This window comes from Sphingosinicella rhizophila (genome assembly GCF_032378825.1).
GTDB classification, from domain to species: Bacteria; Pseudomonadota; Alphaproteobacteria; order Sphingomonadales; family Sphingomonadaceae; genus Allosphingosinicella; species Allosphingosinicella rhizophila.
The window spans coordinates 53,880-108,135 of the sequence record NZ_JAVUPU010000003.1; the positions used below are offsets into that span (position 1 = coordinate 53,880).

At 63.6% G+C, this 54,256-nt stretch carries 60 protein-coding genes, 2 tRNA genes and 2 pseudogenes (2 of these 64 only partly in view); 31 read left to right on the forward strand and 33 right to left on the reverse strand.

All coding sequences use genetic code 11. The features are described from left to right. The 3 genes in view from RQX22_RS06350 to lptF are tightly spaced (each overlapping or abutting the next) and all read right to left on the reverse strand, a layout consistent with a single transcriptional unit that may run on beyond the window. Positions 1-403: the 5' end (the start) of a lipopolysaccharide biosynthesis protein gene (locus RQX22_RS06350; protein ID WP_315724740.1), read on the reverse strand. It extends 1,127 nt beyond the left edge of the window; the window shows 403 of its 1,530 coding nt (coding positions 1-403); its start codon is at positions 401-403; the stop codon falls past the left edge of the window. After that, entirely contained in the window at positions 400-1,500 is a 1,101-nt protein-coding gene (lptG, locus tag RQX22_RS06355) for an LPS export ABC transporter permease LptG (RefSeq protein ID WP_315725534.1), read from the reverse strand. The genes RQX22_RS06350 and lptG overlap by 4 nt, the downstream gene beginning before the upstream one ends. Continuing rightward, positions 1,500-2,708 (reverse strand): LPS export ABC transporter permease LptF, encoded by a 1,209-nt coding sequence (gene lptF, locus RQX22_RS06360; RefSeq protein WP_315725536.1) that lies wholly within the window; start codon positions 2,706-2,708, stop codon positions 1,500-1,502. The genes lptG and lptF overlap by 1 nt, the downstream gene beginning before the upstream one ends. Before the next feature lie 129 nt (positions 2,709-2,837). Here lptF and RQX22_RS06365 point away from each other — a divergent pair, with 129 nt between their 5' ends. The 3 genes from RQX22_RS06365 to RQX22_RS06375 are packed head-to-tail and all read left to right on the forward strand — an operon-like array spanning position 2,838 to position 5,280. Beyond that, positions 2,838-3,338, forward strand: a complete 501-nt coding sequence (locus RQX22_RS06365) for a DUF2141 domain-containing protein (RefSeq protein WP_315724741.1) — start codon at positions 2,838-2,840, stop codon at positions 3,336-3,338. A gap of 2 nt (positions 3,339-3,340) precedes the next feature. Continuing rightward, on the forward strand, positions 3,341-4,315 hold the full coding sequence (locus RQX22_RS06370; RefSeq protein WP_315724743.1) for a diacylglycerol/lipid kinase family protein: 975 nt from the start codon (positions 3,341-3,343) through the stop codon (positions 4,313-4,315). A 35-nt stretch (positions 4,316-4,350) separates the two neighbouring features. Further along, positions 4,351-5,280 (forward strand): hypothetical protein, encoded by a 930-nt coding sequence (locus RQX22_RS06375; RefSeq protein ID WP_315724744.1) that lies wholly within the window; start codon positions 4,351-4,353, stop codon positions 5,278-5,280. On the opposite strand, the gene RQX22_RS06380 is transcribed toward RQX22_RS06375, so the two are convergent. The 3 genes from RQX22_RS06380 to RQX22_RS06390 form a co-directional block, all read right to left on the reverse strand. After that, positions 5,237-7,231: an ATP-binding protein gene (locus tag RQX22_RS06380; RefSeq protein WP_315724746.1), complete on the reverse strand. Its 1,995-nt coding sequence runs from the start codon at positions 7,229-7,231 to the stop codon at positions 5,237-5,239. The genes RQX22_RS06375 and RQX22_RS06380 overlap by 44 nt on opposite strands. Positions 7,232-7,326: 95 nt before the next feature. After that, entirely contained in the window at positions 7,327-8,529 is a 1,203-nt protein-coding gene (gene spt / locus RQX22_RS06385) for a serine palmitoyltransferase (RefSeq protein ID WP_315724749.1), read from the reverse strand. 49 nt (positions 8,530-8,578) lie between these two features. After that, a complete protein-coding gene (locus RQX22_RS06390; protein WP_315724751.1) occupies positions 8,579-8,830 on the reverse strand; it encodes an acyl carrier protein in 252 nt (83 codons plus the stop codon). Positions 8,831-8,914: 84 nt separating this feature from the next. Here RQX22_RS06390 and RQX22_RS06395 point away from each other — a divergent pair, with 84 nt between their 5' ends. After that, a complete protein-coding gene (locus RQX22_RS06395; RefSeq protein WP_315724753.1) occupies positions 8,915-9,502 on the forward strand; it encodes a Pycsar system effector family protein in 588 nt (195 codons plus the stop codon). Between the two features lie 148 nt (positions 9,503-9,650). Continuing rightward, positions 9,651-10,223, forward strand: a complete 573-nt coding sequence (locus tag RQX22_RS06400; protein ID WP_315724755.1) for a Pycsar system effector family protein — start codon at positions 9,651-9,653, stop codon at positions 10,221-10,223. A 20-nt stretch (positions 10,224-10,243) separates the two neighbouring features. On the opposite strand, the gene RQX22_RS06405 is transcribed toward RQX22_RS06400, so the two are convergent. From RQX22_RS06405 to RQX22_RS06420, 4 genes are all read right to left on the reverse strand, one after another. Next, a complete protein-coding gene (locus tag RQX22_RS06405) occupies positions 10,244-11,158 on the reverse strand; it encodes an NAD-dependent epimerase/dehydratase family protein (protein ID WP_315724757.1) in 915 nt (304 codons plus the stop codon). 14 nt (positions 11,159-11,172) lie between these two features. Then, positions 11,173-12,204 carry a GTPase ObgE gene (gene obgE / locus RQX22_RS06410; RefSeq protein ID WP_315724759.1) on the reverse strand — a complete coding sequence of 344 codons (1,032 nt, stop codon included), beginning with the start codon at positions 12,202-12,204 and terminating at the stop codon, positions 11,173-11,175. 15 nt (positions 12,205-12,219) lie between these two features. Beyond that, positions 12,220-12,311: transfer RNA gene (locus tag RQX22_RS06415), tRNA-OTHER, on the reverse strand. Then, the gene (locus tag RQX22_RS06420) at positions 12,272-12,853 is read right to left on the reverse strand and encodes a TetR family transcriptional regulator (RefSeq protein ID WP_315724761.1); all 582 of its coding nucleotides are present in this window, start codon (positions 12,851-12,853) and stop codon (positions 12,272-12,274) included. Before RQX22_RS06420 ends, RQX22_RS06415 begins: the two co-directional genes overlap by 40 nt. A 39-nt stretch (positions 12,854-12,892) precedes the next feature. Between RQX22_RS06420 and RQX22_RS06425 the strand changes: the two genes are divergently transcribed. Further along, a complete protein-coding gene (locus RQX22_RS06425; RefSeq protein ID WP_315724763.1) occupies positions 12,893-13,744 on the forward strand; it encodes a metal-dependent hydrolase in 852 nt (283 codons plus the stop codon). 53 nt (positions 13,745-13,797) lie between these two features. Here the strand turns inward: RQX22_RS06425 and RQX22_RS06430 are convergent, their stop codons facing one another. Beyond that, positions 13,798-14,121: a UrcA family protein gene (locus RQX22_RS06430; RefSeq protein ID WP_315724765.1), complete on the reverse strand. Its 324-nt coding sequence runs from the start codon at positions 14,119-14,121 to the stop codon at positions 13,798-13,800. A gap of 120 nt (positions 14,122-14,241) precedes the next feature. On the opposite strand from RQX22_RS06430, the gene RQX22_RS06435 reads away from it, so the two are divergent. Genes RQX22_RS06435 through RQX22_RS06445 form a run of 3 tightly spaced genes read left to right on the forward strand, consistent with a single transcriptional unit; the run spans position 14,242 to position 17,130 of the window. Continuing rightward, positions 14,242-15,162, forward strand: a complete 921-nt coding sequence (locus RQX22_RS06435) for a LysR family transcriptional regulator (protein ID WP_315724767.1) — start codon at positions 14,242-14,244, stop codon at positions 15,160-15,162. A 53-nt stretch (positions 15,163-15,215) separates the two neighbouring features. Continuing rightward, a complete protein-coding gene (locus RQX22_RS06440) occupies positions 15,216-16,232 on the forward strand; it encodes a polysaccharide deacetylase family protein (protein ID WP_315724769.1) in 1,017 nt (338 codons plus the stop codon). Beyond that, the gene (locus tag RQX22_RS06445) at positions 16,219-17,130 is read left to right on the forward strand and encodes a GNAT family N-acetyltransferase (protein ID WP_315724771.1); all 912 of its coding nucleotides are present in this window, start codon (positions 16,219-16,221) and stop codon (positions 17,128-17,130) included. The genes RQX22_RS06440 and RQX22_RS06445 overlap by 14 nt, the downstream gene beginning before the upstream one ends. Before the next feature lie 18 nt (positions 17,131-17,148). On the opposite strand, the gene RQX22_RS06450 is transcribed toward RQX22_RS06445, so the two are convergent. From RQX22_RS06450 to hspQ, 4 genes are all read right to left on the reverse strand, one after another. After that, positions 17,149-17,697, reverse strand: coding sequence for a GNAT family N-acetyltransferase (locus tag RQX22_RS06450; RefSeq protein ID WP_315724773.1), 549 nt, complete (start codon positions 17,695-17,697; stop codon positions 17,149-17,151). Between the two features lie 168 nt (positions 17,698-17,865). After that, the gene (gene rpmA / locus RQX22_RS06455) at positions 17,866-18,135 is read right to left on the reverse strand and encodes a 50S ribosomal protein L27 (RefSeq protein ID WP_315724775.1); all 270 of its coding nucleotides are present in this window, start codon (positions 18,133-18,135) and stop codon (positions 17,866-17,868) included. Positions 18,136-18,160: 25 nt separating this feature from the next. Next, a complete protein-coding gene (gene rplU, locus RQX22_RS06460; RefSeq protein ID WP_315724776.1) occupies positions 18,161-18,784 on the reverse strand; it encodes a 50S ribosomal protein L21 in 624 nt (207 codons plus the stop codon). 167 nt (positions 18,785-18,951) lie between these two features. Beyond that, entirely contained in the window at positions 18,952-19,329 is a 378-nt protein-coding gene (hspQ, locus tag RQX22_RS06465) for a heat shock protein HspQ (protein ID WP_315724777.1), read from the reverse strand. A gap of 127 nt (positions 19,330-19,456) precedes the next feature. Between hspQ and RQX22_RS06470 the strand changes: the two genes are divergently transcribed. Together RQX22_RS06470 and RQX22_RS06475 are read left to right on the forward strand one after the other, a co-directional pair. Beyond that, positions 19,457-19,546: transfer RNA gene (locus RQX22_RS06470), tRNA-Ser, on the forward strand. A gap of 184 nt (positions 19,547-19,730) precedes the next feature. Continuing rightward, positions 19,731-20,960 (forward strand): tyrosine-type recombinase/integrase, encoded by a 1,230-nt coding sequence (locus RQX22_RS06475; protein ID WP_315724778.1) that lies wholly within the window; start codon positions 19,731-19,733, stop codon positions 20,958-20,960. Here the strand turns inward: RQX22_RS06475 and RQX22_RS06480 are convergent. The 13 genes from RQX22_RS06480 to RQX22_RS06540 all read right to left on the reverse strand — a co-directional run bounded on the left by RQX22_RS06480 (position 20,878) and on the right by RQX22_RS06540 (position 33,077). Next, positions 20,878-21,162 (reverse strand): helix-turn-helix domain-containing protein, encoded by a 285-nt coding sequence (locus RQX22_RS06480; RefSeq protein ID WP_315724780.1) that lies wholly within the window; start codon positions 21,160-21,162, stop codon positions 20,878-20,880. The two genes, RQX22_RS06475 and RQX22_RS06480, sit on opposite strands and share 83 nt — an antisense overlap. Then, complete coding sequence (locus RQX22_RS06485) at positions 21,159-21,389, reverse strand: DUF2274 domain-containing protein (protein WP_315724782.1); 231 nt, start codon at positions 21,387-21,389, stop codon at positions 21,159-21,161. The genes RQX22_RS06480 and RQX22_RS06485 overlap by 4 nt, the downstream gene beginning before the upstream one ends. 2 nt (positions 21,390-21,391) lie before the next feature. Then, the gene (locus tag RQX22_RS06490) at positions 21,392-22,615 is read right to left on the reverse strand and encodes a TraB/TrbI/VirB10 family type IV secretion system protein (RefSeq protein ID WP_315724784.1); all 1,224 of its coding nucleotides are present in this window, start codon (positions 22,613-22,615) and stop codon (positions 21,392-21,394) included. Continuing rightward, entirely contained in the window at positions 22,612-23,601 is a 990-nt protein-coding gene (gene trbG / locus RQX22_RS06495) for a P-type conjugative transfer protein TrbG (RefSeq protein WP_315724786.1), read from the reverse strand. The genes RQX22_RS06490 and trbG overlap by 4 nt, the downstream gene beginning before the upstream one ends. Continuing rightward, positions 23,598-24,416, reverse strand: coding sequence for a conjugal transfer protein TrbF (trbF, locus tag RQX22_RS06500; RefSeq protein WP_315724788.1), 819 nt, complete (start codon positions 24,414-24,416; stop codon positions 23,598-23,600). Before trbF ends, trbG begins: the two co-directional genes overlap by 4 nt. A gap of 2 nt (positions 24,417-24,418) precedes the next feature. Continuing rightward, complete coding sequence (gene trbL, locus RQX22_RS06505; protein WP_315724790.1) at positions 24,419-25,711, reverse strand: P-type conjugative transfer protein TrbL; 1,293 nt, start codon at positions 25,709-25,711, stop codon at positions 24,419-24,421. Between the two features lie 137 nt (positions 25,712-25,848). Further along, positions 25,849-26,580, reverse strand: a complete 732-nt coding sequence (gene trbJ / locus RQX22_RS06510) for a P-type conjugative transfer protein TrbJ (RefSeq protein ID WP_315724793.1) — start codon at positions 26,578-26,580, stop codon at positions 25,849-25,851. A 1-nt stretch (position 26,581) separates the two neighbouring features. Next, the gene (gene trbE / locus RQX22_RS06515; RefSeq protein WP_315724795.1) at positions 26,582-29,026 is read right to left on the reverse strand and encodes a conjugal transfer protein TrbE; all 2,445 of its coding nucleotides are present in this window, start codon (positions 29,024-29,026) and stop codon (positions 26,582-26,584) included. Next, positions 29,020-29,292 carry a VirB3 family type IV secretion system protein gene (locus tag RQX22_RS06520; protein ID WP_315724796.1) on the reverse strand — a complete coding sequence of 91 codons (273 nt, stop codon included), beginning with the start codon at positions 29,290-29,292 and terminating at the stop codon, positions 29,020-29,022. The genes trbE and RQX22_RS06520 overlap by 7 nt, the downstream gene beginning before the upstream one ends. Further along, entirely contained in the window at positions 29,289-29,582 is a 294-nt protein-coding gene (locus tag RQX22_RS06525) for a TrbC/VirB2 family type IV secretion system protein (RefSeq protein ID WP_315724798.1), read from the reverse strand. The genes RQX22_RS06520 and RQX22_RS06525 overlap by 4 nt, the downstream gene beginning before the upstream one ends. 44 nt (positions 29,583-29,626) lie before the next feature. Then, positions 29,627-30,637: a P-type conjugative transfer ATPase TrbB gene (gene trbB, locus RQX22_RS06530; RefSeq protein WP_315724800.1), complete on the reverse strand. Its 1,011-nt coding sequence runs from the start codon at positions 30,635-30,637 to the stop codon at positions 29,627-29,629. After that, positions 30,634-31,038 carry a CopG family transcriptional regulator gene (locus RQX22_RS06535; protein ID WP_315724802.1) on the reverse strand — a complete coding sequence of 135 codons (405 nt, stop codon included), beginning with the start codon at positions 31,036-31,038 and terminating at the stop codon, positions 30,634-30,636. The genes trbB and RQX22_RS06535 overlap by 4 nt, the downstream gene beginning before the upstream one ends. 2 nt (positions 31,039-31,040) lie before the next feature. Beyond that, the gene (locus tag RQX22_RS06540) at positions 31,041-33,077 is read right to left on the reverse strand and encodes a conjugal transfer protein TraG (protein ID WP_315724804.1); all 2,037 of its coding nucleotides are present in this window, start codon (positions 33,075-33,077) and stop codon (positions 31,041-31,043) included. Positions 33,078-33,557: 480 nt separating this feature from the next. On the opposite strand from RQX22_RS06540, the gene RQX22_RS06545 reads away from it, so the two are divergent. The 10 genes from RQX22_RS06545 to RQX22_RS06590 all read left to right on the forward strand — a co-directional run bounded on the left by RQX22_RS06545 (position 33,558) and on the right by RQX22_RS06590 (position 44,845). Further along, positions 33,558-34,184, forward strand: coding sequence for a TetR/AcrR family transcriptional regulator (locus RQX22_RS06545; RefSeq protein ID WP_315724806.1), 627 nt, complete (start codon positions 33,558-33,560; stop codon positions 34,182-34,184). A gap of 381 nt (positions 34,185-34,565) precedes the next feature. Next, complete coding sequence (locus RQX22_RS06550; RefSeq protein WP_315724808.1) at positions 34,566-35,483, forward strand: serine hydrolase; 918 nt, start codon at positions 34,566-34,568, stop codon at positions 35,481-35,483. Further along, the gene (locus RQX22_RS06555) at positions 35,483-36,811 is read left to right on the forward strand and encodes an MFS transporter (protein WP_315724810.1); all 1,329 of its coding nucleotides are present in this window, start codon (positions 35,483-35,485) and stop codon (positions 36,809-36,811) included. Before RQX22_RS06550 ends, RQX22_RS06555 begins: the two co-directional genes overlap by 1 nt. 134 nt (positions 36,812-36,945) lie before the next feature. Next, the gene (locus RQX22_RS06560) at positions 36,946-37,827 is read left to right on the forward strand and encodes an ABC transporter ATP-binding protein (protein WP_315724812.1); all 882 of its coding nucleotides are present in this window, start codon (positions 36,946-36,948) and stop codon (positions 37,825-37,827) included. Positions 37,828-37,837: 10 nt separating this feature from the next. Then, on the forward strand, positions 37,838-41,413 hold the full coding sequence (locus RQX22_RS06565) for an ABC transporter permease/M1 family aminopeptidase (protein WP_315724814.1): 3,576 nt from the start codon (positions 37,838-37,840) through the stop codon (positions 41,411-41,413). Positions 41,414-41,796: 383 nt separating this feature from the next. Further along, the gene (locus RQX22_RS06570) at positions 41,797-42,606 is read left to right on the forward strand and encodes a LuxR family transcriptional regulator (protein ID WP_315724816.1); all 810 of its coding nucleotides are present in this window, start codon (positions 41,797-41,799) and stop codon (positions 42,604-42,606) included. Positions 42,607-42,659: 53 nt separating this feature from the next. Continuing rightward, positions 42,660-43,262 (forward strand): acyl-homoserine-lactone synthase, encoded by a 603-nt coding sequence (locus tag RQX22_RS06575; RefSeq protein WP_315724818.1) that lies wholly within the window; start codon positions 42,660-42,662, stop codon positions 43,260-43,262. Beyond that, positions 43,259-44,119, forward strand: a complete 861-nt coding sequence (locus tag RQX22_RS06580) for a phytanoyl-CoA dioxygenase family protein (RefSeq protein ID WP_315724820.1) — start codon at positions 43,259-43,261, stop codon at positions 44,117-44,119. Before RQX22_RS06575 ends, RQX22_RS06580 begins: the two co-directional genes overlap by 4 nt. Next, the gene (locus tag RQX22_RS06585) at positions 44,119-44,301 is read left to right on the forward strand and encodes a transcriptional regulator domain-containing protein (RefSeq protein ID WP_315724822.1); all 183 of its coding nucleotides are present in this window, start codon (positions 44,119-44,121) and stop codon (positions 44,299-44,301) included. Before RQX22_RS06580 ends, RQX22_RS06585 begins: the two co-directional genes overlap by 1 nt. Positions 44,302-44,332: 31 nt before the next feature. Then, positions 44,333-44,845 carry a DNA -binding domain-containing protein gene (locus RQX22_RS06590; protein WP_315724824.1) on the forward strand — a complete coding sequence of 171 codons (513 nt, stop codon included), beginning with the start codon at positions 44,333-44,335 and terminating at the stop codon, positions 44,843-44,845. Positions 44,846-44,847: 2 nt separating this feature from the next. On the opposite strand, the gene RQX22_RS06595 is transcribed toward RQX22_RS06590, so the two are convergent. Continuing rightward, entirely contained in the window at positions 44,848-45,084 is a 237-nt protein-coding gene (locus RQX22_RS06595; protein ID WP_315724825.1) for a helix-turn-helix domain-containing protein, read from the reverse strand. A gap of 80 nt (positions 45,085-45,164) precedes the next feature. Between RQX22_RS06595 and RQX22_RS06600 the strand changes: the two genes are divergently transcribed. Together RQX22_RS06600 and RQX22_RS06605 are read left to right on the forward strand one after the other, a co-directional pair. Next, positions 45,165-45,479, forward strand: coding sequence for a hypothetical protein (locus tag RQX22_RS06600; RefSeq protein WP_315724827.1), 315 nt, complete (start codon positions 45,165-45,167; stop codon positions 45,477-45,479). 359 nt (positions 45,480-45,838) lie between these two features. Then, positions 45,839-46,507 (forward strand): annotated as a pseudogene (locus RQX22_RS06605) (ArdC family protein); the annotation flags it as partial. 82 nt (positions 46,508-46,589) lie between these two features. On the opposite strand, the gene RQX22_RS06610 reads toward RQX22_RS06605, so the two are convergent. Genes RQX22_RS06610 through RQX22_RS06620 form a run of 3 tightly spaced genes read right to left on the reverse strand, consistent with a single transcriptional unit; the run spans position 46,590 to position 49,236 of the window. Then, a complete protein-coding gene (locus tag RQX22_RS06610; RefSeq protein ID WP_315724829.1) occupies positions 46,590-47,579 on the reverse strand; it encodes a tyrosine-type recombinase/integrase in 990 nt (329 codons plus the stop codon). After that, positions 47,576-48,517 carry a tyrosine-type recombinase/integrase gene (locus tag RQX22_RS06615; protein WP_315724831.1) on the reverse strand — a complete coding sequence of 314 codons (942 nt, stop codon included), beginning with the start codon at positions 48,515-48,517 and terminating at the stop codon, positions 47,576-47,578. The genes RQX22_RS06610 and RQX22_RS06615 overlap by 4 nt, the downstream gene beginning before the upstream one ends. Then, positions 48,514-49,236, reverse strand: a complete 723-nt coding sequence (locus RQX22_RS06620; RefSeq protein WP_315724833.1) for a tyrosine-type recombinase/integrase — start codon at positions 49,234-49,236, stop codon at positions 48,514-48,516. Before RQX22_RS06620 ends, RQX22_RS06615 begins: the two co-directional genes overlap by 4 nt. A 354-nt stretch (positions 49,237-49,590) precedes the next feature. Between RQX22_RS06620 and RQX22_RS06625 the strand changes: the two are divergent. Continuing rightward, positions 49,591-49,890 (forward strand): annotated as a pseudogene (locus tag RQX22_RS06625) (zincin-like metallopeptidase domain-containing protein); the annotation flags it as partial. Further along, entirely contained in the window at positions 49,887-50,303 is a 417-nt protein-coding gene (locus tag RQX22_RS06630; RefSeq protein ID WP_315724835.1) for a DUF2958 domain-containing protein, read from the forward strand. The pseudogene RQX22_RS06625 and the gene RQX22_RS06630, both read left to right, overlap by 4 nt. Before the next feature lie 38 nt (positions 50,304-50,341). Here the strand turns inward: RQX22_RS06630 and RQX22_RS06635 are convergent, their stop codons facing one another. Then, the gene (locus RQX22_RS06635) at positions 50,342-50,557 is read right to left on the reverse strand and encodes a hypothetical protein (protein ID WP_315724838.1); all 216 of its coding nucleotides are present in this window, start codon (positions 50,555-50,557) and stop codon (positions 50,342-50,344) included. A gap of 372 nt (positions 50,558-50,929) precedes the next feature. On the opposite strand from RQX22_RS06635, the gene RQX22_RS06640 reads away from it, so the two are divergent. From RQX22_RS06640 to rlxS, 6 genes are all read left to right on the forward strand, one after another. Next, entirely contained in the window at positions 50,930-51,229 is a 300-nt protein-coding gene (locus RQX22_RS06640) for a DUF736 domain-containing protein (protein WP_315724840.1), read from the forward strand. A gap of 125 nt (positions 51,230-51,354) precedes the next feature. After that, positions 51,355-51,582 carry a helix-turn-helix domain-containing protein gene (locus tag RQX22_RS06645; protein ID WP_315724842.1) on the forward strand — a complete coding sequence of 76 codons (228 nt, stop codon included), beginning with the start codon at positions 51,355-51,357 and terminating at the stop codon, positions 51,580-51,582. Beyond that, positions 51,582-52,163 carry a S26 family signal peptidase gene (locus tag RQX22_RS06650; RefSeq protein ID WP_410001610.1) on the forward strand — a complete coding sequence of 194 codons (582 nt, stop codon included), beginning with the start codon at positions 51,582-51,584 and terminating at the stop codon, positions 52,161-52,163. Before RQX22_RS06645 ends, RQX22_RS06650 begins: the two co-directional genes overlap by 1 nt. Beyond that, positions 52,151-52,717 carry a lytic transglycosylase domain-containing protein gene (locus RQX22_RS06655; protein WP_315724844.1) on the forward strand — a complete coding sequence of 189 codons (567 nt, stop codon included), beginning with the start codon at positions 52,151-52,153 and terminating at the stop codon, positions 52,715-52,717. The genes RQX22_RS06650 and RQX22_RS06655 overlap by 13 nt, the downstream gene beginning before the upstream one ends. Positions 52,718-52,938: 221 nt before the next feature. Beyond that, a complete protein-coding gene (locus tag RQX22_RS06660; RefSeq protein ID WP_315724846.1) occupies positions 52,939-53,268 on the forward strand; it encodes a hypothetical protein in 330 nt (109 codons plus the stop codon). 281 nt (positions 53,269-53,549) lie between these two features. Beyond that, on the forward strand, positions 53,550-54,256 hold the 5' end (the start) of the coding sequence (gene rlxS, locus RQX22_RS06665) for a relaxase/mobilization nuclease RlxS (protein WP_315724848.1). The gene runs 1,255 nt beyond the window's last position; only the first 707 of its 1,962 coding nucleotides appear in the window; the start codon lies at positions 53,550-53,552; its stop codon lies off the right edge, out of view.

Below are 54,256 nucleotides of genomic sequence, written 5' to 3' on the forward strand. Positions count from 1 at the left end.
GCGGCATCGCCGCCCGGTCCGCCGGCGCCGCCGAAAATATGCCGGCGACCGCCTCGGCGTTGAGCGTGACGATCAGCGCGATCGCGAAAGCGGGGATCAATGCAACGATCAAGGCGCCTTTGACGGCGCGATGCGCGCCTTCCTCCGCATCTTCGGTCGGCACGGTCCGCTGCAGCGCGCTGGTCATCGACAGGTCGACGATGTTGGCGAGGAGGTTCACGGCCCCCCAAAACACCACATAGAGACCATAGGCGGCGAGCCCGAACAGCCAGATGTAAAGCGGCTGCGCGACCGCCTCGATCAAGGCGCCCGAGCGGGCCAGACCGGCGAGGCCGGCGCCGCGCGCGACCTCGCCGCGGCTTATCCCGCCCGGCGGATCGACTCCTGCCTGTTCCCGATTCACTCCTCGGTCCGGATGAGCACGGTCTCGCCGATCAGCAGGAACAAGGCGAAGGGCGCCCAGGCGGCGAGCAATGGGGGATATGCGCCGAGATCCCCCATTGCGATGGCGAAATTGTCGGCGACGAAATACGCGAAGCCGAGCGCCATGCCGATCACGGCCCTGACCATGAGTTGGCCGGCCCGGGCAAGGCCGAAGGCGGCAACCGCCGCGAGCAGGGGCATCAGCACGGCCGAAAGCGGGCCGGACAGCTTGTGCCACAATCCTGTTTCCAGCGCAGTGGTCGGCCGGCCGGCGACCTTGAGCTGGCGGATCGAATCCCGCAGGGTCGCGAAATCCTGCTCCCCGGCGCTGACATCGGCCAAGGTGAATTGGGTCGGATCCAGCCCCTGCTGCGATGCCATTGCCGGGATGGCCGTCACGGTTCCAGCAGCGACATCGAAACGCGACGCATGTTCGAACCACCAGCCGTCGCCGCGCGGACGTCCGCTCTTGGCGTCGATGATCGAGACCAAGCTGGTCCCTTCCCTGGCGCGTTCGTAGATGGTCACGTCCCGAAGGCGCGTCGCGTTGCCGCTGCCGGTGACACGGCGGGCCAGAATCAAGTCGTCGCCATGCCTCACCCAGACATTGGGGATCATTCCCGTGTCGCGCGGGACGGGGCCATAATCCACCTTCTCCCATGCGCTCAGCGTCGCCGTCGCCCGGGTAACCACCCGCTCGTTGAAGGTGAAGCTCAAGGCCGCGATGGCGAGGCTCGCAAGAACGAGTGGCGCGATGATCTGATGGGCCGAAATGCCCGCCGCCTTCATGCTGACGATCTCGCTATGCTGATTGAGCGTCGCCAGGGTGATGAGCGTGCCGAGCAGCACCGAAAAAGGCAGGAACCGGGCAATGAGCTGCGGAATGCGAAGCGAGACGTAGCGCCACAATTCCGCGTCGCCATTGCCCGGCTGGGCGAGAATCTTGCCCGATTCGCCGAGCAGATCGAGCGTCATGAGTATCACCACCAGAGCCGCCAGAACCGCCAGGCTGCGGAGGACGAACAGCTTCGCCATGTAGAAGGCGAGCTGCCGCGAGGGGAAGAATTGAAGGTTCATCATTCGGCCGGCACCGCCGCACGGCGCCGGCCCAGGCGAAACAGGCGGCCGATCGACTTGCTGGTCTTGGCGAAGACCCGCTCCAGGGCTCCGATCGGCTGGCCACCTGGCTTGTGGGCAAGCGTCCAATACATCCAGACGATCAATGCGGCGAACAGGAGGAAGGGGGTCCATAAGGCGATGGCGGGATCGATCCTGCCCTGGGCGCCCATCTGCTCGGCATATTGATTGATCTTGTGGTAGGTGACGACCATCACGATCGACAGAAAGATGCCGAGGCCCGAAGTGCTCCTCTTGGGCGGTACTGCCAGTGCCACCGCCAGCAGCGGCATCAGCAGCATCATCACCACTTCGACCAGGCGGAAATGGAAATTGGCGCGTGCCTTGTCGCGAAGCGTCTCAGGCGCCCTGTCCGAACTGCCGAGGCGTACCAGTTCGGGAAGCGTCAGCTCGTCATTGCCGTCGCCGCGGCCCCGGAAACTAGCGATGGCGGGAAGGTCGATCGGCAGATCGTGGGTGGTGAAGCTCAACACCCGCGGTGCCTTGTAGTTCGGCGCATTGTGGACGAGCCGTCCATCGGTGAGGCGCAGGAGAATCGTGTCCGGATCGTCGGTGGCAAGGAATGTACCATGACCGGCGCTGACCGCCAGCGTCTTGCCGCCCTTGCTTTCGGCTCGCACGAACACACCGTGGACGATGCGGCCCTTATCTTCGCTGCGGTCGACCCGCAGGGTCATCCTCTTGCCGAGATTGGTGAACTCGCCGACCTTGATGGAGGCGCCAAGGGCTCCCGACTGAAGCTCGAAACGCAATTCCTCATAGGCATAGCGCGCCTTGGGCTGGATGAAGCCGACGATCGCGAGATTGATGGCCATCAGCGCCAGCGTATAGGCATAGGGCACGCGCATCAGGCGGCCAAAGCCGAGGCCGACGGCGCGCAGCGAATCCAGTTCCGACGATAATGCGAGGCGCCGAAAGGCGATCAAAATGCCAAGCAACAGGCCGATGGGGATGCCGAGGCCCATATATTCGGGCACAAGATTGGCGAGCATTTTCCACACGACGTCGACCGGCCCGCCTTCGCTGACGACGAAATCGAACAGGCGCAGCATCTTTTCGAGCAGCAGCAGCATTGCCGCCAGGACCAACGTTCCGACCAGCGGGACGAAGATCAGTTTGGCGAGGTAGCGATCGGTTAGCGTGGCGATGCTCAACTTTTAGACGCCCCATGACCATATTTTGGCCGCAAGATTAGCGGAACTTGCACGGATGGGGGTTTGGTGACAACCGGCCATGTCCGCTGCGGCATGGCTATAGCTCCCAGGAGTAAGCTGGTCATGTTCAAACTGTTGTCCTCGCTCGCGGCGGTTGCCTTGACGGTTCTGCCTTTGGTGCCGGCCGGGGCGGGGCTCGGACCGGACGCAGCACGATGCGATGCGGGCAAGGAGCATCCTGCCTTCCTGGTCAACGTTTCCGGGTTCAAGAATCGCAATGGGCGTCTCCGCGTTCAGGTTTATGGCAGCAATCCGGCCGATTTTCTCGCCAGGGGCAAGGGACTGCGCAGGATCGACCTCCCAGTCACCTCATCGTCTATGGGAATATGCGTCGCGGTGCCGCGACCGGGAACCTATGCGATCGCCGTCCGTCACGACACCGATGGCAACGGCCGGTCCGGGTGGAATGACGGGGGCGGATTTTCCCGCAATCCGAAAATATCGCTGGCTCGGCTCAAACCCCGACACCGCGAGGTCGCGGTCGCGGTGGGCGAAGGCGTCAAGCCGGTCGAGGTCGTCCTCAATTATCGGAAGGGCCTGTCGATCGGGCCGGTCGGTCGCTGATCATGGCACGGGTCGCCCTTCTTTCCAATCCGCGGTCGACGGGTAACAGGGCGCTTCTCCCCGGCGTCAGGAATTTCTGCGCCAAGCATAAGGACATCTTCCATTACGAGGTGGAGCATGTCGACCAGATCGGGACCGCGCTCAAGACCATCGCCCTCGTCAATCCCAAGGTGCTGGTAATCAATGGCGGTGACGGTACCGTGCAGGCGGCGCTGACCGAGATTTTCAACGGTCGCCATTTCGGCGATCATCCTCCTCCGGTCGCGGTTCTTCCCAACGGCAAGACCAATCTCATCGCTTTCGATCTCGGTGCGGGCGACGATCCGCTGGCGGCTCTCGAGCGGGTATTGGAGCTCGCGCGAACGGACATGGTGCCCAATATCGTCTCGCGCGAACTGATCGCGCTCACGGACGGCACCGTCGGCGGACGCACGGTGCTTGGCATGTTTCTGGGGGGAGCGGGACTTGCCGACACGATCCTGTTCTGCCGTCACAAAATCTATCCGCTCGGCCTCCCCAACGGCCTCAGTCACTTGTTGACGGCCTTGGCGGCCATCGTCTCGATCGTCTTCGGAATTCGAGCCGCCTTCCTGCCGCCGCGCCCGGTCCCCATCAAGGTGTCGGTGCTGAAGCATGGACAGGTCCAGGGCCGGTTTGCGCTGCTGATGGTGACGACGCTCGAAAAGCTCCTGCTCAGGAGCCATCTGCCTGGCCGCGCCCCCGCCGCCGGTGCCTTGCAGCTGCTCATCATCGAGCGGCGGCCGATGGTGATGCTGCGTGCCCTGATCGGAACCCTGTTCGGTGGTCTCGGCGGCCTCCGCATGCCGGGCGTGCACCTGGAACGTGGCGATGAAATCCGTATCGAGGGCGATCATTCCAGCGTCATTCTGGACGGCGAATTGTTCGAAGCCCGGATCGATCATCCGATCGTCTTGAAGCCGACCGCGCCGGTGCCCTTCCTCCGTCTTGCCGCCTGAGCTAGACCGCTCGGGTCATTGAAGGCGGCATTGAAATGGCCGACACGCTTTCCGAACTCGTCCGCGCCGAGCTGGAACTGCCCGTCGAACCGAAGGTCGGGGCGATGGCGGCCGCGCTCGCCGCTCTTTACCCCAACGCTGCACGGGCAGTGCTCTTCTATGGGTCCTGCCTGCGCATGGCCGAACTCGACGGGCTGATGCTCGATTTCTACCTGATCGTTTCCAGCTACGAACAGGCCTATGGCAAGACCTGGCTGACCCGCGCCAACCGCACGATACCGCCCAATGTCTTCCCCTTCGCCCATAAAGGACTCGTCGCCAAATATGCGGTGCTGAGCGAAGCGGACTTTGCCCGACTGAATCGATCCGCATCCCTGTCCGTCTCGGTCTGGGCGCGCTTCGCCCAGCCCAGCCGTCTGGTGTGGAGTGCCGATGGGACCGCCGCGAGCGCGGCCGTCTCCGCCGTCGCCGAGGCCGCCCCGACCTTGCTTTGCGCCGCGCGACCGATGCTGGATGACGAAGAGGAGGATCGTCTTGCATTGTGGCGGCTTGGTTTCGCGCTCACTTATTCGGCCGAGCTCCGGGCTGAACGCAGGCATCGCGCCGCCTCCGTCGTCGATGCCGATCCCGAACGCTACCGGCGATTCACCGGCCCTGCGCTGGAGGCAGCCGGTATTGGCCGGCTCGGCGAGAAGGGAAGGATGATGCTGGCGCCGGTCGGTGCGGCAGAGCGCCGCAAGGCCGCGCGGCTATGGGCAAAGCGTCGGCGGCACGGCAAGATGCTGTCCATCATCCGGCTTGCCAAGGCCAGCTTCACTTATGCCGGCGGAGTCGATTATCTGGCGTGGAAAATCAGCCGACATTCGGGCGCCGAAATCAGGATCAAGCCGTGGCACAGGCGCTGGCCCTTGCTTGCGGCCTTCATCCTGCTGCCGCAGCTGCTGAAGCGGGGGGCAATTCGCTGACCCGGCGTGCCAATGAAGTCGCCACCGCCTCGGCGAGGCCCGCCACGGTAAAGGGTTTGCGCAGAATGTCGTACCCGCTCAGATCCTCGCCTTCGCCGGCTTCGCCCGCATAGCCGGTCACGAACAGGATCGCGATCCAGGGATAGAGCGCTGCCGCCTCCCTGACCAGTTCGGGACCGGTCATTTCGGGCATCATGATATCGGTGATGATGAGCTCGATCCCCGGTTCGCGCCGCAATATTTCCAGCGCTTCCTTGCCGCCCGAACATGCGATCGGTCGGTGACCGAGTTCGACCAGCGAACTGACGGTCGCGCGGCTGACCCTCGGATCGTCCTCCACGACCAGGATGGATGTGTTCTCCGGCCCGGCGGCGCGCTCTGGGCGCGGGTCGATGAACTCCGCCTTCTGCACGGCAGCCTCTGCAGAACGCGGCAAATAGAGGGTAACGGTTGTGCCGATACCCACTTCCGACCGGATTGTCACATCGCCCCCCGATTGGCGCGCGAAGCCGAAAATCTGGCTCAGCCCGAGTCCGGTACCCTTGCCGATCGGCTTGGTGGTGAAGAAGGGTTCGAACACTCTGTCGAGATTTTCCGGCGAGATGCCCGATCCGGTGTCGGCGACGCTGATCCGGACATAGTCCCCGGCGACGAGCTCGCCCTGGGCCTCGTCCAGCGTGACATTGTCGATCGCGATCTCCAGCTGGCCCTCCCCGTCCATGGCGTCGCGGCCATTGACGGCAAGGTTCAGAATCGCGCTTTCCAGCTGATTGGTATCGACGCGGACCTGCCATTTCTCGTCCGAGAAGCGGGTGCTGACGTTGATCCGCTCGCCGATCGAACGATCGATCAGGTCGAGCATGTTCTCGATGAGCTCGGCGGGGGCCACGCCGACCGTGAGCAGAGGTTCGGCGCGGGCAAAGGCGAGCAGCCGCCTGGTGAGGGCTGCCGCGCGGACGGCGCCCTCCATGGCGCTGTCGAGATGGAATTCCACGTCGCGCTTGGAGCCACTCAGCTTCCTTCGCGCCAGATCGAGACCTCCTAGCACGACCGCGAGCATGTTGTTGAAATCGTGAGCGATCCCGCCAGTCAGCTGGCCGACGGCTTCCATTTTCTGGACCTGGCGGAGCTGCGCCTCGGCAGCTTCCCGTTCATGGGCCTCGGCGCGCAGCCGTTCATTGGCGACGACCAGTGCGTGGGTCCGCTCCTGCACCGCCTGCTCCAGGGTCTGCGCGCGATAGGCCTCGCTGTCGGCCTCGCGGAGCGCCGCAAGCCGCTCGCTGATTGCGCGGAACGCAGCCATGCCAAGCGCGATGGCGCCAAGACCGATCAGCACTGCCAGCCAGCCAAGCCATTCGGCGAGCTGATCGGCCTGCTCGCCGGATCTGCCGGTGACCGCCATGCGGCGACGAAGATCCTCGCGTTCGGCTGCGGCGATCGCGGCCAGCTTGTCGCGAAGGTCCGGCCCGCGCTCGGTCATTCCCGCCTGATAGAATAAGGATATGCCGCCACTGCCGCGCTTTCCCCGCGCCGCCGCCGCCGCTCCGGCAAGCTCGCGGCCCCGTTCTTCATACAGGCGCTCGAGATCGCGCACGCGAGCGCGCTGGTTGACGTCGAGATGGACCAGCCGCCGCAGCTCCTCGATCTGCCGTCCGGCGAGCCGCCACTCGCTGTAATAGATGGATCCGGTCCTTTGCTCCTCGTCGAGAACATAGCGGCCCAAAGCGGCTTCGGCGCGCGCGATCGTCGCGTCGGCGGTCCGCGTCAGCAGCATCACGTCATAGCTATGGCGTTCCCATGCGAGCGCCCGTTCGCGGTCGCGATTGGACAGCGTCACCATCGTCATCAGGGCGATCAGCAGCAAGGTCGCGACGACCGCGCCCGCGCTCGCCAGCCGGCCCCAAGAGGTCGAGCCACCATCGCTGATCGCGTCGAGATCGTCCCCCGGCATGTGGCCGATTCTAGATCAAGCGGGGATGCGAGGAAAGCGGCTTGGTCGCAGGCTGGTCCCGATTGCCTGCATCAATCGCCATCTTCCGGAAAAACCTATTCAATACAGTCTGTTGCACGTCCAGCGCCGGCGAACATCTCCAGGATCCGGTCGACCTGATCGCTGCTATGCTCGGCGCAAAGGGAACATCGGAGCAGGTACATGCCGGCCGGCGTGGCCGGCGGGCGGGCCATGTTGACATAGACGCCGGCCTCCAGAAGCGCCTGCCACATCAATACCGTGGCTTGCTGATCGGGGAGGAGGATGGCGATGATCGCCGATTCCGCCTCCTGGGTCGCGATGTCGAAGCCCAGGTCGCGAAGCCCCTTGTGAAGGCGCCTGCTATTCTCCCAAAGGTGCGCGCGCTTGTCTCCGGCATGCATCAGCTTGCGGATCGAGGTGGCAGCGGTGGCGACCACGGAAGGCGGCAGCGATGCGGTGAACACGTAGGGACGGCAGACCAGGCGGAGCACTTCGAACTTGGGATGGTTCGAGACGATGAAACCACCCACCGTGCCGACCGATTTCGAGAAGGTGCCGATGACGAAGTCGACATCCGCCTCGACGCCCGCTTCCTCGAACACGCCCCGGCCGTTGGGGCCGAAAAAGCCCATGCCATGGGCCTCGTCCACCGCGATCATGGCACCGTGTTTCTTGGCGACCGCCACCATCTCCTTCAACGGAGCGATATCGCCGAGCATGGAATAAACGCCTTCCAGCACGACCAGCCGGCCCCCGGCCTCCGGCAACCGGCCCAGACGCCGGTCGAGATCCTCGACGCTATTGTGGCGGAACCGGACGATATTGGCGTTGCCCAGTGCGCAACCGTCATAGATGGACGCATGGCTGTCGGCGTCGAGGATGATATAATCCTCCTTGCCGGCGATAGTCGACATCAGACCCAGATTGGCCTGATAGCCGGTCGAGAAGACTATCGCGTGGCTCGTGCCGTAGAATGTCTTCAGCGCCTCTTCACATTCCTTATGGCCCTGATAGGTGCCGTTGAGGACGCGGCTGCCGGTGGTGCCCGATCCATATTCGTCGAGGGCCCTCTTGCCCGCCTCGACCACATCCGGGTCGAACGTCATGCCCATATAATTATAGGTGCCGAGCAGGATGGTTTCCTTGCCCTGGATGATGGCGCGGGTGGGGGAAAGGACTTCGTCCATCACGATCGCGAAAGGATCGCGAACACCTGTGTCCAGCAATGCCTGGCGCTCCGCGATCAGCGGATCGAACTTGGAAAAAAGGTCTTTCATATCATGCCCTTCGGCCGCGGGGCCGCCCGAGCGAGGCGGCGGGTGCCGGTCATTCGCCGTCGTGGACGAGATTTTCGACCGCATCGACCAATTGGCCGACGGTTTCGATATCCGCCTGCATGTTCATCGTGATCAGGATGTCGAATTCGTCCTCCACCGAGGCGACGAAGTCCATCACGATCAGGCTGTCCCATTCCAGATCGCCGGCGAAGCTGGTCGCTTCGGTCAGTGCGACCCCCTTCTTGTTGAAGGGCGCGATCAGCCCGACCACTTTGGCGAACGTTTCTTCTCTGTCGGTCATGGCCTCGCCTTTATGTGCCTGGGCAGGGTCTGCCAAGCGAATAGGGCCAGTTTAGGGCTGGATTGGGACGCTTCGCTTCGACGCTTGGCAAGCCGGGATCGACGTGCGAACGTCCGCGGCGGCAACAGGGCGACCAAGATGGAAGGCGGCAAGGAAGTTCCTCGATCCGAATATTCGCCGGATGCGGTGCATCTGATGCGCACCATCCAGCACGCTCATGTCCAGCTTTCGGCCATGGCCGATCAGAAAGCCAATCTGCTGATGGCCGCCACCTTCGCGATCTTTACCGTCGCGATCGGCCAGGCGCGGAACGCGTCGATGCCGCTGCCGCTGCTGATCCTGGGCGGGGCAGCCTTCTTCGCCGCCTTGTGCACTATCCTGGCCGTGGATCCGGCGTTCAAGGGATCGAAGAAGGCGAAGGACCGGGACAATCTGCTCTTCTTCGGCACCTTCGCCCATCTCGAGGAAGAGGATTATGTCGCCAGGATGCATGAGATCTTGCGTCATGATCGTGAGATTTTCGACAGCATGGCACGCAACATCTATCAGAATGGCAGGGTGCTCGCGCGCAAGAAATATTTCTGGCTGGGTTACGCCTATCGCATCTTCCTGGCCGGGCTGGTCGCCAGCGCGACCGCCTTCTGCCTCATCTATCTGGGCCACATGCGATGAGTCCGCTCTTGGCAATCCGATGATGGGCGATCTAAACATTTGAATAGAGCCTGATTCACGTCATCAGTGGAAGCGCGAAGCGCTTCCACTTCAAACGACCAGGCTCTAGGGTCCGGAACCCAGACTCAGCTTCGAAGGGGGGTGCGGGGTGAGCCAGACGGATGATTCAGCGCAGCCACCGGTCAGCAGCAAGCCGCCGATCGGTCATCCCGATTATGAATTTCCCAAGGAGGTGCACAACCTCCTGGTCGTGGCGCAGACCACCCATGTCGAATTGTCGTCCATGGCGGACAGCAAGGCCTCGATCCTGATGGGCGCGGCTTATGTGGTCTTCTCGCTGACCCTGGGGGAAATCACCAGCAACAAGGCGACGGTGCCGATGCTGGTCCTGTTCGGCTTCTCTTTCGCCGCGACCGTACTGTCCGTAATCGCCATCCGCCCGAAGATCATGAAGCCGAGCAAGAAATCGGACGCGCGCACCAACTTTCTCTTTTTCGGTTCCTTCGCGAACATAGGCGAGGAGGAATATATCGACCATGTCATCGACACGCTACGGACGGAGGAAAGCGCCTACCGCGCCATGGCCCGGGACCTCTATCAGAACGGCCGCGTCCTCAATCAGCGCAAATATAAATATCTGTCGCACTCCTATGCCGTCTTCCTGATCGGCATCGTAGCAACGATGATCGCCTTCCTCTGGGAATATCTCGCAAAAGCCTGACTGGGCCCGAAGCGCGAGCGTCAGAGCCTCAGCCAGCCATTGTCGTGATACCATTGAGCGGTCTGCTTGAGGCCGGTCGCGGTCCTGATCCGGGGCGTCCAGAGATCGGTGGCGGGAATCCGGCCCGGCGTCACCACCCAGTCAGGATGGCAGAAATAGCCGACCCGGTCGGGCGTCAGCTTGGCGGCGTCCCGCCGGAAGATGCGGTCGATCCCGGCAGCGATGCGCAGGATCGGCTTTGGCATGGCCAGCGTCGCCGTCCTCTTCCCGAAGATGCGCCCGAGGCTTCGGGCGAAATGGCGGTTGTCCCAGCCCTGGGCCCTGCCATCGTCCGGTTCGTAAATCTCTGCCCAGCTGTCGGGTTCGTCGAGGATCGCGAGGATCAGGCGACACAGATCCTCGACGTGGATGATCGAAAAGCGGCCTGGCGGGGGCAAGGCGACGAAGCCGCGCCGCGCCATTTTGAACAATTCCAGGGTTTCGCGATCTCCAGGGCCGTAAATGGCCGGCGGTCTGATGATCGTCCAGTCGAGCCCGGACGCGGCGACCAGCTTCTCGGACCTGCATTTCGACCAGCCATAGCTCGACAATTCGGGCTCGCGCGCCGCCAGCGACGATATGTGGATGAACCGTCGGACGCCCGCTTTCCTGGCGGCATCGATCATGTTCGTCGTGCCGGCGACGTTCACGCTTTCGAATGCCGCGCGGTTGCGCCCGTTGATCAGGCCGGCGACGTGGACCACGGCATCGGCGCCGCTTGCAAGCTTGACGAGGCTGTCGGGCCGGTCGAGTGCGCCGTCGACCCAGCTGATCTCGTCCTCCGGTGGTTTCCAGCCGCGGGTGAGCGCGCGCACATCATAGCCGCTGGCCAGCGCCATGCGCAGAAGGTGTTGGCCGAGGAAACCTGTGCCGCCGGTGACGGCGAGGGTACGCATCTTGCCCGCCGCCGTCATAGGGGCGACCAGGTCCCCGGCTCCGGCGTATCGGCATGAGTCTCGGCACGAAGATGAGCGATGATCGCGTCCAGCACGGCGTCGGTGCCGGCGCCGGTCGCCGCCGAAACACGCAAGGGCGGCGACCCGCATTCGGCCTCGAGCTCGGCCGCAAGCGCGTCCATCAGTTCCTCGTCGAGCGTGTCGGCCTTGCTGAGCGCCACCACCTCCGGCTTGTCGACCAGGCCGGCGCCATAGGCGTCGAGTTCGTCGCGCACGGTGCGATAGGCGTCGGCGACACTTTCGGCATTGGCATCCACCAGATGGAGCAGAACGCGGCAGCGTTCGACGTGGCCGAGAAAGCGGTCGCCGATCCCGGCGCCCTCGGCCGCCCCCTCGATCAATCCGGGAATGTCCGCCAGCACGAATTCGCGATTGCGGTGCCGGACGACTCCGAGCTGGGGATGGAGCGTGGTGAAGGGATAGGCGCCGACCTTGGCATTGGCATTGGTGACGGCGTTGAGGAAGGTCGACTTGCCGGCGTTGGGAAGCCCGACCAGCCCCGCATCGGCAAGCAGTTTCAGCCGCAACCAGACCCACATCTCCTCGCCCGGCCAGCCGGTGCCGTGCTGGCGCGGTGCCCGGTTGGTGGAGCTTTTGTAGCTGGCATTGCCGCGGCCGCCATCGCCCCCGCGAAGGAAGACGCGCCTTTCGCCGGCCCTGGTGAAATCGGCGAGCACATGTTCCTTGTCGTCCGACAAAATCTGGGTGCCGACCGGGACCTTGATGATGAGGTCCTTGCCGCCGCCGCCGGTCTGGTTGCTGCCGGCGCCGCCTTTGCCGCGCGGCGCCTTGAAATGCTGGGTGTAGCGAAAGTCGATCAAGGTGTTGAGGCCTTCCACCGCCTCGAAGACGATGTCGCCCCCCTTGCCGCCGTCGCCGCCGTCCGGCCCTCCATATTCGATATATTTTTCCCGGCGGAAGCTGACCGCGCCCGGCCCCCCGGTGCCGGAGCGGATGTAGATCTTTGCTTGGTCGAGGAAATGCATTGCGGGGCTGTAGAGTAAGGCAAGGGGGATTTGAACCACCCCCGGAACCGGATCCTGGGTCCGGACCCTAAATGGCGCCCAGCCCGGTTTCCGCCAGCAATTGCCTTGTCGCAAGCTCCCGCGCCGTGCCGCGTTCCAGACCCAGCGCTTCCGCCATCGGGGCGCCGAGCAGCGAATCTCCCAAGGCGGCCAGCACCAGCCAGAGCGTGACCGCCCGGATCGGCCGGTCCTCATGGCCTTCGCGAAGCTGATCGACCAGGCCATGGATGGCGTCGAGCACCGGGTTCAAGGCATCGCGGTTGCCGGACAGCATCATCCAGGCCGCCAAGGCACCGGCACCTTCGCGTGCGAACGCGTCGAAAGTGCGATCGACGATTTCGCGCGGGTCTGCCTGCCCTTGGCGGGCGAGTTCTACTGCCCGGCCGATTTCGAGGGTTACGCGTTCGGCGATCATCCGGGCGAGCGCCCCCTGGAGCCCGGCCGCCGTTCCGAAATGATGGAGAAGGTTGGCATGAGTCCGGCCGATCCTGGCGGCCACGGCTTTCAGCGTGACGGCCTGCGGCCCGGCCTCGATCAGCAGGTCTCGCGCCGCATCGAGCGCGGCGGCCCGGCTTTCTTCCTGTGTCAGGCGCCCGCGCACTATTGACAACAATGTAAGTAGTAGCCATTCATAGTGCGGAGATACAGCATGACGCACGCGACGACACCCTTCGACTTGACGATCACGCCGCGCGACCTCCGTTTCGGACGGGGCAGCCGGACAGAACGCTGGTGGAATGGCGGGGACCCGGTCGCCACTTCGCTCTACAACGCCTTGTCGGCGACCTTTCCCAAGGGCGAAGCCTTTTTCGTCGACAGCGTGCGCCGGTTCCGCGACGGCGCTCCGCCCCGGCTGGCTGCCGAGATCAAGGCCTTTACCACCCAGGAAGTGATGCACAGTCGCGAGCATGTGGCGTTCAACAAGCGTGCGCTGGACGCCGGCTATGACATGTCGGCGCTGGAACGGCGGGTGGATCGCAGGCTGGACCTTGTGCGATCGAAGCCCCCGATCGCCAGCCTTGCCGCCACAATGGCGCTCGAACATTTCACCGCCATCCTCGCCAACCAATTGCTCAGCGACCCGCGCCATCTGGCCGGCGCCGATCCGGAATCGGCCGCCCTCTGGCGTTGGCATTCGGCCGAGGAGATCGAACATAAGGGCGTCGCCTACGACACCTGGCTGCACGCCACGCGCGGCTGGCCGCGCTTCAAGCGCTGGAAGGTGAAGGCGAAGGTGATGCTGTTCGTCACGCGCAATTTCGTCGTCGATCGGACGCTGGGCAGCCTGGAATTGCTGCGGCAGGACGGCATCACCGGCCCGCGGGCCTGGTGGCGCTTGTTCTGGTTCGCTTATGTCCGGCCGGGAATGATGCGCAAGATATTGGGCGCCTGGGCGAGCTTCTTCATGCCGGGCTTCCATCCCTGGAACCATGACGACCGTGCCCTGATCGCTGTGGAAGAGCGAAGGCGCACCGCGATGAGCGAAGCGCCCGCGCCATAGCCAGGCAGGCGTTCAAATCCTCCCCCGATTGCTCGAGGAAGGATTCGATCCGCTCATCGCTCCGATGCATATCGCGTCGCCGATCGCCGCTCCGCGGATGCCATGGCGATTTCCCGCTGTCTGGCGGCAATGGCCCTGGTTGCCTCCCGACACCGGCGGACCTCGTTCTTCCCGCCAGGATGAGCATCGGACGCGGTTCCACAGGCGGCCTTGATCGCCACCCGAAGCCGCCGGTCCAGTTCGGTCCGGCCTGCATCGGTGGCCAGATCGAGATCGGCGTAGTGCACTATTTCCGAGCGGTCCCGAACATCTTGCGCGTTGGCGGGGATGGCGCAGGTCGTCGCCGCCAAGGCGACGATCGCGAATATGATTTTCATGACGGTCTCCAAGGATTGTGTTGACCGTCAGCGCTGACGTGAAGTCTCTTTACGCCTGCTCGGCACCGAAGACTAACAACGATGTTGCGCATTCGTTATGCAAAAGCGCAGAATGGCCCCATGTTCGATTGGAACGATCTTCGCTCCTTTCTTGCCGTGGCCGAAACCGGGAGCACGCTCGCCGCCGGTCGCGCCCTGAAGGTCAGCCAGACCACGGCCGCGCGCCGGGTCGCTGCGCTCGAGCAGGCGCTGGGGGTGACATTGTTCGATCGGCGCCAGGCCGGCTATGCGCTGACTGCGGCGGGCGAATCCCTGCTCCAACAGGCCCGGGCCGTCGAAGCGGCGGCCGGGGCATTCGCCGATGCCGCGGCCAGCCAGTCCCGGGACCTTCGCGGCACGGTCCGGCTGACGACGCTGGAAATCTATGCCGTCACCATTTTGACGCCTATTCTGCGCGACCTGCACGAAGCCTATCCCGAGATCAGGATCGAACTCGATACGAGCGAGGAGGTGAGGGACCTTGGCAGCGGCCAGGCGGATGTCGCCCTGCGCGGCAGCAAGGCGCCGACCGGCGGTGGCGGTCTGGTCGGCCGGCGTATCGTCGCCGATCCGTGGACGCTCTATTGCAGCCGCGGCTATGCGGCCTCCCATCCCCGGCCCCGCACCCGCGACGAACTGCGCAAACATGTCTTCATCGGCGGTGGTGGCAGCGTCTGGCCGCGCTACCAGGCCTGGCTCAGGCAATATGATCTGGAGGAAGCGGTGGCGATGCATCATGGCTCCGCGATCGGCCTGCTGGCGGCGATAAGGGACGGCTTCGGCCTCGCGGTCCTGCCCAGCTTCGTCGCCGATCGCGATCCGGATCTGGTGCGGTGCCTGGATCCTGTCGCCGACGACACCCACGGCCTGTGGCTGATGACCCATGAAAGGCTGCGGCATATGCCGCGGGTTCGGGCCGTCCTGGATTTCCTCGCCGACCGGCTGACCGGCATGGCCCGGGAAGAGAGTCGCCAGCCGCCCGCAGCTTGGCTGGCGGCCTGACCCGCTCGTTTGGCGTTTACCTTTCTTTTGCGCGCCGCCCGCTAGGACGCGGAATGACCACGCAGATATTGATCACCATCGATACGGAACTCGCCTGGCGTCATTTCCGGCCCGGGGAGAACTGGCACAGACTTTTCGATCGCAGCTGCGAACCGGCTGGCGTCGGCATCAGCTATCAGCTTGAACTGCTGCGCCGACACGATCTCAAGGCCTGCTTCTTCGTCGATCCGATGCCTGCGCTCGTTTTCGGGCTGGATCCGATCCGCCGCATGGTGGCGCCGGTCGTGGAGGCCGGACAGGAGGTGCAACTCCATCTCCACAGCTTCTGGCACGATGTGGCTGCCGGTGAGGACGAAAAGCCGCGCTTTCACCTGACCGACTTCGACGGACCGGATCAGTTGCGCTTGATCGAGACCGCTAGCAACCTCCTGATCGCCGCCGGTGCACCGTCCCCGGTGGCTTTCCGATCGGGTAGCTACGCCGCCGATTCCCGGACCCTCGGCGCGCTTCGGGAACTTGGCATCCATTTCGACAGTAGCCACAATGGTGCCGCTGCTCCCTGGCCAAGTGCCTTGCCCTTTGCGGCCGACCTGATCGATCCGGTCCGCGATCACGGCGTGAATGAAATTCCAGTGTCGCTGATGCGCCGCCGCAACGGCGCGCTCCGGCCGCTGCAGCTTTGCGCCATATCGAGCGCGGAAATGCAGTCGGCGATGCGGCACGCGGAAGCGGAAGACCATGGCCTCGTTACCATCGTCAGCCACAGTTTCGAACTTGCGACGCGCGATGGCCGCCGGATCAACCAGGTCGTCCGCAAGCGGTTCGATGGCCTGATCGCATTTCTCGCCGCACATCGCAGCCAATTTCCGACCACCAGCTTCACGGCGCTCGATGCGCTTCCGGAATCCAGCGGATCCCAACCGATGGAGGCGTGTCCCCTGCAGACGGCCGGTCGGGTCGCCGAGCAATTCTGGGCCGACGCGCGCTACGAGCGGCCGGCGACTGCGGCGACGGCGATCGGCGGCACCCCCTTATCGACGCTGGACCTGCTTCCCCTTGTCGGCCTCTGAGATCGCCCTGCCGCTCCAGATGGGGGCGCACACCATCTGGACGTTGCGGCGCAGGCTCGTCCCTTATCGTCTTTCGCTTGCCGAAGCTTTGGCTGCCGACCTGCCCCGCCTGGTGCCGCTGGCGAGGCGTGACGATGGCTATCTGATCACGTCGGTGCCTGCCGCCTGGCGCGCGGGGCTTATTGCACTGCATCCTGAGCTAAGGGCCTTCATTCGCCAACGCTACTGGCGACGCTATGCACGCCTCGATCTCGCTTTCGACGATTATTGGGCGGGACTTTCGGCGAAGGGCCGCTCGACCCTGAAGCGGAAGTCGAGGAAGCTGGCCGTACGCTCCGGCGGCGTTCTCGCGATCAGCTGCCACAGGACGCCGGAAGAGATCAGGGCCTTTCACGCCGCGGCGCGCGAGGTATCGAAGCTGAGCTATCAGGAAAGGCTGCTCGACGCAGGCCTGCCGGACGGTCCCGATGCGCTTGCCGACATGTGTGCGTTGGCCTCGCGCGATGCCGTGCGGGCTTGGCTGCTCCATCTCGACGGCCGCGCGATCGCCTATCTCTATGCGCCGGCGGACGGCGATGTGCTTCTCTATGCCCATCTTGGCTACGATCCGGCGCATGCCACTCTCTCCCCAGGCAGCGTCCTGCAGATCGAGGCGATGCGGCAGCTGATGGCGGAGGATCGCTTTCGCTTCTTCGATTTCACCGAAGGCGACGGACAGCACAAGCGGCAGTTCGCAACCGACGGAATCGACTGCGTCGATCTGCTTCTGGTCCGCCCGACCCTGTCGAACCTGTTCGTCACTTCCATCCTGGGCGGCTTCGACGGGTTCCTGGCGGCGGCGAAACGGCTTCTTGCTGCCTCGGGCGGGGAGAGTCGGATCCGTAGCCTGTTGCGCTGACGCGTGCTGTTCGCACGATCAGGCTGCGATGGCGACCGGATCCTCTGTCTCCTCGCGCAGACGAAGCTCGAACAGCCGTGACGGCGCCGCCGCCCCGCGCCCGGCGCTGTAGCGCATGGCGATCGTGCCCGTGGGACGAAAGCCGAGTTTGTGCAGCACCCGGCCGGAGGCGGGATTGTCGACGAAATGCCCGGCGGTGAGCGTGTCGACCCGAAGGCTGTTCTGCGCCATCGCGACGATCGCGTGCCCGGCCTCCGTGGCGAAGCCGAGACCCCAATAAGGGCGCGCAATCCAATAGCCGAGTTCCGTTTCGCCGCTCGCCTTGCGGGCGAAGCCGATCGCCCCGACCAGCCGGGGCGCCCCGTGGGTCCGACGAAATATGACCAGGCTGACGTCCTGGGGCTTGGGTTCGGATGCAAGAAAGGCCTCTGCGTCCGCCAGCCGGTAAGGCCAGGGCGCGCTTGCCAGGTTGCGGACGATCTCCTCGTCGGCGATCGCCTGATGAAGGGCTGGAGCGTCTTCCATCCAGCCGGGCCGCAACAGCAATCTGTCGGTGACCGCGAACATGCTTTTTCTCCTCTTCCTCGCGGTCCCTTGCCCGAAATGGGTGACGGTCCGGCGACAGTTTCGAGGGAGAAATGAAAAAGGGAGAGGACTGGCCCTCTCCCTCGAATATGGTTCTCGCTGGAGAACCGGGGCCGTCCTTTTGGAGGACGACCCGTTATCGATCGTCCGTTATTCCGCCGCCGCGGCTTGCATGTCTACACAGACATATTTGCGGCCGAGCTTGCCATCGCGGAACGCGACGCGGCCCTCGACGAGCGCGAACAGGGTGTGGTCCTTGCCCATGCCGACATTGGTGCCCGGATAATATTTGGTGCCGCGCTGACGCACGATGATGTTGCCGCCGACGACCGTCTCGCCGCCGAATTTCTTCACGCCAAGGCGACGGCCTGCGCTGTCGCGACCGTTGCGTGAGGAACCGCCTGCTTTCTTATGTGCCATGTCGAACGTCTACCTTCGTATTTCTTTATTCGCTCTTACCAGCGGCCGGCTTCTTGGTCGAGGCCTTCTTCTTGGGCGCTGGCGTGTCGACCATTTCGCTTTCCTTGCCTTCGACCTTCAGCGGCGCTTCGGCCTTCGGCGCCGCCTTCTTGGCGGCTGGCTTCTTGGCCGGTGCTTCGGCCGCCTGGGCCTGAGGCTCTGCGGACTGCGTTTCGGGCGTGGCGGCCACGGGCGTCGCCGGGGCGGAGGCATTTTCCGCCGCAGGGCTGCTCTTTGCGGGCGCTTCCGGAGCAGCCTCGGCATCGGTCGACGGCTTGGCGTCCTTCGCCTTCTTCGGCTTTTCGGCCTTGTGATCGCCGATCGCTGTGATCCTCAGGATCGTATGCTGCTGGCGATGACCGTTCTTGCGCCGGTAATTGTGGCGGCGGCGCTTCTTGAAGACGATCACTTTATCGGCCTTGGCCTGGGCGATGATCTCGGCCGAGACGGTCAGACCGTCGGTCGACTTGAGGTCGCTGCCCTCGCCGGCCAGCAGGACGTCGCCCAGCTGGATGGTGTCGCCTGCCTCGCCGGCAAGCTTCTCGACTACGATCTTGTCTCCGGCGGCAACGCGATATTGCTTGCCGCCCGTGCGCACGACTGCGAACATGGCTTTTTCCAATGGCTTCAAAATGCTTTTCCGCACGGGTTAAGGCCGTGGGACTCAAGGGTCCGCGCGGGAGAGGCGGCTGCTACAGGGGAGGGGCACGCCTGTCAACGGACATCCGACGCGATGATCGATCGCATCGCTCGCGCAAGGGCGCGCGCGAATGATGCTCAATGCTTGTGCTGGCGCTTCAGCTGGTAGCGGCCGTCCGCGAAGGCGTCGAAAATGCCGGCGATGGCAGGATGGTCGATCGGCTCGTCGCTATCATCCGGCAGCAGGTTCTGCTGGCTGACATAGGCCGTGTAGCTGCTCTCCGCATTTTCGGCGAGCAGATGATAGAAGGGCTGGTCCTTGGGCGGGCGGATATCCTCCGGGATCGCCTGATACCATTCCTCGCTATTGGCGAAGACGGGGTCGACGTCGAAGATCACGCCGCGGAATTCGAAGATGCGGTGGCGGACGACATCGCCGATGGCGAAGCTGGCATGGGCGATCGGCGGCGCCTGGGGTCCGCCGCTGTCGGGGAGGAGGTTCGTCTGTCTTTGCATTGCACTCCCTATGTAGGGCGCCGGGCGAAAGAGGCAAGCGACCACCCTTGGCAAGGCCGAAGGCTTGGGCTAAGCGCCCGTCCCTGTCGATCCACCCCGCCAGTCGCGGGGTCCAGCCGGATCTCGCGGAGAGGTGCCAGAGTGGTCGATTGGGACGGTCTCGAAAACCGTTGTGCCTTTACGGGTACCGTGGGTTCGAATCCCACCCTCTCCGCCATTTCCCCATTCGCCACCGTTCGCCAGCCTACGAAAATTCATCATAAACCACTGTAATTGTTGATGTTTCTTCCGTAGCCGTTCGTTACGGTTCGCCTCCGTCCGGAAACCAGTGTGGGACTGAGTGTGGGACTGGGAGGGGCTGAAAGCTTCAAATCCGTCCCTTCTGGTGCTATGAAATGGGGATGGGAAAGCTCACGCCCGATGCGATCAAGAGGTTGACGGAGCCGGGACGGTACCCGGATGGCGACGGCCTGTATTTCAGGATATCGCCTTCCGGAGGCAAAAGCTGGATGATGCGGGTCCAAATCAACGGCACCCGGCGAGATCTGGGCCTTGGTGAGTTGAGGCACGTGAGCCTCAGAGACGCTCGTCTGGAAGCCGCTGCGATCAAGAAGATGGCCGCTAGTGGCATCGACCCGCTCATCGAAAAGCGGAAGGCGCAAATCGTCATTCCGACCTTTGCGGAAGCCGCGCGCCGCACGCATGCCGAGATGATCAGGGGCTGGAAGAGCGGGAAGCACACATCGCAATGGATCAAGACGCTCGAGCTATACGCCTTCCCAAAGCTCGGGAAGCTGAAGGTCAACGAGATTGAAGGTCCGATTATCCGAGACGTGCTGGCGGAAATTTGGCTCGAAATTCCCGAGACTGCCAGGCGCGTCCGTCAGCGCATCGGGGTCGTCCTCGATTGGTCCTACGCCAATGGCTTGCGCTCCACGGAGGCGCCAATGCGCTCCCTCTCCAAGGGCCTCCCACGCCAGCCCAAGAAGAATGGCCACTTTGCCGCCTTGCCGTATGCAGAGGTGCCAGCCTTCATGGAACGTCTCCGCGCTCGTGATTTGAGCAGCAGCCGCCTGGCACTTGAGGCGCTCATTCTTACGACTGTTCGATCGGGGGAAATCCGGGGTGCCAAATGGAACGAGCTGAACGACGATCTAAGCGTTTGGATCATTCCACCGGACAGAATGAAAGCGGGGGTTCAGCATGCTGTGCCTCTGTCGCCCCAAGCTGCCGACGTATTCCGCCAGGCGAAAATGCTCTGGGGCGATAGTAGCGACCTGATTTTTCCTGGGGCCGTATCTAGCCGTCCCTTGTCGGACATGGCGCTCCTAGAGCTGGTGCGGGGGATGGATCTACCCGCGACCGTTCACGGCTTCCGCTCCAGCTTTCGCGATTGGGCTGCAGATCAAACCGAGGTGCCGCGAGAGGTAGCTGAGGCGGCATTGGCGCACGTCCTCGATAACAAGGTGGAAGCGGCTTATCGCCGCACGGACTTCTTCGAGAAGCGCCGCCACCTCATGATATCCTGGGCTGACTATTGCCTTCCAGCTAGGAGCGAATCCCAGCGGCGAGCTTCACGAACGAGATCCGCGGCCGCCCCGGTCGTCTCCTCACGGGCTCATCAGCTGTAGTCGCGATGCGCTGCCGGTCGACGAATGCGTGCAAGCTCGTGACCACGACCAAGGTGGCGCGACCGACCTTGACCACCTCGATCTCCCTCGAGCCGATCAGTTCGTAGAGTTTGGTCTTGCCAATCCCGAGCATGCGCGCCGCCTGCGGGATCCTCACCGTCAAGGCGGTCACGTCCGGGGGCTGGACGGATGTGGCAGTCACTTAGCGGACTTGCCGAGGCGCTCGCGCGCTTTCGCAAAAGCTCTGTCGCTAGAAAGGAATGCGGTCAGCATATGGGGCACGAGTTCCGTGAGCGACTCCGCCTGACCGTAGGCTTCGTTATAGACGGCCGCGTAATCGATCAAAGAGCGATGAAGCTCCGGCGAGATCGTGATCGTCAGCTTGACGGGCGTTCGATCAGGCAGCTGGGAAAGCTTGAGATCGGCCATGCTCACCGCGCCTCCGCTCGCCAAGGGCGAAGCACGATATCCTTGTGAACCACCACTCGTAAGGACCAGCCTGGGCGCACACGAATCGTCGGTTGAACATTGAGGTTGCGGGAGACCAGCTGGTCACCGGCGCGTGCACCGCTTTGCTGGGCGGATTCGCGAATCGCCTGGACGAGATCGCTTTCGGTACTTCCGACAGTAAGCTCCGTGCCCACGCCGAGGAGTGTCGAAAGCGCGACCCCCTTGAGAAGCTGCCACGTGTGGGCATCAACTTTGTCGGCCAGGCCTGCATACCCGGCGGTGTCGGTTGCCGGCACATTGTCTATTCTGATCGATGAGCCATCGGGCAGGATGATCCTCTGCCACACGACCAGCGCGCGCTTCTGTCCGAAGGCGACGACGCTGTCGTAACTTCCCATAAGGCGGGAACCTTGAGGCACGAGCAAGGTCCTCCCGGTGAAACTGTCATATGCGTTTTCGGTAACTTGCGCGGTCACCAGACCCGGCAGATCCGAATTCAATCCAGTTATGAGACTGGCGGCGATCACACTGCCGGCGCTCAGCGTCCAAGGCGAGGGCGCCGAGACCAGGCCGTGAGGATTGATGTCGCCAGACGCATCCTTCCTTCCGACGAAGTCCGCCTTGCGCTGCTGGCCGTTTGGATCCTTGTCGGGATCAAGCGACAGGCTCTCCTTGGAATTGTTTTCTGCCGTCGCGGGAACCGCATTTTCCTGGATGGACTGTGCTGGAGTGGCGGGATTTCCGCCTCCCAGCTGCATCATCACGCCTGACTCCCTTGCAGCCTGGCCCTCCGCGGCGATGCGCTGACGCTCGGCTTCTGCAGCTTGCGCAATCTGATCCGGGCCGGCGGGCTGAGTTGCAGCCTCCATCGAGCGCTGATGCTTGAGTATTGGCCGGCCAAGATCGCCGGGAAGGGGAGGGCCAAGCTGCGGCACGTCTCCGTAGCTCCTAGGGGCATTGGCGAGCGCGTCGGCTGGAGCCTTGGCTCCGATTGTGGTTCGATCCTCGGCTTCCGACAGGACACGAAATGTCGCCGGCTTGAGCGCGAGCCAGGCGACGCCGACAATCGCGGTCGAGCCGAGTGCCGCGATCGCGACGATCGCACCGCGGCGAAAGCGGACCACCCGGCTCGGGGTGCCGCGCAGCACCAGCGTCTCGGGATCGACCTTGGCCGCGACCGGAGGTTCGTTCGGAGTGTCGGTCATGACGCCCTCCGGCGATCCTGGCGGCGCAGCTTGCCGCCGCGGGTGATCCGGACGATCGCCTGCTTCTTCTCGCCAAGCCTGAGCTCGGCCGTGTCGAACAGGCGGTCGACGATGTAGAAGCGTCCCGACATCCGGTAATTGACGAGCTGCGCCTTTCCGTCGGCTCCAAGCAGGAACAAAGGCGGGGCCTCCCCGACGGAGATGTTGGCCGGAAATTCGATATAGGTCTGCCGCCCGTCGTCGAACGCCCGCAACGGCCGCCACGGTGGAGCATCGCCTGTGATCGCATAGCCGAATCGGATCTGCTCGAGGGCGATGCCGGCAGCGATGGGAACAGCGGCCCGCTCTTCCTCGGCCGCGCGCCGGATCGCCAGCAGCTCGTCCTGGGGATAAGTCCAGGAGATGGACGCCATGGCGGTGGTGGACGTGCTCTCGAGCTGCACGTGATAGGCTCGGCGGTCGGTTGTTATGACCATGTTAGAGGTCAGGCCCGCCGAGAATGGCTTCACGAGGATATGCACCCGCCTGGCATCGCCGCTGCCGCTGGTGGTATCGCCCACCGTCCACCTTGCCGTGTCACCGGCAGCGACGGAGATGATGGTCTCGCCGGGCTGAAGCACGATGTCCGTGACTCGTTCGGGCGCGGCATAGAGCCGATAAAGCGCGCCTTCGCTGTAGGGATAGATCTGCGCAGCATTGACGAACCCCGCCGCTTTGGGCTCCTGCGTCGCGTGATGGTTGGCAGCGCGGACGCGTCTCATCGTAGGAGAGGGAGCGCGCGCTCGCTTGGGGCTCGACCGTCGCGACAGTGTCGATGATCGATTGATCGCTGGAGTAGAACTGGGCGTGAAGGCCGGCAGCGGAGCCGCCGCTGTCGCAGGGGCGGAAGATTGCTGGTTCAGTTCGCCAGGTGGGCTCAAAGGCGGTTGCGCATTTAGCGGGAATGCGCCGACCAGCATGGTCGCCGCGAGCAGGACGGCTTTCATCGATCATTCTCCTGTTTGGCTTGTGCGGGCGCGAGCCCAGGGTCGAGTGGGGATCCGAGTGGAACATCGGATGGGGGCGAAGCGGGTGCTAGGTTGGGGATCGGTGGCGCAGTCGCTGGGACGGGCACTGAAGTTTCAAACTCCCGGCTCCAGTCGATCGCTTCGACGTAGAGGCCGAGCGGATTCTTCCGGATCGTCTCGGCATTCTTGGGCGGGTTCACCGTCACCGTCAGGATCGCAGTCCACCGCGACACGCCCGCAAGGCTACCCCGCTCGAAGGCGTTTTCCATCCATTTGACCTGGAAACTCGTCTCCGATGCTCGGACGACACTGGTGACCTGGACCGACACGGTCTTGTCGCCGATATCCGTGAACGGATTGGACGACCGGGCATATTCACCGAGGAAGATGGCACCACGCGAAGTCACGAAGTCATAAGCCGACAGCCAGTTCTCACGCATCAGCACCGGGTCGAGCGACTTGGAGCGGATGTTGGTGATGAACCGACCGAGATGCCACGCGATCTGCGGATCGGTGGGGCGATAATTGGGGTCGACCGGCGCAACCGCGCGTGCCTCGCCGAGGCTGTCCACTTCCACCACATAGGGAACCACGCGGCTCTGCATCGACTGCCAGATGAGCCCCGCGGCAAGCCCCGTGGTCAGGAACAATCCACCGAAGGCCATCAACCGCCAGTTGCGAGCCTGGGCACGAGCCGAGCCGATCCGCTCGTCCCAGACCTGTCCCGCCCGCTGATAAGGCGTCTCGGGTTCGGGCGTTCGCCCGTAGCGCTGCAATGCGCGCTTCAATCGCATGTTCAGTCCCTTTCCTTGATGTCCGGAGTTGCGGAGGCCCCGCCGCGGTCGCCCTCCTTGAGGCTGTGATAGGCAAGCTGGCGCCGGTGGCGGTTGGTCTGCTCGGCGCGAAGATTGCGGGCCCAGGCGGGCGCCGTGTCACCGCCACCGGGAGCTTCGCCCGCTGAAGTGGCGGAGCCGCTAGAGCGGTTGATCGCGCTCCACGCGGCGTCGCGGCCGCGTTGCGCGGCGGCGCCGAGGCCGAGGCTCCCGGCCATTTTCTGCGAAGCGGCGCCTTTGGCCGCCGCCATCATCCCGCCGATCGCCGACCCGCCGCTTTCCTTGCCGAGCTGCGCGGCGGTCGACGCGGCCGAACCCATCGATGTGCCGGCGCGGATGGCACCGAGCGCACCGCCGCCGATTGCGCGGGCGCCTGCCACGGCTGCACCGCCGCCCACGGCGAGCGTGGCCCCTGCACCAAGCGCGGTGCCGACGGCTGCGCCTGCTCCCAGTTGCGGGGCACCCGCGACCAGACCCGACGCGATCGAAGGACCGAAAATGCCGAGGCCGAACAAGCTAAGGCTCGCAAGCACAAGCGACATGGCCTGGCCGATGTCAGGCTCCTGTCCCTGCAGCGCGCTGACAAAGTCGGCGAAGAAGCCGGAACCGATGCCGACGATGACGGCGAGCACCATCACCTTGACGCCCGAGGAGACGACATTGCCGAGCACGCGTTCGGCCAGGAAGCTGGTCCGGTTCCAGAGCGAGAAGGGGACGAGCACGAAGCCGGCAAGCGTGGTGAGCTTGAACTCGATGATGGTGATGAAGAGCTGCACCGCCAGGATGAAGAAGGCGACGATGACGATCACCCAGGCGATCAGCAGCACCATGATAGTCAGGAAATTGTCGAAGAAGGTCGTGAAGCCGAGCATCTCGCTGGCTTGATCAAGCAAGGGCCAAGCCGCTTCGAACCCGGTTCCGGCAAGCCGGCCGGGCTTCAGCAGATCGTCGGCGCTGATGGTGCCGCCGCCGGCGGTCAGGCCGAGGCCGGCGAAGGAGCGGAAGATGATGTCGGCGAGGGTCGAGAAGCTGTTGAGGATCAGCGCGAAGGCGCCGACATAGAGGATCTTCTTGAGGAAGCGGCCGATGATGTCGTCTTCGCCGCCCATCGCCCAGAACAGGCCGGCAAGGGTGATGTCGATCCCGATCAGGATCGTCGTCAGGAAGCCGACGTCGCCGCCGAGCAGTCCGAACCCGCTGTCGATGTAGCGGACGAACGCCTCCATGAAGCGGTCGATCACGTTGAGGTCGTTCACGGCTCAGCGGCTTTCTGTTCAGGATGGCACAAGTGTCGCGGGGTCCGGCGGCCAAGAGGGTAGAAAGCCCTTCGGACCCCGCGACGAGACGGCGCGATCGGGAGTTGGGACCGCGCCGCCTCAGCTGGGACGCGCGCCTAGCGCGGCGTGTAGGCCTGGCCGGTGCCCAGGAACCGCCTGGTGGCGGCCCGCCCTTCCTGCTCGGCCTGGACCCGCCGGGCCTGTTCGAGGGCTTCGCCCCGGAACTGCGCGGCCATCATCGACTGGAGCTGGAACTGCTGCTTGGCGGTCAACGCGAGCAATTGGTTGGTGGCCTGTTGGGCCTGGAGCGACCCTTCCGCGCCCTGGCTCTTCGCCACCAGCGCCGCTAGCGTCTGGGCGTCGTCGCGGACATTCTCCACCACCTGGGCCTGGACTGTCATGGTCCGCTTGAATCCGTCCATGGCGGCATCGAGCCTCGCCTTGGCGCCGGCCACGCGCGTGTCGGAGCGCAGCGCCCGGTCGAACGCGTCCGGGTAGAGCGCGCGCAGCTTGGTATCGAGCTCGTCGATCTTGAAGTCGATGCCCTGGGCCTGTCCCATCAGCCGGTCGACCGCTTGCAGCTTTTGCGAGATCTGCTGCAGCTGCGGAAAGTCGATCTTGGAGAGGTGTTTGGACATGTTGGTGAGCATCTGTGCTTCGTTCTGAAGCGACTGGATCTGCTGGTTGACCTGCTGCAGCGTCCGGGCGGCGGTCAGCAGATTCTGGGCATAATTGGAGGCGTCGAACACCGGGATGGCGGCCGCTGGCGTCGCAGGCACGACCATGCCGAGCGTGACGCCGGCAAGAGTGCTTGCGGCAAAGATCGCGGCAAGGAATTTCTTCTTCATTTCATTCTCCTTCGGGGGTTGAAGCTGGAAAATTGGCGAGCAGGGACGCGGCCCAGTCGAGACCGGCGGACGCCAGGAAGTGGGCGGCGAAATCCTTCGATCCGTGCTCCGCGAGGATCGCGTCGATGTGCTGCTGGGTGGCGGGATCGGAGGCGCCGCAGAGGGCAAGCGCGATCGGGCCGAGCCCAAGCTCGAACAAGCGATTGCCGCGCGCCGATTGCAGATAATATTCGCGCTTGGGAGTGGCGCGGCTAACAAGTTCGATCTGCCGGACATTGAGCCCGAATCGTTCATAGGCGGCGCGGCTTTGCGGCTCGATCGCGCGGTCATTCGGCAGCAATATGCGCTGCGGGCAGCTTTCGATGATGGCCGGAGCAATGCTGCTCTCGGCGATATCGGCCAGCGATTGGGTGGCGAACACCACCGCGACATTCTTCTTGCGGAGCGTCTTCAGCCATTCGCGGATCCGCGCGGCAAAGAGCGGATGGTCGAGGAAGATCCAGGCCTCGTCGAGGACGAGCAAGGTCGGCCGCCCGTCGAACCGCTCCTCCAGTCGATGGAACAGATAGGTCAGCACGGGAGCGACCACGCCCGCCTGTCCCACCAGGGCTTCGGTCTCGAAGCATTGCACGTCAGCGATGGCGAGGTCGTCCTCGGCCGCATCAAGCAGCCGCCCGAAGGGACCTTCCAGCGTGTAGGGCGCCAGCGCCGAGCGCAGCGCCGCCGACTGCAGCAGGAGCGACAGACCGGTCAGCGTGCGCTCCTCGACCGGTGCGCTCGCCAGGCTGTTCAGCGCCGACCAGACCGACTCCTTCACTTCCGGTGTGACGGACACTTTTTCATGGGCGAGCAGCGCCCCGATCCACTCGGCCGCCCACGCCCGCTCATTGCCCATGTGGATGTGGCGCAGCGGCTGGAACGCGATCCCACGGTCATCGTCGTCGCCGCCGAGGCCGAGAGCGTGATGGGCGCCGCCCATCGCCTGCACCGCGGCGCGGGCCGAGGAGCCTTTGTCGAAGACGTAGACTTGGGCGCCCGGATAACGGCGGAACTGCAGCGCCAGCAGCGCCAGCAGCACCGATTTGCCGGCACCGGTCGGTCCGACGATCAGCATATGACCGACATCGCCGACATGGGTGCTCAAGCGAAACGGGGTCGAACCACTCGTCTCGGCATAGAGCAGGGGAGGGCCGTCGAGGTGGTTGTTTCGCGTCGGCCCGGCCCACACGCTCGACAGCGGCATCAGATGCGCAAGATTGAGCGTATGGACGAGCGGCTGGCGGACATTCGCGTAGACATGACCCGGCAGCGATCCGAGCCAGGCTTCGACCGCATTGATGCTCTCGCGGATGGTGGTGAAGCCGAGCCCGTTGACGATGCGTTCGACCGCGCGGACCTTCTCATCCGCGCGGGAGCGATCGGTGTCCGCGACGGTGATCGTCGTGGTGAGATGTCCGAACGCGACATGGTCGCCGCCCAGCGCCTGCAGCGCGAGATCCGCGTCGACCATCTTGTTGTCGGCGTCGCTGTCGAGCAACTGGACCGGCTGGTTGTAGATGACCTCGCGCAGCAAAGCGGTGACGGACTTGCGCTTGTTGAACCATTGGCGGCGGAGCCTGGTCAGGGCTTTGGTCGCGTCGGTCTTGTCGAGCGAGATGAAGCGTGTCACCCAGCGATAGGCAAAACTCTGATGGTTAAGCGCATCGAGGATCCCCGGCCGGCTGAGGCTTGGAAAGCCAAGTATGGTGAGGGTGCGAAGGTGCTGCTCGCCGAGCCTTGGTTCCAGACCCCCTGTTAACGAGGCGTCGACGAGCAACGCATCCAGATAGATTGGCGTTTCCGGCACGGCAACCGGATGGCGACGGTCCGAGATGGTCCCGTGCAAGAAGGTCAGGGTCTCGCCGTCATCGAGCGCTCGCACTTCCGGCATGAAGCCGGAAAGGAGGTCCAATGCCCGATCGGTCTCAGCGACGAAGGCGGCCAGAGCCTGACGCCAGTCGCGCCCCCGCAGGTCGTCGCTGCGCTCGACCAGTGCCCGACCCGCGCTGTCTGCCTGATCGGGCGGCGGCATGAAGGTCAGCGTCAGGTGATAAAGGCTCTCGAAATGCTGCTCCGTATTTTCGAAGCTCGCCTGCCGCTCGCGATCGACCAGCCACGATGGCGGATCGGGAAAGGCACTCTGTGGATAGCCGAGCGCTTCGCGCCGCTCCGCGTCGAAATGCAATGCCCAGCCAGTTCCGAAACGCTTGAGGACATTGTTCGCGCGGGCGCAGGCGGAGACGAGCTCGGCTTCGGTCGCGCTTTCGAGATCGGGACCACGAAACCGCAACGTGCGCTGGAAGCTGCCATCCTTGTTGAGGACGACGCCATGGGCCACCAAGGCGGCCCATGGCAGATGGTCGGCGAGCCGGTCGGCGCGATTGCGATACTCGCGCAAGCTCAGCATGAGAGATGCCCTTTCTGGCGAAGGTGACGGGCGAGCACCGATGCGAAATCGGGATCGCGCTTGGCGGCGAAGACAGCGAGCGTGTGCCCGAGCGCCCACATGACCAGCCCTGCGATCCATTGCTGGAGGCCAAGGCCGAGCGCGGCGGCGACGGTCCCGTTGACGATCGCGATCGTTCGCGGCGCGCCGCCAAGCAGGATGGCTTCCGCGAGCGAGCGATGCAGCGGCGCTTCGAACCCTTCGATATGTTGACCGCTGCCGATCACGCGATCAGCGCTCCGCCGCCGAACGAGAAGAAGGAAAGGAAGAAGCTCGAAGCCGCAAAGGCGATGCTGAGGCCGAAGACGATCTGGATCAGCCGCCGGAAGCCGCCCGCGGTCTCGCCGAAAGCCAAAGTGAGGCCAGTGACGATGATGATGATCACCGCGACGATCTTGGCGACCGGCCCCTGGACCGATTCCAGCACCTGCTGGAGCGGCTGCTCCCAAGGCATGCCGGAGCCGGCGGCTTGTGCGCTTGCCGCGAGGCTCAGCGTCAATGCGAGAGAAGTGGCCATGAAACAGAGGTTGCGAGGAAATGGCACGCAGGATGCGGGCATGTTCATTCTCCTGATGGGGGTAGGGGATCGGGGGTGAGGTCGATGACGACGTAGCCGCCATCGGGATCGAGCCCGACGACGCGAGCGATCGTCTCGACCCGCCGGCCGAGGCCGCGCCCGGCGATGAAGACGATCAGGTCGATCGCTTCCGCGATCAGCCGCCGGGGCACGGTGACGACCGTCTCCTGGACAAGCTGTTCGAGGCGATAGAGCGCGGCGATCGCGCTGTTGGCGTGGACGGTGGCGATGCCGCCGGGATGGCCGGTGTTCCAGGCCTTGAGCATGTCGAGCGCTTCACGGCCCCGGACTTCGCCGACGATGATGCGGTCCGGGCGAAGGCGCAAAGTCGAGCGGACCAGGTCGGCCATGCTGACGCTGCCGGCGCGCGTGCGAAGCGCGACGACATCGGATGCCGCGCATTGCAGCTCACGCGTGTCCTCGATGATGATCACGCGGTCGTCGATATGCGCCATCTCGGCCAGCAAGGCATTGGCGAGGGTGGTCTTGCCCGAGCTGGTGCCGCCGGCGACGAGGATGTTCTTCCGCTCGACCACCGCCAGGCTGAGCACCCGTGCGGTATCGGCCGGCATGATGCCGTCGCTCACATAGTCGAGCAGGGTGTAGATCCTGGCCGCGGGCTTGCGGATCGAGAAGCAGGGGGCGAGGCTGACCGGCGGGAGTATACCTTCGAACCGCTCGCCGGCGCCTTCCCCGTGCGGCGGCAGCTCGGCCGAGACGATCGGCGATGCGGCGTGGACTTCGGTTCTGGCATGGCTCGCCACCAGGCGAACGATTCGCTCGACCTGGTCCGGATCGAACCGAATGCCGGTGTCGGTGCAGCCTTCGCCCAGCCGGTCGAGCCGCAAGGCGCCGTCGGGATTGACCATGATCTCGATCACGGCAGGATCCCGCATCGCGGCGGCGATGTCGGACCCAAGCGCCGTGATTAGCATGCGGCGTTTTCGCTCGGCCGCAGTCGCGGCGGGTCGCCCGGCGGAGAGACTCTCGCTCATGATCGTTGCTCCGGATCGGGGATCAGCGAGCGCCGTTCGGCGGCGACGTGACGGCCGACCTGGGCGACGAACGCTTCGAACCGCTTGGCCGCAAGCGCGCGGCCGGCCTGGTCGTTCTCCGCGAGCGGCGTCTGGATCGACAGCTCGAACTTGATGAACAAGGCCAGGGTTTCGAGAATGACATGTGTGTCGCGATCGACCCGGCCAATCGCCAGGGTCAGCCGGTCGAGGCGGATCGCGAACCTTTCCTCGAGGTCGGACGCGCCGCGGCGATTGAGCCAGGCGGTGACCGCGTCCGCCAGGATCGCGGACTTGGACGCACCAGGCTTGGCCGCAAGTGCTTCGAGCCGGTCGCTCAAGCCCTTGGGCAGGAACAGTTGGTGGCGGATCTTCTCGGCCATGGTCAGAAGTCCAGCTGCAGGTCGTCGGGACGACCGCTTGCGGAATCGAAGGCATAGACTGCGCGGGCGGCGCGAAGACCCTGGGCGCGGTCCATGGCGCGCCGCTCGGCGGCGCCGTCGGTATCGTCCTCGCCAAGGCCAAGCGGATCGGCGACTTCCGGCTCGGCGAGCGGCGCGAGCTCGATCTCATGAGCGGGGTGGCGTGCCTGTTCGAGTCCGCCGGTCCCTGCGTCGCTGGTCAGATCGGCGTCCGGCGCCAGCCTAGCGTCGGCCCCGCGCACCTGCCTGCCCCAATCATTGGTGCGGCTCGGCGGCAGGTCGCGATAATGCTCTTGGTCGAGCGCCGGCGTCGGCAGCACTCGCGCGGCGAAGGCGCGATCCTCATAGTAACGCAGCTTCTTGGCGCGGATCGGCGGGTGGCCGGAGACGAGCACCAGCTCGTCGGTCGAGGCGAGCTGCATCACTTCGCCCGGCGTCAGCAGTGCCCTGGCGGTTTCCTGGCGGCTGACCATGACATGGGCGAGCCAGGGCGCGAGGCGGTGCCCGGCATAGTTGCGCATCGCCCGTTGCTCGGTCGCGGTGCCGAGCGCGTCGGAGATGCGCTTGGCCGTGCGCTCGTCATTGGTAGCAAAGGCGATCCGCACATGGCAATTGTCGAGGATGGCGTTGTGCTCGCCATAGGCTTTCTCGATCTGGTTGAGGCTCTGCGCGATCAGAAAGGCGCGCACGCCATAGCCTGCGAGAAAGGCGAGGCTCGTCTCGAAGAAATCCAGGCGGCCGAGCGCCGGGAACTCGTCGAGCATCATCAGCAAGCGGTGACGGCGGGCGGAAGCCTTGGGGCCGGCGACGTGCAGCTTTTCGGTCAGGCGACGACCGATCTGGTTGAGGATGAGGCGAATGAGCGGCTTGGTGCGGCTGATGTCCGACGGTGGCACCACCAGATAAAGGGACACCGGGTGAGGGGCCTCGATCAGATCCGCGATCCGCCAGTCGGATCGCGAGGTGACGGCGGCGACGGTCGGGTCTCGATAGAGGCCGAGGAACGACATTGCGGTCGACAGCACGCCCGAACGCTCATTCTCGCTCTTATTGAGGAGCTCCCGCGCCGCCGAGGCGACCACCGGATGGACGATCGGAGCGTCCGCGCTGCCGAGATGATTGGTGGTCATCATCCGCTTCAGCGTGGCGGCGAATGGCCGCTGCGGATCGGAAAGGAGGCAAGCGACCCGCTCGAGCGTCTTCTCCGGCTCGGCGTAAAGGACGTGGAGGATCGCGCCCACCAGCAGCGAATGGCTGGTCTTCTCCCAATGGTTGCGCCGCTCGAGCGCCCCTTCGGGATCGACCAGGATGTCGGCGATATTCTGGGCGTCGCGGACTTCGTCGGTGCCGCGCCGCACTTCGAGCAGCGGATTGTAGCGCGCGGAGCGCAGATCGGTCGGGTTGAACAGCAGGCAATGCGAAAAGCGTGCGCGCCAGCCTGCCGTCAGCTCCCAATTCTCGCCCTTGATATCGTGGATGACCGCCGATCCGGTCCAGCTGAGCAAGGTCGGCACGACCAGACCGACGCCCTTGCCTGAGCGGGTCGGCGCGAACGCCATGACATGCTCCGGGCCGTCGTGGCGGAGATACTGGTTGCCTAGGCGTCCGAGCGCGACGCCGCTCATTCCCAGCAGCCCTGCGGCGTCGATGTCCTTCTTTCTCGCCCAGCGCGCTGACCCATAGGTGGTGACATTGCTGGACTGGCGCGCCCGCCAGACCGAGCCGAAGATGGCGGCGCCGCAGCCGAGGAACCCGCCGGTGGCGGCGATCGCGCCCGCTTCATCGAAGATGACCGGCGCATACGCGTCGAACGAATACCACCACCAGAAGAGCGACCAGGGATGATAGACAGGCGTCCCGAACAGGATGAACCACGGGCTGCCCAGTTCGGACTGGTAGGCGAGCTGTGCGGCCGCCCACTGCGTCGCGATCCATATGCTAAGAATTATTATGGCGAGCACCGCGAGGATCTGGCCGATGAGGAGCTTGGTCGGGGTCATGCGGGCCTCTCGCCCGCTTGTCCGACATCAGTGTCTGCGGGCTTGGGCTTAAGCTCGCAAAAGTGCCGGATCGGCGGCAGTCACCTGCCGGGGACGCGCGATACCATCTTGGGGTCATGCGATGCGCGGGGACAGAAATCGCCCGGATGCGATATTGCGTGAACCGCCCCCTCCGAAGCGGAGCGTTTGCTGGAGTGAATCATGAGCTTTACTTTACCAAAATGCGCGGGTGGATTGTCACCTCGCGCCCGCGGGGCGATACCTACGCGCGTCAGTTAGCCGGGGAGGTCTTCCCGTTACGAGGCACATCCATCTACGAGTGGTGCTTCACTAGCTTTAGCGAAACAAAGCAGTGCGGCTCCGAGCGTGCTGGCGGAATCCAGGTCCGTAAGACCTATAATCTTCCGCCCCCTCCCAATGAATTTTTGCTAAATGGTGCTGCACTGGGTCTCGGTTCGGAAAGAGGAGTAGGCAGGGGGAATGGCAAAGCCAGCGCAGCGGCGTACACAAGAAGAACGGTCACGTGAAATGCGCGAGCGGTTGATCGATGCTGCCCTCGATTGCCTGCAGATGTTAGGTTATCGCCAGACAACGGTGGCTCGCGTATGCGCGAGAGCGGGGGTGTCGAGCGGTGCGATGTTGCACCATTTCGCTGGCAAACTGGATCTGTTCGCAGCGGCGCACGATCACGCCTTTGAGGCGATCCACCGGCGGTATGTCGAAATTGGTCGCTCCACACCTTCTCACGAGGAGCGTTGGCGGAGGATCGTTGAGAGTTTCTGGAACGATGCCACGCAGGACCGTTATGTGGTTGCGGGCAACGAACTCGTACTTGCCTCACGCTCAGATGAGGCGCTCAACACCCGGCTGGAAGCCACAAGTGCCATGCGGATCGGGAGGATGCGTGCGCTCTGGAAAGAGCTTTTCGCCGATGCAATCGATCCGGAGCCGCACCTTCTCGTCGAATTAACGTTGTATCTGGTTCGCAGCCTGAAAACGGTGCGCAGTGGACCATCGGCGACGGCATGGAGCGAAGAACATTTCGCGCGCTGGATGCGTATGGTCGATCCATTGATGGCAGTACGAAGCGGGCCAGCAGTCGGCTGACGCCGGATTCATGCAGAAGTAAGATCGATGGGCCGAGGAGGAGAATTCTTCTCGACAAGTCTTTTGCGGTTACTTACATACCGAGCATGCGCTATGTAAGTAACGCGTGATTAAGTTGGTACGCGGAAAGGCGATGCCGAAGGGAGGGGCACGGGTGAGCGTTGGATTTGTCTGGTGGGCGAGAGATCATGAATTGAGAGAGATGGATCTCCCCGTTGATGCCGTTCACCTAGACGCCGCGGAGGGAAGCGGGCGAAAGAACGATATTATCGCGCGGCTTGGCGCAGTTCTTGATTCGTCAATAAGCCGCCTCGACAATCTGGGGGGAATCATCGGCCTCCATGTCGAAGGACGCCCGCCGATCATATTAACAGCGCTGAGTTGGCGCGCGATGGGCAACTTGACCTGACGATGCCGGTCGCCACACTTACTGATCTTGCGAGCATCGACCCTACCCCTACCGTCGAGCACCTCGCGATGAGCCAATCCGGTTTGGGTGCCTATGAGGGCCCGACGGTGAGCTCTCATTATTCGGCTGGTGTACGCCTAGAGCCTACAGAGCTCCTCAACGTGGCTATGCTTTCTGGTCCCGTGTTCCAACCGGGCGCGCAATTCGATTACGGGAACATCAACTTCGGATTGCTTTCACTTGTGATTGAGGCGGTTACGCGCGAGCCGCTTGCTCTGGTGGTGCGGCCCGAGGTGCTCGACCCGCTCGGGCTCGAGATGTGGTTGGCGGCGAGCGAGAAGCTCCCGGACGGTTACATTGACTGGCAAGACATCCAGCTCAGTCACAACACTGCCGAGAATTTCCTGCTGATCCGAAACGGCGGCAGGGCCCGCTCGCAAGCTATCGAGGTGAGCATCGCCTGGCGTCCGTGGGCCGACTGGGATCTAACGACCTCGGGTGCGCTTATCGATGCCGAGCTTCGTGAGGATGCGACGGGCGTGTTCGGACGCAAGGGCGACCGACTGCCAGGATCGGCGCGTACGCGGCTGGCCAACATTATACAGCAAAATGTCCATCTTGGAGACCATGGCGCCTACTTGCGCGTCGAACATCAGTATATCGGCAAGTCTCGTAGCACGATCCACTATCGCATTTCCGAAAGTCTCGGCGATTATCACCACATCAACCTACGAGTCGATGTGCAATTCGGCCAATTCGAAGGTGCGGCGTTCATAAGTAATCTGACCGGCAGTGATGCTAAGGTGGCTGCCCTGCCAACGAAAAGGCCAGCTACAGCCGTGCGGCTTAGACCGCGCACCGTTGGGCTAATGCTGCGAGCACGCTCTTAATGGCTTCCCTCGCGACTAGCGCAGCGGAGGATGTGCTTTATCCTGCACCGCGACAAGGATGGATTGGCGTTGCGCTTTTCGTTTTAGCAATCGTCATTGCATATATCGATCGTCAGATCCTTACGCTTGTGGTCGAGCCGCTGAGAGCTGCATTTGCCGTAAGCGACGCCCAAATCGGAATGTTGCAGGGCTTTTCGATCGCACTGCTGTTCGCGGCAATGGCGATGCCGATTGGTCGCCTGATCGATATTCACAACCGGCGTAACATCTTGATCGCAAGCGTGCTGTTCTGGTCAGCCATGACGTTGCTCTGCGGGTTCGCGCAAAATTTCTGGCAGCTCTTTTTGTTTCGCTTAGGGGTTGGACTGGGTGAGGCGGGGCTTTATCCTGCAATATATTCGATGATCGCCGACATGTTCCCGCCCAAGCGGCGGATGACCGCCAACGTAGTCTTTTACATTGGTGCCCTACTCGGCGCGAGCGTGGGGATCTCGCTCGGCGGGGCAGGTATTGAGCTGTTGGAAGACCTGCGTCCGACAATTCCCGCCTTATCGGAGCACGATCTGTGGCGTGTCGTATTTGTTGCCGCAGGCGCGATCGGGCCAGTACTTGCGCTGTTGCTCCTCGCGATCCGCGAGCCCAGCCGTAAGGGGCTGAAGGTTGGTGAGGGGCGGCCGCGCTGGCGCGAGCTGGCCCTACATCTCCGCCATGAGCCCCGGCTCTATGTACCCATACTGCTCGGCACTGCGCTGCTCGGGATCGCCGATACGGGGTTGATCTCATGGTTTCCCACGGTGCTCGTCCGCACCTTCGGGTATAGTGGTGGCGAGGCAGGCATTGTGATGGGGGTGGTGCTCGCCTTCGGATCCTCTGCCGGTGTTGCGACGGCCGCCGTCATCGCCCGCGAGCTTCGAGCGCGCGGGCGCGACGATGCCTTCCTCTGTGTTGTGCTGACAGGCATCCTGATGTGCGCCCCGGCTACAATATTCTCCACGGTCGTCGCTGGTAGAACGACTGCGTTGATCCTTTTCGGGTTTCAGATCTACGCGATCTTCATCGCCAATGGGCTGCTGCCGACGATTGTGCAGGAGATCAGCCCCAATCGCTTTCGCGGACAGATCGTCGCTCTCCAGTATTTATGCGTATATCTGCTGAGCGGTCTGGGCGTGGTGCTTGTCGGACATTGTTCCGATCTACTGTCGACCAAGGGCTTCGGAATGGCGCAGGCGATGGCTCTCGTAATTTTGCCCGCCGTGGCCCTTGCGGGAGCCGTTTTTTGGTACGGGGCCTGTGCCTATCGTCATCGCGCTTCGCAGGTCTCACGATGAGCGCGAGCCTGACGCTCTCGAACCCAATGCGTGTAGGGTTGATGGACGCTCCGTCGTCCGTCTCCGAGGACGCGTTTGAACGCTCCTGCTCACGCCGCTGAGCCGCCAGCAACAGAACGGAAGGAACGAGTATCATGCTGAGTATCGAGCAGCTTTCGCATGTCTATCCGAACGGCATGCGCGCACTAGACCGCGTGAATTTGGAGATACCGCGTGGCATGTTCGGACTGCTCGGTCCGAATGGCGCGGGTAAATCGACACTGATGCGCACGCTTGCTACATTGCAGGCGCCGAGCGAAGGGCGCATCCGCTTCGGCGATATCGACGTTCTGGCCGAACCCGGGAGACTGCGCGCCACACTGGGATTTCTGCCGCAGGATTTCGGCGTCTATCCCCGGGTCTCGGCCTACGAACTTCTTGACCACTTGGCGGTCCTGAAGGGCATCGCACATGCGGGCCAGCGCCGCGATACTGTCGCCTCGCTGCTCAACAAGGTCAATTTGTGGAGCGTGCGCAATAAGGCGGTCGCTGGCTTTTCGGGTGGCATGCGTCAGCGATTTGGGATCGCACAGGCGCTAGTCGGCGACCCTGCTCTGATCATCGTCGATGAGCCCACCGCGGGTCTCGACCCCGAGGAGAGCAACCGCTTCCTAAATCTGCTCGCAGAGATAGGCGAGAATGTCGTTGTCATCCTTTCAACGCACATCGTCGGGGACGTCGCCGATCTCTGCCCACGTATGGCGGTGCTCGCCAATGGCCGGATCTTGCTGGAAGGTTCGCCAGCTGAGTTAATGGCCGAAATGCGCGGACGGATATGGCGCAAGACGATCGATCGCGCTGAATTGGCAACGTACCAGAAGAGCCACGAAATCATCAGCACACGGCTGTTCGCGGGCCGCACGGTGATTCATGTGCTTGCTAACGAAAAGCCTGCGAGCGACTTCGATGTCACTGAAGGCGGACTTGAGGACGTCTACTTCTCAACCCTTTCGGCCATGCGCCGCACCGCGGGCTGAGGACTCCATCATGTTTACCGACATCGCCCGCTTCGAGCTCCGATACCAGATGCGCCAGCCCATATTCTGGGTGGTGATTTTGGTGGTATTCGTTTTCGCCTTTGCGACGGTTGCGCTGGACCAACTTGACATTGGCGCGGGCGGGAACGTGCTCAAGAATTCCCCCTATGCGATCCTGCAGACGCATCTGGTGATGAGCATGTTCTTCATGTTTGTGACGACAGCCTTTGTCGCCAATATCGTGGTGCGGGATGAAGATACGGGCTTCGCCCCGATTATCCGCGCGACCCCGGTTCGCAAGCGCGATTATCTCTTCGGCCGTTTTACTGGCGCCTTTTGCGCGGCGGCCATCTCATTCCTCGCAGTGCCGCTTGGAGGACTTGTCGGGTCGATGATGCCGTGGATCGACCCTGAGACACTCGGGCCCGTGCCTGCGGGTGCTTATGTCTTCGGCTATGCCATTCTCGCGCTTCCGGGGCTCTGGTTGACCGCAACCCTGTTCTTCGCGGTCGCGACCCTGACGCGCTCGATGATGTGGACTTACGTCTGCGTGGTTGCACTGCTCATCGTCTATGTGATTGCCGATGTGGTCTTAGGAAGACCACATCTTGAGACGGTAGCCGCCATGGCGGATCCATTCGGATTGTCGGCTTACGCGCTTGCGACGCAATATTGGACAGCGACCGAGCGGAACAGCATGGTCCCAGCACTCGAGGGTCTGTTGCTTTGGAACCGGATGTTGTGGTTCGGGGCGGGCGTTGGGCTCCTCTTCTTCGCATATGCGTACTTTCGCCCCGAGGGTAAGGCGCGGGCGACCGCCCGGGCCGACGGCGAGACGACGCAAGACGTGCCGCCGCCGCAGGCTTCCGGCCCCCCATCGGCGCCTCCGATAGGGAGAAGTGCGGCTGCGTGGGCCCAGCTTCTCTGCCGTACTCGTTTCGAGTTGATGCAGGTGTTCCGTAGTCCGGCCTTCGCCGTCCTGCTCCTCTTGGGCTTATTCAACGCACTTGCTGGGCTACTGCTTAGTGACGATCTCTACGGCGCGAGGCTCTACCCTGTCACGCGGCGGATCATTGAGACGCTACGCAGCTCCTTCAGCCTCGTTCCGGTCGTCGTCGCCATTTATTATGCCGGTGAGCTTGTGTGGCGCGAGCGCGACCGCCGGATTCACGAAATCGTCGATGCCACACCGGCGCCTGACTGGATCTTGATCGTGCCCAAGGTTGTCGCAATCGCGCTGGCCTTGATCACGATGCTCGTCACGAGCACTCTTGCAGGCGTGGCGCTCCAACTGGGCAGCGGCTTTTCCGAGTTCGAGATGGCCAAATATCTCGGCTGGTACCTGTTACCGAAAGCGGTCGATTGGATGCTGATCGCCATCCTGGCGGTGGCTCTTCAATCGGTCGCCCCCACCAAATATCTGGGGTGGGGATTGATGTTGCTCTATCTAGTGCTGACGCTGATTTCCGCTCAGATCGGTCTCGATCACAATCTGCTACTCTACGGGCAATCGCCATCAGTGCCATTGTCTGACATGAATGGCACGGGAATTGCCGGAATCGCAGCTTGGTGGTTTCGTGCCTACTGGCTGTCATTTTCGGTGCTGTTGCTGGTTCTCGCACACGTACTATGGCGACGCGGCTCCGAGACGAGGCTGGCGCCGCGTCTGATGCTTCTGCCACAATGGCTGATGAAGGGGGCCGCCGGGAAGATTGCGCTGGCGTCGCTGCTCGTGTTCGCGCTCCTGGGTAGTTTCATCTTCCTCAACACCAACGTCTGGAACGAGTATCGCGACGCGAACGAGAGTGACCGCTTTTCCGCTGATCTGGAGAAGACGTTGCTGCGCTATGAGCGACTACCCCAGCCGGCAGTGACCGATGTGAAGCTCGAACTGGCAATCGATCCCGTGAAACCCAGCCTTATCACCAGAGGGCATTATGTGCTTGAGAACAAAACGGCTTCGGCGCTCCGCCATGTTCATCTGCGCTGGGATCGCGATACGCGCGTAACTCGGCTCAATGTTGAAAATGCACGGCTCGAAAAAACATATGGCAAATTCAATTATCAGATCTTCCGCTTCGCTCGTGACCTCGCACCGGGGGAACGAGCACTGCTTAGCTTTGAGACGGTTCGTAGTCAGCGAGGCTTCAAGAACAGCGGCAATATGAACCGCATTGTGGGCAACGGTACTTTTGTCGACAACACCGAATTCGCGCCGATGGTCGGCATGTCGCGTCGTGGGCTGCTTGCTGACCGCACTAAGCGCCGTCGATATGGACTGCCCCCTGAGTTGCGCATGCATCCTTTGGCGGATATCGCGGCTCGCCGTCGCAGCTATATCGAAACTGACATAGTCAATTCTGATATCACGGTTACGACCGCCGCGGATCAGATCCCAATCGCGCCAGGCAGCAAGGTATCTGATGTAGTAACGGCCGGCCGGCGGACGGCGCGCTTTGTTTCCGATGCGCCTGTTCAGAACTTCTTCTCGATCCAGTCGGCACGGTATGCGGTGAAGACGCGCAACCGTAAGGGTGTGTCACTCGAGGTCTATTACCATCCACAGCACGCTTGGAACGTCGACCGTATGCTCACTGCGCTCGAAGCAGGGCTTGATTATTTTCAAGAGAATTTCGGTCCCTACCAATATCGTCAAGCACGCATCGTCGAGTTCCCTGCATACGACATGTTTGCGCAGGCATTCGCGGGAACCATGCCGTATTCGGAATCTCTTGGCTTTATAACTGATCTGCGGGATCGATCGAAGATCGATTATGTCACCTATGTAACTGCTCACGAGTTGGGCCATCAATGGTGGGCGCATCAGGTGGTAGGCGCCAATGTCGCAGGTGCGACGAGCCTTTCGGAGACGCTGGCACAATATTCCGCCATCATGGTGATGGAGAAGCTCTACGGCCCCGAGAAGATCCGCCAGTTCCTCAAGTTCGAGCTGGACGCCTATTTAAAAGCGCGAGGACGCGAGATCGTTGAGGAAGTGCCACTGATGCGCGTCGAGAACCAGGGCTATATTCATTATCGCAAGGGCAGTCTCGTCATGTATCTGTTGCGCGACCAAATGGGTGAGGCTGCGGTGAATCGCGCGCTGCGCCGGTTGATTGACCGCTTCGGCGCAAGGAATCCGCCCTATCCAACCTCACTCGACCTGATCGCGGCCCTGCGCGCAGAGGCGAAACCGGAACAACAACGGATGATCACTGACTTATTCGAGAAAATTACCTTGTACGACGTACGGACAGTAGGTGCTGCGTCCAGACGCCGGCCTGACGGGCGCTGGGACGTGGCAGTGACAGTCCTGGCGAAAAAATTCTATGCCGATGGTCAAGGTCAGGAGCGGGAAGTTCCTCTCGTGGAGCATTTCGATGTAGGGCTCTTCACCGAGGCGCCCGGTAGCAACACGTTCGGCCCTGAAAAGGTCATCCTCCTCGAGACGCGACCGCTACGCTCTGGGCAACAGGTGCTTCGCTTCGTCACTGATCGAGCGCCGGCTTATGCCGGAGCGGACCCTTATAACAAACGCATCGATCGCCGATCAGGAGACAATTTAGCCCAAGTCGTCGTCCGATGAATATCGTTCTGGAAATCCGATGGCGGACTCGACGCGAAGTGCTAGATCAAAGAGCGAAAGCGCGCGCGGGAAACAACCGCTGCCCGGTCAAGGTCGTGTGGATACTTCAATGACCTCGCACAACGCACTTTCGTTGGCCTCTAACATGCCGAACCGATTCGAGGCTCTGTCATCGTTACCGATGGTTTCAGTAAATGGTGCCAACTCCACTTCGTAGAGAAGCTCCTTCCCCACTTCGCGGCCGTTGCGTGGAACGGCAGTGGAATTTCATTCCGCCCCTTGGGAGACCGTACGGACGGTCGCAACATCTCAAATTGTGCTGGACAAAGCGCAAAATTCTGTGCGGCTTCAATCCTGCAACGACTCTCTTGCGTGCCTAGGGAATGGGTCGCCTGATATCAATGGCAACCCACGGCTGCTCAGATCGAGCGATCAAGATTGCAGGCCAATTCATCGGGGCACTGTCGTCCGTTCAAAGCGAGGCCGCTCTGCGCCGCTTGATGGGCGATGTGACGCGAGACATGAACTTTCGTCATTTCGCGTTGATTACTCATGAAGATCTGCGCCTGAGGCTCCCAGGGCAGGTGGATATTCGTGACTATCCTGAAGGAATTGCCGACCGAATTATCGGACAAGGAGAGTTCCGCAGGGATCCTGTAATGCGCGGCTGCGCGTTTGCCGATAGCGCCTTCATCTGGTCGGACCTTCACCGCCTGATCGTCTTGAATCGCCGTGATCTGAAATCCTTGCAATTCGGCTTACAAGAAGGACTGGATGAGGGTGTCACCGTACCGTGCTATAAGCTCGGCCAATGTCTCGGCTCCTGTACCTTCGCTGGGCGCCGAAAGCCCTTTCCCGCTGAACGCGCTCTGGGCGTAGCCCAGATGATCGGCATATTCGCGTTTCAGCGCGCCAGGCAGCTTGTTGGCGGAGATCAAACCCCGGCACCGCCTCCACGCCTCAATCCTCGGCCGCGCGATTGCATTGTGCTGGCGGGTCGTGGCCTCACGAACAAGCAGATCGCCCGCTCCCTCGGCCTCGCGCCCCGCACGGTCGACGGTTATCTGACCGATGCTCGCCGGCTGTTCGGCGTAACCGACCGGATGGAGCTGGTCACAGCAGCAATCTTCGCAGGTGAAATCGGGCTGCACGAAATCCGCAAAAATCAATCCCGAGCATTTGCACTGGGATAGTTTGAGGCCTCGGCCGGTGCTTCCTTGTGCACGAAAATTGCAGGGGACGCACCATGATCCATCTCATCGAGAACCGTTATATCTCGCCGCATCGTTCCGTGCTCGAGACGATGTTCGTCGATAGGAAGAAGCAGTTCGTCGATCTGTTCGGCTGGGATGTCCCGGTGGTGGACGGCCATTTCGAGATCGATCAGTTTGACAACGAGCATGCCGTTTATCTGGTCGCGGCAGATTTGACGGGCACGCACGAGGCCTCGCTGCGCCTCTTGCCTTCCATGCATCCGCATGTGCTGGACACGCTCTTCTCGCACCTTTGCCCCGGCGGCGTCCCGATTGGCCCCACGACATGGGAGAGTACGCGCCTGTGCTTGCCTGCCAGGCACGGCGCCGGGCGGAGAAAGGAACTCCGCAATCTTTTGATCTCGGCAATGGTTGATTTCGCGCTCGCGCGAGGCATCGAACGGCTGACCGGCGTCATACCTGAGCCGTTTCGAAAGGAAGTGCTCGCGATGGGGTGGCGGGCGGAGCCGCTTGGCCCAGCCGTACGGATCCCAGGCGGCCCGATCGGAGCGTTCGCCGTTCAAGTAGAGCCCGATACGCCCGAACGGCTCGCCTGGACTGGTACCTACGTACAAGCTCAGGCGCTCCCAGCATGAGGACGCCTTCATCGGATCGTCGTGCGGCCTTGCTGGCACGCAACGGTTATCACGTTCTAAGGAACGCGCTCGCCCCGTCGATTCTCCATCGCCTGCAGATCGACCTGGCACCAAGCTTCGCCCTTACGCCCATGTGCCAGGGCGTCTTTTACGGCGAGCGAACGCGGCGTTTCGGGGCGCTGCTGCGCCGTTCCAGACATGCCGAGGCGCTCGTGATGCACCCTCTGGTTCTTGCGGTCGTCGAGCAGCTTCTTCTTCCTTGGTGCGACCGGATTGCCCTCAATCTGACCCAAGCGGTCGAGATACATCCGGGAGCGCTGCCGCAGCTGCCGCATCGCGATCAGGATATGTGGCTGGGACCCAAGGGCCAACTGGAATATCTCGTCAACGTCATGTGGCCGCTTGACGTATTTACCGAGGCGAACGGCGGTACGCGGCTGTGGCCTGGCAGCCATGACGACCAGGAAATCGCTGACCTCCCAGGGGAAGCCGCGATCGTCCCCGAAATGGTGCCCGGGGATGCACTTCTGTTCCTTGGCTCGACCTTGCATGGGGGCGGCGCGAATGCCTCGAATGCGCCACGCCGCGGCGTGATCGTCAGCTATTGCCTTGGCTGGCTCAAGCCGTTCGAGCTGCAGTGGCTCGTTTATCCGCCAGCTGTCGCGAAACACTTCTCGCCGGAACTGGCGGCGCTGGTCGGCTACGCTCAGCACCGGCCCAACCTTGGCAATGTCGAGGGGCAGTGCCCCTCCGTACTGCTGGGGGACGAAGTTCCCGAGCATCTCGGCGCGGTGGACGCCCTCCGTCCCGACCAGGAGGCAATGGCGGCGAGCTTCCTCGCTTGCCAGTCGGACTGATGCCGGTCTGGGTGCCGCCGGACTGGCGGGATGCCGGCGCCTATGCGCCGGTCCTCGCCGGTGGCCGGCCGGCGCTGGCCTGGGAGTTGCTGCGTCGCGACCCCGATTATGGCGCGTTCGCTCGCAGGGGCGGCGCGACAACTGCGGGCGCCGCGCGTTGGGGGCTGCACTTTCCCGGCTGATCCGAGGGACGATTGTGCCCGCGCCCGCTACTTGTGGACGGCGGATGCCGACCCGCACGTGCTGCGGGTTCGCGTGTCGCCTCCAGTGGGTGCCGGATCGAGATCGATCGACTTGTTGACGCTGCCGGGCTGCATGTTGCGCTACGACGACCGCACTCATGTGCGGCTAGATTTGACCGATGGCGTCCTTCGGCTCGATGTGATCGGGAGATCGATGGTGGCAGGTGAGGTGACAATAGAGCCGGCGATCGATCTTGCCCGCTCAATAGATCCCCAGATCGCGTCGCTGCGCCGGTTGGATGCCCTTCTTCGCGGTGATCTTCGGCCCTTTGTCGATCAGCGCTTCATCCGTCTGGTCGAGGCACTGCGCGTACGCGATGCGCTTGCGGACGGCGCCAGCCTGCGTGACATCGGTCTCGCGATGTATGGCGGGGACTGGCCGGGCGATGGCGAGCACTCGAAATCGCGAGTGCGTCGCAGGATCGTGCTGGCGGAGAGGCTCATTCGGGCCGGGCCGCGGGCAGCGCTGACGGGGAGGATCTAGTCCTAGGTGCCTATACCCGATCGCGACTTTTCGACCGGCGACACGAGGTCGACGATGTCGCAGCCGAGCACGTCGGCAAGCTTGGCCAGCATGTCGGTGGTTGCGCTATTCTCCCTGCGCTCGAGCTTGCCGATATAGTTTCGATTGACGTTCGCGCGCCCAGCAAGCTCCTCCTGCGACAAGCCCGCAGTCTTGCGCAGTCGCTTGAGGTTGGAAGCGACGCGTTCCCGAACGACCATCCTGGGAAATCACAGCTTCACCCAATATAGTGCCACCCAATATATTAGGTATTTTGCGTGGACGTGATTAAGATGCCCGGATGTCATGTCGCGAGCTCACGCCATTCGATCGGCTCGATCGTGTCGCACCAAAGGGCGGTCTAGTCCTCGACTATGATCGCCGGCACCTGCTCATCTATGCGGAGCTGCTCTATGCCGAGGCGGCGGGACTGGACTGGCAGTCCGGTGCGCTCGACATTCTGGGCATCGACCCTTTGGTCGATCCCGATCATGCGCGCTCCTGCTGGGACAGCCATCTCGCCCGGGCACGTTGGATCACGAGCGAAGGTCTCGATGATGCGATCGAGGCGTTCGGCAATCTTCCCCTTCACGTCGGGTCTAATTCGCTGAAGTGACATTCGTGCGCCTCGCGTGCTTCGCACGCGACCGCGCTCTACGTCGTCTTTGCGACGCCGAGCCCCTCACAGGTCTCGGCCTGTCGGTGACGATCGACTGGCGCGTTTCGTGGTCGCCGCAGCTTCTGGCTGCGGCGGCTTTTATTGGTGGGCCTTCCCTTATCGGCGGGTGTGGCCGGCGCTTCCGCCTGAGACCCGTCGCGGCCCGCGCAACGCCGCTTGTGCGGCGTGCTTCATGTCCATTGCGCCCCCTTGGGTGCGCGCGCCGCTTGAGCCGGGCCTCCTCTGGTCGCGTCTCGCCGCCCACCCCCGCCTTTCGCGGGAAGCTTTTTGGCTTTTTGGGCGGGAGAGGAGGCTATGTGTCCAGACCATCCAAACATCGTGCCCGTGGCAAGGCTGCCGAGGGCGCCGAGCCGCGCGTCAATCTCTTTGACGAGGTGACCCGCCGTATCATCGCCGAGCTCGAACAGGGGCGGGTGCCCTGGGTTCAGCCATGGGGCAAAGCCGCGTGCGCCGGACCCTCATTGCCGCGCAACGCGCTTACCGGCCGTGCCTACTCCGGCGTCAACGTCCTGCTCCTGTGGGGCGCTGTCATCGCCAATAACTATCCATCGCAAAGCTGGCTGACCTTCCGGCAGGCACAGGAAGCGGGCGGCTGCGTCATCAAGGGCGTGCACGGGCAGACAGTGGTTTATGCCGATCGCTTCACCCCCGAGGCCGAGAAGGAGCGGGCCGCCCGCGACGGCGATGATGCCCGCACAGTGCCGTTCCTCAAGCGCTTCACCGTCTTCAACATCGCCCAATGCGAGGGCCTCCGCCCCGGTCTCGCCCTCGATCCCGTTCCTTTGCCCGAGCGCGAGATCATGCCGGTCGCCGAGGAGGTGATCGCCGCCTCCGGCGTCGAATTCCGGATCGGCGGCGACAAGGCTTATTATGTCCCGGGAGCCGACTTTGTGGCCGTTCCGCCGCAGCCTGCCTTCTTCGACCAGATCAATTATTACCGCACCTGCCTGCATGAACTGACCCATAATGCCGTAACCGGGATTATGCCGCATGGCCTCTGCTGGAGGGCGGTTTTTCGGGCATTAGCCATGCGGTGGTTTGGCATAATCAGAGCCTTTCCAGAAACGCGAGGAGCTGATCGTCGGGCCGGAACCGGCCTGACGGTGTCGCTGGAGCGGCAACGCGAGCGAGCGCTTTTTCCTTCATCCGCATGTCGGCGTGGATGTAGATCTGTGTGGTCTCGACGGACTCGTGCCCGAGCCATAGGGCGATCACCGCTGGATCGACGCCGTGGTGAAGCAGGTCCATCGCCGTGCTGTGGCGCAGCGTATGCGGTGTGACCCGCTTCATGCCGATGCTCGGACAGGTGCGCGCTGCGGTCAGGCTATGCTTGCGGACCAGATGCTCGAGCGCATCGCGGCTCAGATGCTCGCCCCGGATCGACGGGAACAGCGGTCCTCTGTCGTCGCGGTTCCCGATCCATGCTGCGAGCAGCTTCGCGGTGTCGCGGCGAAGCGGGGTTGCGCGTTCTTTGCGGCCTTTGCCCATGCAACGGATGTGCGCGCCGGTCCCCAGCACAACATCGAGCGGTGTGAGGCCGACCAGTTCCGATGCCCGCAGACCGGTCTGGACCGCGAGCAGGAGCAGCGCATGATCACGCCGCCCCGCCCATGTCGTGCGGTCCGGCGCTGCCAGCAGCGCTGCCATCTCGTCGCCGGTCAGGAACGTGACCGTGCGCTTCACATAGCGCTTGTTCGGCATGGCGAGGATGCGCTGGCAGTGCAGCAGCCAGGTCGGATCGGTCATCGCGACGTAGCGGAAGAACGACCGGATCGCGGCAAGCCGGGTGTTGCGACTGCGCGCGCTGTTGCCCCGCGCCGTCTCGGTGTGAACGAGGAAGTCCGCGACCAGATCGGCATTGATGTCCTCAACCATGAGCCGCACCGGCGGCTTGCCGTGGCGCGCGCTCGCGTAGCGCAGCAGCAGTCGGAACGTGTCGCGATAGCCCGCGACCGTATGGCGGCTCGCCTCCATTTGGACGCACAGCCGGTCGGTGAAGAAGCGCTGGATCAGCGCGGGCAAGACGGCGGCGGTCATTGTGACGCCTCCCAGCCGTTCGCCGTGGCGCGTTCTATCGCAAGCCCCAGAAGCTCGGGCACCGCTTCCAGATACCAGAAGGTGGCGGAGGGATCGCTATGACCAAGGTAGGTCGTCAGCCGGATCATCTCACGGGCGGGGTCTTTGCCCGCCCGGTACCAACCGATCATCGTCTTGACCGCGAAGGTGTGGCGCAGGTCGTGGATGCGCGGACCCCGACCATGCTTGCAATAGGGCTGACGGGGCCGCAGCCCGATCTGCTGACAGACCCGTGCGAAGTTGTAGCGGGCGCTGCAGTCGGGCAGCCGTGTGCCCTTGTCGCTGACGAACAGCGGCTGCGCGGTATAGCCGACCAGCCGGTCGCGCTCGGCAAGATAGCCGACGAGCTTTTCCGCGACGCCGGGATCGAGCGGCAGCAGCCGTTCTCGGCCAAGTTTACCCCGCCTGACGCGGATCACGCCATCGGCAACATCAAGATCGCCGCGATCCAGCGCCAGCGCTTCGTTGATCCGGAGGCCCGTGACCGCGAGCAGCGCGAACAGCGTCCCATAGGTCAGCCCGCGCAGGCCGTAGATCGACGGCAGCGCCTCCGCCGCCGCGATGATCGATGCGATCTCGGCATCGGTGTAAATATGGGGCCGTGCCCGTATCACGCTACCGGGCAGCAACCCGCGCGGCGGCACCTCGTGGACCGGATCGATGCCGGTGAGCCACCCGGCGAACAGACGCACACTGCCAAGCCGCGCCGCCCGCGTGCCACCGCTCACCTCGGGCAAGCTCGCATCCCAGCGCAGGAACAGCGCCGTATCGACATGCGCTGCGCCCTCCTGATCCGCGAACCGGGTGAAGCGGCGCAGGATGCGCTCGCTGGTGGCAAGGTCATAGCCGAGGCTACGGCGGACGCTCAGATAGCGGTCGAGCTGGGGCGCGAGGCTCATTGCACGCCTCCCGCCACCGGCCACGGCATTGCGATCGACCGCAGGCCGTCGATGTCGAGCCGGGCATATATCATCGTCGATGACCGCGAACGGTGCCGTAGCACATCGCCGATTTCGTCGAGCGAAGCGCCCGCGTTCACTAGCTGGGTGGCAAGACTATGACGCAGCAAGTGCGATCCCACATAGGGCGTCACCGGCTTCTGCCCCGTTGCCCGCAATGCCTCCTTCAGGATGGCATTGACGATCTGCCCGTCCTTGAACGGCCGATAGGGCGCGCGATGCGTGACGAACAGGGTCCGGCAAGCCGCTGGACCGCGCCCCTCACGAAGATAGCGGCTCAGTGCCTCGCCGACCTCGGGCGTAATCGGCACGCGATCATGGAGTTTGCCCTTGCCGCGCACCATAAGCTCGCCCGCACGCCAGTCGATGTCACCCAGCTGGGCCGCGATCACCTCGAACGCGCGCAGCCCGAGCCGCGCCATGAGCAGCAGCATCGCATAGTCGCGCGCGCCGGATTTGGGATTGCCGCGCACCGACGCCAGCACCGCTTCAACCCCATCCGGCGACAGGTGCCGGGGCAACCGCGCGTCCCATCGCTGAGCGATCTTGGGAAGGCTCAGCGCCAGATTGGCGGCGGTTCCCCCGCGCGCGAACAGATACTGAAGGAAGGTACGAACATGCGTTGCGACCGTCTTGTCGCGGCATCTCGTCGCCAGCACATGCTCGATGAAGCCGATTACGTCGGCAGGCCGGAGGCAATGAAGATCGAACGCGCTGCCGCCGAAGCGATGATCGAGGAAGCGGTTGGCGAAGCGCAGCGAGTGATCGATTGTTCGCGGACTCAGCCCCCGCTGCTTGACGAGATAATCCTCATAGTCAGCCAGCAGCCCCGCCCGCGCCGTCGGCGCGCCATTCAAAATGTCGGTCATGATCTTGATGCTCCAGATTGGTGGAGCACCGAAGATTATGCCGAATGGGTTTCCCGAGATCATGCGCACAGCCGCGCCTCTTCCCCGCCATGCGGCATAATCCGGGTTACGGCATTATGGCCATTATGCCGATATCGGCATAAGACCCACGCCACCGGCCATCCCAAGCGGCTCGGCCGCGACCTCGCCAACGCGTTCGGTTCGCCCGGCTATGCCCGCGAGGAACTGGTCGCCGAGCTCGGCTCCGCTTTCCTCTGCGCCGCGCTCGGCATCGTCCCGACCGTCCGCCATGCCGACTATCTCGGCAGCTGGCTCGCCGTCCTGCGTGAGGACAATCGCGCCATCTTCCGCGCCGCCAGCCAAGCCAGCAAGGCCGCCGACTGGCTGCTCGCGCGCCACCGCGAAGCGGTCGAGGCCGCCCAGATCGGGAGCGTCGCGGCATGATCCTCCTGCCTTCCGAGCTTCGCGTCGCGCTTCGCGCGAATGATATCAACGGCCGCGCCGCCGAGGCCGACGGCAAGCGCTTCGATCCGGTCCCGATTCTCAAGCTGTTCAACCCGCTCGGGGCCGCCACCTGGCTCGCCACCGAGCTTGCCGACGATGACGACACCTTGTTCGGTCTCGCCGACCTTGGGTTCGGATGCCCCGAAATGGGCTCGTTCAGCCTGTCGGAGATCACCGCGGTGCGGCTGCCGTTCGGGCTCTCGATCGAGCGCGACATCGCCTTCGAAGGCCGCCACCGCCTGTCGGTCTGGGCGGCCTGGAGCCGCCGCGCCGGTTCCATCAACCACGCTGAAACATTGCTGCGCCGCATGGCGCAGGATGACAGGATCGAGCCGCCGCCCGACAGCGGCTGACGCGCCGGGCGGCGCCTGATTTGCCGCCCCTGGCGCCGTCAGCGGGCGCTGCGAATCACCAGCTTCGCGCTTTGGCAGAGCGTGCATGCATCCTTCCCGCGCTCGAATCCCGGCTCGCCGGCAAGCTCCCTGGTATTGTGATTGGCATGCTGCCGCACGCTCAGTTGCAGCTTCTCGGCGATGCAATCGTCGCAGACCGGCTTGCCCGCGAGCCGCGTCACGAACGCCCGAACCCGCTCCAATACCGTGCTCATCTTCCCCCTCGATTCGGCGGGATCATCAGCCGCGATCAGGCCGACTGGCAAGCGAATATCCCCTCGGACGCAGCTGGAATCATAGCGGTTCGGCGGCCGAGCCGTGAATTCAAGTCACCATTTCCAGAACCGCCGCACCCATGGCCTCTCCTGACTGGCGGCCTGCTGCGGTCCGTCGTGCGCCGCAACGCGTGCCACGAACTTTCTTCCCCGGGCGCGTGCCGCGCCCTCCTCGCGGGACAAGAAAGTTCGCTTGTCCGCGTCCTCCGCTGCGCTCCGGCCGTGCCGGTGCGGCCCCCGCCCGACCGCCGCCAATGTCCGCCTGTCGAGGCCGCAAGGGGCGGCTTCGCAAACCAAGAAAGGACTTATACAATGGCACAGATCGGACTCTTCACCCGCGACGATAGCGGCGTCTTCAACGGCACGATCCGGACCCTGACACTCAACGTCAAGGCAGCGATCCGGCCGGTCGAGCGCGACCACGACAAGGCACCGGACCACCGCGTCTTCGCTGGCGCCGTCGAAATCGGGGCAGGCTGGAGCAAGGCGGCTCGCGAGACCGGCGCCGAATATCTGAGCCTCAAGCTCGACGATCCGTCGCTGCCGGCGCCCATCTACGCCCAGCTCGTGCAGGGCGACGAAGGGGAGCACAAGCTCATCTGGTCGCGCTGACGACGAGGCTCTGCCGGGGGTGTCGGAACGGGAAACCGTTTCGACACTCCCGCGGGCGGGCCAGCGCCGCGAAGTTCGGGGACGCGCCGGCACTCTTGCCGCCGCCTCGATACGGACCGCCCACAATGGACAATGACAGCGATATCGATCGGGCTGGCCGCGCCAAGCGCGGCTCGCCCTTCCTCACCACGGACCAGGCCGCGGCCTATCTCAAGATTTCATCGAAGTCGCTGAAGCGGCTTCGGCGCGCAGGCAAGGGGCCGGCGTTCCGGCGCCATTGCCGCTTCGTCCAATATCATATCGACGACCTCGACAGGTGGAGTCGTGACAGTGGCTCCCGGGAGCAGGGTTAGTGACCCGGCGTCCTATGCGCCGCTCCAACGCGCCGCTGCTCGCCTGGGGCGAGGCGCTGCGGGCCACCAAGACGCGGCGACGAAAGCTCGTTTGTCGGGCCGCGATACTCGGTGCTGGAGCCTCGATCCTGCTGGCATGCGCCGCCTTTCCGCCGGCGCCGCGCCTCATCTGGAACGCGTCCGCCAGCGCTCCGATCGGCCTCTATGCGGTGACGCCGGGAGGCCTCCCCGAGCGCGGCGACCTGGTCGTCGCGCGGGTTCCGGAGCGCTATCGCCAGCTCGCCGCTGAGCGCCGCTACCTGCCGATCAACGTACCGCTGGTGAAGCGCGTGGCGGCGGCCGGAGGCGACCAGGTCTGCGCGCAGGGTCCGAACATCTTCGTCAACGGGCGCCGGGTTATGGAGCGCCTATTCGTCGATAGCGCCGGTCGAAAGATGCCGCTGTGGCGTGGCTGCGTGCGCCTGCGCGGGCGCCAGCTGTTCCTGCTCATGGACACGCCGGCATCGTTCGACGGCCGCTATTTCGGAATAAGCGAGGGCGGCGACGTTGTAGGCAAGGCGCGGCTGATATGGGCCCGCTGAGCCTGCTCGCCGCCGTGCTCGGGGTCGCAGCATGGCAGCCCGAAATCCATGCCGCGTCACGCCGCTGCGGGATTCCCGTCGCCTGGATCGAGCGGGTCATGCGCGCCGAAAGCGGCGGACGTACGCATCTTGGTGGCCGCTCGATCCGCAGCCGGGCCCGCGCCATCGGCCTCATGCAGTTGATGCCCGGCACCTGGGCCGAGATGCGCGCAGCGCTCTCCCTTGGTGTCGATCCCGACCTCCCGGCCGACAATATAATCGCCGGCGCCTGCTATCTGCGCCTGATGCACGACCGGTTCGGCTATCCCGGATTGTTCGCCGCCTACAATGCCGGACCCGCGCGCTACGGCGCTTATCTTACAGGCCGAAGCCGGCTCCCGGCTGAGACAATCAACTACCTCGCGAAGGTTGCTGGAGCACCGGTCGCGCTGGCGCCCATAGCGCCGCTAGAAACACCGGTGACTTTGTTTGCGATACGCCGGGATCCCTCACCAGTGGCCTCGCACGAGGCGAAGCAGGACAGGCTCTTCGCGATCAGGAAAGGCGCGCAATGATGGCGAGGGCAGGAGGGGCTCGTCTCGATAAGTCCCAGCATGACGGCTGCCGAAGCGGCTCTCAAGGCCCGCGGGTGCCCCCCAATTTGCTTCGCAAATCGGTTCCCCCCGCGTCCGCTTCGCGGCGCCTTCGCTATCGCTTCGGCGGCCCTGACAGCCGCTTCGCCACCCGCCGAAAAGACGCCGTTCTCGATCTTGGGAACGGAAACACGGAGGTGAAGATGAGCATGATGCAGCAGATCCGAACGGCGTCCGATCACGTGCTGGACGCTTTGGTCGCGGGGCTGGAACTGGAGTTCGGATGCGGTGCCGGAGCGGCACTGGCGCAGCATTTCCTGGCTGCGGAGGAAGCGGATTTTCGTTGGGAGGCGCGGGTCGAGAAACGGTGGGTCGGTGAATATGAGAGCCTGGAGGACAACGAATCAGACCTTGATCGGGTGGCGGCCTGGGGGCGGCTCAATGGCGTGTGGTTCTGCGCCACCATGATCGTGGATGGCGACGGGCGACCATACGGAATGATGAGGTGCCGCGAATTCAAGAGCTCGATGTAGGCGCGGGAAGCAATGCTGGATGTGCACTGAAGGCTGCGAAAATAATCGCGAGAAGCGGCGTCGGCGCGGCGTCGCTTCCCCTCTTTTCTTAGGGCTGGAAGGACTGGAGGAAGGGAGGGAGGGGAAACAAGATAAAGGCAGTGTCTCGCGACCCTGCTTAAGTCTTTGTCTGCACATCCTTTTTTATAGAGACTGGCGCTGTGCGCCGCGAGACAGTGGCGAGAGAAATGGCGGAAATCCGCCGTTTCTTTCCCGAATTCGCGAGATTCGGGGGTTTCCCGATGCCCGATGACGACTTCAAGCCACGGCTCGGCAGCAAGCGCGGCAAGGACGGCAAGAAGGTCGTCAAATATGGTGGGCGCATCCTCGCCGCCACCCGGCTTGCCGGCACCAAGACTGGAGTGCGCTCGCGCCGATTCGACGGCAGCCGGATCGGGCGCGGCGCGAGCATGGGGCGCCTGCTGTCGAGCCGCGATCGGCTTGCTGGATTCCGTGGTCGCCGCGCGGTGGTGAAGGCAAGCCTGATCCGGCTCCAGGGAAAGGCGGGCCAGGTCGCCCGCGCGCATATGCGCTATATCCAGCGCGACGGGGTGACGCGCGAGGGATTGCCGGGCGAGCTCTACGGCCCGGAAACCGACCGCGCCGACGGCGCCGATTTCCTCAAGCGCACGGCGGGCGACCGGCACCAGTTCCGCTTCATCGTCTCGGCCGAGGACGGCGGCCAATATCCCGATCTCAGGCCCTATGTCAGGCGGCTGATGACGCAGGTCGAGCAGGACTTGGGGACGAGGCTCGACTGGGTGGCGGTCGATCATTTCAACACGGAGCGCCCGCACACCCATATCGTCCTGCGCGGCGTCGACGATCGCGGCGACAATCTCATCATCGCGCGGGAGTATATCGCGCACGGGCTGCGCGAGCGCGCGTCCGAACTGGTGACGCTGGACCTGGGACCTCGCACCGACCAGGAGATCGAGGCACGACTGCG

What these genes read in the sequence shown, in the direction of transcription:
- RQX22_RS06490 (WP_315724784.1), bottom strand. Translation starts at nt 22,615, where the DNA reads ATGACCGACACTCCGAACGAACCTCCGGTCGCGGCCAAGGTCGATCCC.
- RQX22_RS06450 (WP_315724773.1), bottom strand. Translation starts at nt 17,697, where the DNA reads ATGTTCGCGGTCACCGACAGATTGCTGTTGCGGCCCGGCTGGATGGAA.
- trbF (WP_315724788.1), bottom strand. Translation starts at nt 24,416, where the DNA reads ATGCGATTGAAGCGCGCATTGCAGCGCTACGGGCGAACGCCCGAACCC.
- RQX22_RS06570 (WP_315724816.1), top strand. Translation starts at nt 41,797, where the DNA reads ATGGGTCGCCTGATATCAATGGCAACCCACGGCTGCTCAGATCGAGCG.
- RQX22_RS06390 (WP_315724751.1), bottom strand. Translation starts at nt 8,830, where the DNA reads ATGACCGACAGAGAAGAAACGTTCGCCAAAGTGGTCGGGCTGATCGCG.
- RQX22_RS06475 (WP_315724778.1), top strand. Translation starts at nt 19,731, where the DNA reads ATGGGAAAGCTCACGCCCGATGCGATCAAGAGGTTGACGGAGCCGGGA.
- RQX22_RS06575 (WP_315724818.1), top strand. Translation starts at nt 42,660, where the DNA reads ATGATCCATCTCATCGAGAACCGTTATATCTCGCCGCATCGTTCCGTG.
- RQX22_RS06365 (WP_315724741.1), top strand. Translation starts at nt 2,838, where the DNA reads ATGTTCAAACTGTTGTCCTCGCTCGCGGCGGTTGCCTTGACGGTTCTG.
- RQX22_RS06580 (WP_315724820.1), top strand. Translation starts at nt 43,259, where the DNA reads ATGAGGACGCCTTCATCGGATCGTCGTGCGGCCTTGCTGGCACGCAAC.
- trbG (WP_315724786.1), bottom strand. Translation starts at nt 23,601, where the DNA reads ATGAAAGCCGTCCTGCTCGCGGCGACCATGCTGGTCGGCGCATTCCCG.
- RQX22_RS06425 (WP_315724763.1), top strand. Translation starts at nt 12,893, where the DNA reads ATGACGCACGCGACGACACCCTTCGACTTGACGATCACGCCGCGCGAC.
- RQX22_RS06370 (WP_315724743.1), top strand. Translation starts at nt 3,341, where the DNA reads ATGGCACGGGTCGCCCTTCTTTCCAATCCGCGGTCGACGGGTAACAGG.
- RQX22_RS06435 (WP_315724767.1), top strand. Translation starts at nt 14,242, where the DNA reads ATGTTCGATTGGAACGATCTTCGCTCCTTTCTTGCCGTGGCCGAAACC.
- lptG (WP_315725534.1), bottom strand. Translation starts at nt 1,500, where the DNA reads ATGAACCTTCAATTCTTCCCCTCGCGGCAGCTCGCCTTCTACATGGCG.
- RQX22_RS06535 (WP_315724802.1), bottom strand. Translation starts at nt 31,038, where the DNA reads ATGGCCGAGAAGATCCGCCACCAACTGTTCCTGCCCAAGGGCTTGAGC.
- RQX22_RS06645 (WP_315724842.1), top strand. Translation starts at nt 51,355, where the DNA reads ATGGACAATGACAGCGATATCGATCGGGCTGGCCGCGCCAAGCGCGGC.
- RQX22_RS06380 (WP_315724746.1), bottom strand. Translation starts at nt 7,231, where the DNA reads ATGCCGGGGGACGATCTCGACGCGATCAGCGATGGTGGCTCGACCTCT.
- RQX22_RS06595 (WP_315724825.1), bottom strand. Translation starts at nt 45,084, where the DNA reads ATGGTCGTTCGGGAACGCGTCGCTTCCAACCTCAAGCGACTGCGCAAG.
- RQX22_RS06485 (WP_315724782.1), bottom strand. Translation starts at nt 21,389, where the DNA reads ATGGCCGATCTCAAGCTTTCCCAGCTGCCTGATCGAACGCCCGTCAAG.
- hspQ (WP_315724777.1), bottom strand. Translation starts at nt 19,329, where the DNA reads ATGCAAAGACAGACGAACCTCCTCCCCGACAGCGGCGGACCCCAGGCG.
- RQX22_RS06555 (WP_315724810.1), top strand. Translation starts at nt 35,483, where the DNA reads ATGGCTTCCCTCGCGACTAGCGCAGCGGAGGATGTGCTTTATCCTGCA.
- rplU (WP_315724776.1), bottom strand. Translation starts at nt 18,784, where the DNA reads ATGTTCGCAGTCGTGCGCACGGGCGGCAAGCAATATCGCGTTGCCGCC.
- trbE (WP_315724795.1), bottom strand. Translation starts at nt 29,026, where the DNA reads ATGCTGAGCTTGCGCGAGTATCGCAATCGCGCCGACCGGCTCGCCGAC.
- RQX22_RS06630 (WP_315724835.1), top strand. Translation starts at nt 49,887, where the DNA reads ATGATCCTCCTGCCTTCCGAGCTTCGCGTCGCGCTTCGCGCGAATGAT.
- RQX22_RS06540 (WP_315724804.1), bottom strand. Translation starts at nt 33,077, where the DNA reads ATGACCCCGACCAAGCTCCTCATCGGCCAGATCCTCGCGGTGCTCGCC.
- RQX22_RS06655 (WP_315724844.1), top strand. Translation starts at nt 52,151, where the DNA reads ATGGGCCCGCTGAGCCTGCTCGCCGCCGTGCTCGGGGTCGCAGCATGG.
- obgE (WP_315724759.1), bottom strand. Translation starts at nt 12,204, where the DNA reads ATGCATTTCCTCGACCAAGCAAAGATCTACATCCGCTCCGGCACCGGG.
- RQX22_RS06640 (WP_315724840.1), top strand. Translation starts at nt 50,930, where the DNA reads ATGGCACAGATCGGACTCTTCACCCGCGACGATAGCGGCGTCTTCAAC.
- RQX22_RS06660 (WP_315724846.1), top strand. Translation starts at nt 52,939, where the DNA reads ATGAGCATGATGCAGCAGATCCGAACGGCGTCCGATCACGTGCTGGAC.
- RQX22_RS06585 (WP_315724822.1), top strand. Translation starts at nt 44,119, where the DNA reads ATGCCGGTCTGGGTGCCGCCGGACTGGCGGGATGCCGGCGCCTATGCG.
- rpmA (WP_315724775.1), bottom strand. Translation starts at nt 18,135, where the DNA reads ATGGCACATAAGAAAGCAGGCGGTTCCTCACGCAACGGTCGCGACAGC.
- RQX22_RS06565 (WP_315724814.1), top strand. Translation starts at nt 37,838, where the DNA reads ATGTTTACCGACATCGCCCGCTTCGAGCTCCGATACCAGATGCGCCAG.
- RQX22_RS06405 (WP_315724757.1), bottom strand. Translation starts at nt 11,158, where the DNA reads ATGCGTACCCTCGCCGTCACCGGCGGCACAGGTTTCCTCGGCCAACAC.
- RQX22_RS06375 (WP_315724744.1), top strand. Translation starts at nt 4,351, where the DNA reads ATGGCCGACACGCTTTCCGAACTCGTCCGCGCCGAGCTGGAACTGCCC.
- RQX22_RS06545 (WP_315724806.1), top strand. Translation starts at nt 33,558, where the DNA reads ATGGCAAAGCCAGCGCAGCGGCGTACACAAGAAGAACGGTCACGTGAA.
- trbB (WP_315724800.1), bottom strand. Translation starts at nt 30,637, where the DNA reads ATGAGCGAGAGTCTCTCCGCCGGGCGACCCGCCGCGACTGCGGCCGAG.
- RQX22_RS06635 (WP_315724838.1), bottom strand. Translation starts at nt 50,557, where the DNA reads ATGAGCACGGTATTGGAGCGGGTTCGGGCGTTCGTGACGCGGCTCGCG.
- RQX22_RS06600 (WP_315724827.1), top strand. Translation starts at nt 45,165, where the DNA reads ATGTCATGTCGCGAGCTCACGCCATTCGATCGGCTCGATCGTGTCGCA.
- RQX22_RS06525 (WP_315724798.1), bottom strand. Translation starts at nt 29,582, where the DNA reads ATGGCCACTTCTCTCGCATTGACGCTGAGCCTCGCGGCAAGCGCACAA.
- spt (WP_315724749.1), bottom strand. Translation starts at nt 8,529, where the DNA reads ATGAAAGACCTTTTTTCCAAGTTCGATCCGCTGATCGCGGAGCGCCAG.
- RQX22_RS06560 (WP_315724812.1), top strand. Translation starts at nt 36,946, where the DNA reads ATGCTGAGTATCGAGCAGCTTTCGCATGTCTATCCGAACGGCATGCGC.
- RQX22_RS06440 (WP_315724769.1), top strand. Translation starts at nt 15,216, where the DNA reads ATGACCACGCAGATATTGATCACCATCGATACGGAACTCGCCTGGCGT.
- RQX22_RS06615 (WP_315724831.1), bottom strand. Translation starts at nt 48,517, where the DNA reads ATGAGCCTCGCGCCCCAGCTCGACCGCTATCTGAGCGTCCGCCGTAGC.
- trbJ (WP_315724793.1), bottom strand. Translation starts at nt 26,580, where the DNA reads ATGAAGAAGAAATTCCTTGCCGCGATCTTTGCCGCAAGCACTCTTGCC.
- RQX22_RS06430 (WP_315724765.1), bottom strand. Translation starts at nt 14,121, where the DNA reads ATGAAAATCATATTCGCGATCGTCGCCTTGGCGGCGACGACCTGCGCC.
- RQX22_RS06610 (WP_315724829.1), bottom strand. Translation starts at nt 47,579, where the DNA reads ATGACCGCCGCCGTCTTGCCCGCGCTGATCCAGCGCTTCTTCACCGAC.